The organism is Spiroplasma endosymbiont of Glossina fuscipes fuscipes (genome assembly GCF_049669535.1).
Classification (GTDB): Bacteria; Bacillota_I; Bacilli_A; order Mycoplasmatales; family Mycoplasmataceae; genus Spiroplasma.
Genome location: NZ_CP187162.1, coordinates 1,153,430 through 1,211,100, shown reverse-complemented (window position 1 = coordinate 1,211,100; position 57,671 = coordinate 1,153,430). Strand labels below are relative to the sequence as shown.

General features: G+C 27.8%; 59 protein-coding genes, 11 tRNA genes and 8 pseudogenes (1 of these 78 cut by a window edge). 62 read left to right on the top strand and 16 right to left on the bottom strand.

What is annotated here, in order from left to right; all coding sequences use genetic code 4:
• The first annotated feature begins 226 nt into the window (after nt 1-226).
• The 19 genes and pseudogenes from ACOBWH_RS07295 (at nt 227) to ACOBWH_RS07205 (ending at nt 15,285) form a co-directional block, all read left to right on the top strand.
• A complete protein-coding gene (locus ACOBWH_RS07295; protein WP_424526312.1) occupies nt 227-403 on the top strand; it encodes a hypothetical protein in 177 nt (58 codons plus the stop codon).
• A gap of 337 nt (nt 404-740) precedes the next feature.
• A complete protein-coding gene (locus ACOBWH_RS07290; protein ID WP_424526311.1) occupies nt 741-1,223 on the top strand; it encodes a ribosome maturation factor RimP in 483 nt (160 codons plus the stop codon).
• An 18-nt stretch (nt 1,224-1,241) separates the two neighbouring features.
• Nucleotides 1,242-2,660 (top strand): transcription termination factor NusA, encoded by a 1,419-nt coding sequence (gene nusA / locus ACOBWH_RS07285; protein WP_424526310.1) that lies wholly within the window; start codon nt 1,242-1,244, stop codon nt 2,658-2,660.
• 19 nt (nt 2,661-2,679) lie between these two features.
• Nucleotides 2,680-2,955: an RNase P modulator RnpM gene (gene rnpM / locus ACOBWH_RS07280; protein WP_070407074.1), complete on the top strand. Its 276-nt coding sequence runs from the start codon at nt 2,680-2,682 to the stop codon at nt 2,953-2,955.
• A gap of 2 nt (nt 2,956-2,957) precedes the next feature.
• On the top strand, nt 2,958-3,269 hold the full coding sequence (locus ACOBWH_RS07275) for a L7Ae/L30e/S12e/Gadd45 family ribosomal protein (protein WP_424526309.1): 312 nt from the start codon (nt 2,958-2,960) through the stop codon (nt 3,267-3,269).
• Between the two features lie 17 nt (nt 3,270-3,286).
• Complete coding sequence (gene infB / locus ACOBWH_RS07270; RefSeq protein ID WP_424526308.1) at nt 3,287-5,143, top strand: translation initiation factor IF-2; 1,857 nt, start codon at nt 3,287-3,289, stop codon at nt 5,141-5,143.
• An 81-nt stretch (nt 5,144-5,224) separates the two neighbouring features.
• Complete coding sequence (locus ACOBWH_RS07265; RefSeq protein WP_424526307.1) at nt 5,225-5,926, top strand: DeoR/GlpR family DNA-binding transcription regulator; 702 nt, start codon at nt 5,225-5,227, stop codon at nt 5,924-5,926.
• A 25-nt stretch (nt 5,927-5,951) separates the two neighbouring features.
• Complete coding sequence (locus ACOBWH_RS07260; RefSeq protein ID WP_424526306.1) at nt 5,952-8,015, top strand: fructose-specific PTS transporter subunit EIIC; 2,064 nt, start codon at nt 5,952-5,954, stop codon at nt 8,013-8,015.
• A 76-nt stretch (nt 8,016-8,091) separates the two neighbouring features.
• Nucleotides 8,092-9,033: a 1-phosphofructokinase gene (pfkB, locus tag ACOBWH_RS07255; RefSeq protein ID WP_424526305.1), complete on the top strand. Its 942-nt coding sequence runs from the start codon at nt 8,092-8,094 to the stop codon at nt 9,031-9,033.
• Nucleotides 9,034-9,038: 5 nt separating this feature from the next.
• A complete protein-coding gene (locus ACOBWH_RS07250; protein WP_424527466.1) occupies nt 9,039-9,188 on the top strand; it encodes a hypothetical protein in 150 nt (49 codons plus the stop codon).
• A 106-nt stretch (nt 9,189-9,294) separates the two neighbouring features.
• Nucleotides 9,295-9,444, top strand: a complete 150-nt coding sequence (locus tag ACOBWH_RS07245; protein ID WP_127092929.1) for a hypothetical protein — start codon at nt 9,295-9,297, stop codon at nt 9,442-9,444.
• Nucleotides 9,444-9,695, top strand: coding sequence for a hypothetical protein (locus ACOBWH_RS07240; RefSeq protein ID WP_126821177.1), 252 nt, complete (start codon nt 9,444-9,446; stop codon nt 9,693-9,695). The genes ACOBWH_RS07245 and ACOBWH_RS07240 overlap by 1 nt, the downstream gene beginning before the upstream one ends.
• Before the next feature lie 1,136 nt (nt 9,696-10,831).
• Nucleotides 10,832-11,266, top strand: a complete 435-nt coding sequence (locus ACOBWH_RS07235) for a DUF3627 domain-containing protein (protein WP_424526304.1) — start codon at nt 10,832-10,834, stop codon at nt 11,264-11,266.
• 152 nt (nt 11,267-11,418) lie between these two features.
• A complete protein-coding gene (locus ACOBWH_RS07230) occupies nt 11,419-11,622 on the top strand; it encodes a DUF2649 family protein (RefSeq protein ID WP_004028252.1) in 204 nt (67 codons plus the stop codon).
• A complete protein-coding gene (locus ACOBWH_RS07225) occupies nt 11,622-12,635 on the top strand; it encodes a hypothetical protein (protein WP_424526303.1) in 1,014 nt (337 codons plus the stop codon). Before ACOBWH_RS07230 ends, ACOBWH_RS07225 begins: the two co-directional genes overlap by 1 nt.
• Entirely contained in the window at nt 12,628-13,026 is a 399-nt protein-coding gene (locus ACOBWH_RS07220; protein ID WP_424526302.1) for a hypothetical protein, read from the top strand. The genes ACOBWH_RS07225 and ACOBWH_RS07220 overlap by 8 nt, the downstream gene beginning before the upstream one ends.
• Nucleotides 13,026-13,262 carry a hypothetical protein gene (locus tag ACOBWH_RS07215; RefSeq protein ID WP_424526301.1) on the top strand — a complete coding sequence of 79 codons (237 nt, stop codon included), beginning with the start codon at nt 13,026-13,028 and terminating at the stop codon, nt 13,260-13,262. Before ACOBWH_RS07220 ends, ACOBWH_RS07215 begins: the two co-directional genes overlap by 1 nt.
• 16 nt (nt 13,263-13,278) lie before the next feature.
• Nucleotides 13,279-13,869 carry a spiroplasma phage ORF1-like family protein gene (locus ACOBWH_RS07210; RefSeq protein ID WP_424526300.1) on the top strand — a complete coding sequence of 197 codons (591 nt, stop codon included), beginning with the start codon at nt 13,279-13,281 and terminating at the stop codon, nt 13,867-13,869.
• Nucleotides 13,806-15,285: pseudogene (locus tag ACOBWH_RS07205) on the top strand (spiroplasma phage ORF1-like family protein). The gene ACOBWH_RS07210 and the pseudogene ACOBWH_RS07205 overlap by 64 nt, the downstream one beginning before the upstream one ends.
• Before the next feature lie 25 nt (nt 15,286-15,310).
• Here the strand turns inward: ACOBWH_RS07205 and ACOBWH_RS07200 are convergent.
• Complete coding sequence (locus ACOBWH_RS07200; protein WP_424526299.1) at nt 15,311-15,541, bottom strand: hypothetical protein; 231 nt, start codon at nt 15,539-15,541, stop codon at nt 15,311-15,313.
• A complete protein-coding gene (locus ACOBWH_RS07195; protein ID WP_424526298.1) occupies nt 15,478-15,693 on the bottom strand; it encodes a lipoprotein in 216 nt (71 codons plus the stop codon). The genes ACOBWH_RS07200 and ACOBWH_RS07195 overlap by 64 nt, the downstream gene beginning before the upstream one ends.
• 139 nt (nt 15,694-15,832) lie before the next feature.
• Here ACOBWH_RS07195 and ACOBWH_RS07190 point away from each other — a divergent pair.
• Nucleotides 15,833-16,803, top strand: a pseudogene (locus ACOBWH_RS07190) (IS30 family transposase).
• A gap of 311 nt (nt 16,804-17,114) precedes the next feature.
• Here the strand turns inward: ACOBWH_RS07190 and ACOBWH_RS07185 are convergent.
• The 3 genes and pseudogenes from ACOBWH_RS07185 to ACOBWH_RS07175 all read right to left on the bottom strand — a co-directional run.
• A pseudogene (locus ACOBWH_RS07185) lies at nt 17,115-17,219 on the bottom strand (IS30 family transposase); the annotation flags it as partial.
• A gap of 31 nt (nt 17,220-17,250) precedes the next feature.
• Nucleotides 17,251-18,358, bottom strand: a pseudogene (locus ACOBWH_RS07180) (IS3 family transposase).
• A 109-nt stretch (nt 18,359-18,467) separates the two neighbouring features.
• On the bottom strand, nt 18,468-18,617 hold the full coding sequence (locus ACOBWH_RS07175; RefSeq protein WP_004027866.1) for a hypothetical protein: 150 nt from the start codon (nt 18,615-18,617) through the stop codon (nt 18,468-18,470).
• A gap of 377 nt (nt 18,618-18,994) precedes the next feature.
• On the opposite strand from ACOBWH_RS07175, the pseudogene ACOBWH_RS07170 reads away from it, so the two are divergent.
• Nucleotides 18,995-19,386, top strand: a pseudogene (locus ACOBWH_RS07170) (ATP-binding cassette domain-containing protein); the annotation flags it as partial.
• Nucleotides 19,387-19,545: 159 nt separating this feature from the next.
• The gene (locus ACOBWH_RS07165; RefSeq protein WP_424527468.1) at nt 19,546-19,707 is read left to right on the top strand and encodes a hypothetical protein; all 162 of its coding nucleotides are present in this window, start codon (nt 19,546-19,548) and stop codon (nt 19,705-19,707) included.
• 6 nt (nt 19,708-19,713) lie between these two features.
• On the opposite strand, the gene ACOBWH_RS07160 is transcribed toward ACOBWH_RS07165, so the two are convergent.
• Nucleotides 19,714-20,556, bottom strand: coding sequence for a MurR/RpiR family transcriptional regulator (locus ACOBWH_RS07160; protein WP_424526297.1), 843 nt, complete (start codon nt 20,554-20,556; stop codon nt 19,714-19,716).
• A 237-nt stretch (nt 20,557-20,793) separates the two neighbouring features.
• Here ACOBWH_RS07160 and ACOBWH_RS07155 point away from each other — a divergent pair, with 237 nt between their 5' ends.
• From ACOBWH_RS07155 to ACOBWH_RS07120, 8 genes and pseudogenes are all read left to right on the top strand, one after another.
• Nucleotides 20,794-21,042: a hypothetical protein gene (locus ACOBWH_RS07155; protein ID WP_424526296.1), complete on the top strand. Its 249-nt coding sequence runs from the start codon at nt 20,794-20,796 to the stop codon at nt 21,040-21,042.
• 70 nt (nt 21,043-21,112) lie between these two features.
• Nucleotides 21,113-23,203: a PTS transporter subunit EIIC gene (locus ACOBWH_RS07150; protein WP_424526295.1), complete on the top strand. Its 2,091-nt coding sequence runs from the start codon at nt 21,113-21,115 to the stop codon at nt 23,201-23,203.
• A gap of 103 nt (nt 23,204-23,306) precedes the next feature.
• Nucleotides 23,307-24,343, top strand: a pseudogene (gene rlmN, locus ACOBWH_RS07145) (23S rRNA (adenine(2503)-C(2))-methyltransferase RlmN).
• Nucleotides 24,344-24,345: 2 nt separating this feature from the next.
• Entirely contained in the window at nt 24,346-25,107 is a 762-nt protein-coding gene (locus tag ACOBWH_RS07140; RefSeq protein ID WP_424526294.1) for a PP2C family protein-serine/threonine phosphatase, read from the top strand.
• Between the two features lie 81 nt (nt 25,108-25,188).
• Complete coding sequence (locus ACOBWH_RS07135; RefSeq protein WP_424526293.1) at nt 25,189-26,202, top strand: serine/threonine protein kinase; 1,014 nt, start codon at nt 25,189-25,191, stop codon at nt 26,200-26,202.
• A 6-nt stretch (nt 26,203-26,208) separates the two neighbouring features.
• Nucleotides 26,209-27,078: a ribosome small subunit-dependent GTPase A gene (rsgA, locus tag ACOBWH_RS07130; RefSeq protein WP_424526292.1), complete on the top strand. Its 870-nt coding sequence runs from the start codon at nt 26,209-26,211 to the stop codon at nt 27,076-27,078.
• A 9-nt stretch (nt 27,079-27,087) separates the two neighbouring features.
• A complete protein-coding gene (rpe, locus tag ACOBWH_RS07125) occupies nt 27,088-27,771 on the top strand; it encodes a ribulose-phosphate 3-epimerase (protein ID WP_424526291.1) in 684 nt (227 codons plus the stop codon).
• On the top strand, nt 27,758-28,366 hold the full coding sequence (locus ACOBWH_RS07120; RefSeq protein ID WP_424526290.1) for a thiamine diphosphokinase: 609 nt from the start codon (nt 27,758-27,760) through the stop codon (nt 28,364-28,366). The genes rpe and ACOBWH_RS07120 overlap by 14 nt, the downstream gene beginning before the upstream one ends.
• A gap of 41 nt (nt 28,367-28,407) precedes the next feature.
• Here the strand turns inward: ACOBWH_RS07120 and ACOBWH_RS07115 are convergent.
• Nucleotides 28,408-28,492: transfer RNA gene (locus ACOBWH_RS07115), tRNA-Leu, on the bottom strand.
• 110 nt (nt 28,493-28,602) lie between these two features.
• Nucleotides 28,603-28,800 (bottom strand): 50S ribosomal protein L28, encoded by a 198-nt coding sequence (gene rpmB, locus ACOBWH_RS07110; RefSeq protein WP_070407057.1) that lies wholly within the window; start codon nt 28,798-28,800, stop codon nt 28,603-28,605.
• A 353-nt stretch (nt 28,801-29,153) separates the two neighbouring features.
• Between rpmB and ACOBWH_RS07105 the strand changes: the two genes are divergently transcribed.
• The 21 genes from ACOBWH_RS07105 to ACOBWH_RS07005 all read left to right on the top strand — a co-directional run bounded on the left by ACOBWH_RS07105 (nt 29,154) and on the right by ACOBWH_RS07005 (nt 37,988).
• Complete coding sequence (locus ACOBWH_RS07105; RefSeq protein WP_424526289.1) at nt 29,154-29,717, top strand: hypothetical protein; 564 nt, start codon at nt 29,154-29,156, stop codon at nt 29,715-29,717.
• A 10-nt stretch (nt 29,718-29,727) separates the two neighbouring features.
• Entirely contained in the window at nt 29,728-29,967 is a 240-nt protein-coding gene (locus ACOBWH_RS07100; RefSeq protein WP_424526288.1) for a hypothetical protein, read from the top strand.
• A 307-nt stretch (nt 29,968-30,274) separates the two neighbouring features.
• Nucleotides 30,275-30,616, top strand: a complete 342-nt coding sequence (locus ACOBWH_RS07095) for a hypothetical protein (RefSeq protein ID WP_424526287.1) — start codon at nt 30,275-30,277, stop codon at nt 30,614-30,616.
• 118 nt (nt 30,617-30,734) lie between these two features.
• A complete protein-coding gene (locus ACOBWH_RS07090) occupies nt 30,735-31,073 on the top strand; it encodes an Asp23/Gls24 family envelope stress response protein (RefSeq protein WP_424526286.1) in 339 nt (112 codons plus the stop codon).
• Between the two features lie 110 nt (nt 31,074-31,183).
• Entirely contained in the window at nt 31,184-32,803 is a 1,620-nt protein-coding gene (locus ACOBWH_RS07085) for a DAK2 domain-containing protein (RefSeq protein ID WP_424527441.1), read from the top strand.
• A gap of 93 nt (nt 32,804-32,896) precedes the next feature.
• Nucleotides 32,897-32,972, top strand: a tRNA-Cys gene (locus tag ACOBWH_RS07080).
• 38 nt (nt 32,973-33,010) lie between these two features.
• Nucleotides 33,011-33,087 (top strand) — tRNA-Arg (locus ACOBWH_RS07075).
• 22 nt (nt 33,088-33,109) lie between these two features.
• Nucleotides 33,110-33,186 (top strand) — tRNA-Pro (locus ACOBWH_RS07070).
• Nucleotides 33,187-33,201: 15 nt separating this feature from the next.
• Nucleotides 33,202-33,277, top strand: a tRNA-Ala gene (locus ACOBWH_RS07065).
• A 33-nt stretch (nt 33,278-33,310) separates the two neighbouring features.
• Nucleotides 33,311-33,387 (top strand) — tRNA-Met (locus ACOBWH_RS07060).
• A 1-nt stretch (nt 33,388) separates the two neighbouring features.
• Nucleotides 33,389-33,465 (top strand) — tRNA-Ile (locus ACOBWH_RS07055).
• A 31-nt stretch (nt 33,466-33,496) separates the two neighbouring features.
• A tRNA-Ser gene (locus ACOBWH_RS07050) sits at nt 33,497-33,589 on the top strand.
• Between the two features lie 56 nt (nt 33,590-33,645).
• Nucleotides 33,646-33,720 (top strand) — tRNA-Met (locus tag ACOBWH_RS07045).
• 2 nt (nt 33,721-33,722) lie between these two features.
• A tRNA-Asp gene (locus ACOBWH_RS07040) sits at nt 33,723-33,798 on the top strand.
• Nucleotides 33,799-33,803: 5 nt separating this feature from the next.
• Nucleotides 33,804-33,879, top strand: a tRNA-Phe gene (locus tag ACOBWH_RS07035).
• A gap of 89 nt (nt 33,880-33,968) precedes the next feature.
• Complete coding sequence (locus ACOBWH_RS07030; protein WP_424526285.1) at nt 33,969-34,667, top strand: hypothetical protein; 699 nt, start codon at nt 33,969-33,971, stop codon at nt 34,665-34,667.
• A 25-nt stretch (nt 34,668-34,692) separates the two neighbouring features.
• Nucleotides 34,693-35,850 (top strand): N-acetylglucosamine-6-phosphate deacetylase, encoded by a 1,158-nt coding sequence (gene nagA / locus ACOBWH_RS07025; protein ID WP_424526284.1) that lies wholly within the window; start codon nt 34,693-34,695, stop codon nt 35,848-35,850.
• 60 nt (nt 35,851-35,910) lie between these two features.
• Nucleotides 35,911-36,657, top strand: coding sequence for a glucosamine-6-phosphate deaminase (gene nagB / locus ACOBWH_RS07020; protein ID WP_424526283.1), 747 nt, complete (start codon nt 35,911-35,913; stop codon nt 36,655-36,657).
• Nucleotides 36,658-36,811: 154 nt separating this feature from the next.
• The gene (locus tag ACOBWH_RS07015; protein ID WP_424526282.1) at nt 36,812-36,985 is read left to right on the top strand and encodes a lipoprotein; all 174 of its coding nucleotides are present in this window, start codon (nt 36,812-36,814) and stop codon (nt 36,983-36,985) included.
• Nucleotides 36,986-37,130: 145 nt separating this feature from the next.
• Nucleotides 37,131-37,412 (top strand): hypothetical protein, encoded by a 282-nt coding sequence (locus tag ACOBWH_RS07010; RefSeq protein WP_424526281.1) that lies wholly within the window; start codon nt 37,131-37,133, stop codon nt 37,410-37,412.
• 180 nt (nt 37,413-37,592) lie between these two features.
• The gene (locus ACOBWH_RS07005; protein ID WP_424526280.1) at nt 37,593-37,988 is read left to right on the top strand and encodes a hypothetical protein; all 396 of its coding nucleotides are present in this window, start codon (nt 37,593-37,595) and stop codon (nt 37,986-37,988) included.
• Between the two features lie 240 nt (nt 37,989-38,228).
• On the opposite strand, the gene ACOBWH_RS07000 is transcribed toward ACOBWH_RS07005, so the two are convergent.
• The gene (locus ACOBWH_RS07000) at nt 38,229-39,200 is read right to left on the bottom strand and encodes an IS30 family transposase (protein ID WP_424526279.1); all 972 of its coding nucleotides are present in this window, start codon (nt 39,198-39,200) and stop codon (nt 38,229-38,231) included.
• Nucleotides 39,201-39,319: 119 nt separating this feature from the next.
• Here ACOBWH_RS07000 and ACOBWH_RS06995 point away from each other — a divergent pair, with 119 nt between their 5' ends.
• The gene (locus ACOBWH_RS06995; RefSeq protein WP_424526278.1) at nt 39,320-39,727 is read left to right on the top strand and encodes a lipoprotein; all 408 of its coding nucleotides are present in this window, start codon (nt 39,320-39,322) and stop codon (nt 39,725-39,727) included.
• Between the two features lie 23 nt (nt 39,728-39,750).
• Here the strand turns inward: ACOBWH_RS06995 and ACOBWH_RS06990 are convergent, their stop codons facing one another.
• The 6 genes and pseudogenes from ACOBWH_RS06990 to ACOBWH_RS06965 form a co-directional block, all read right to left on the bottom strand.
• Complete coding sequence (locus ACOBWH_RS06990; protein WP_424526277.1) at nt 39,751-41,916, bottom strand: spiroplasma phage ORF1-like family protein; 2,166 nt, start codon at nt 41,914-41,916, stop codon at nt 39,751-39,753.
• 280 nt (nt 41,917-42,196) lie between these two features.
• Entirely contained in the window at nt 42,197-42,433 is a 237-nt protein-coding gene (locus ACOBWH_RS06985) for a hypothetical protein (protein ID WP_004027616.1), read from the bottom strand.
• Nucleotides 42,433-42,831, bottom strand: coding sequence for a hypothetical protein (locus ACOBWH_RS06980; protein WP_004027786.1), 399 nt, complete (start codon nt 42,829-42,831; stop codon nt 42,433-42,435). The genes ACOBWH_RS06985 and ACOBWH_RS06980 overlap by 1 nt, the downstream gene beginning before the upstream one ends.
• A pseudogene (locus ACOBWH_RS06975) lies at nt 42,824-43,836 on the bottom strand (hypothetical protein). The gene ACOBWH_RS06980 and the pseudogene ACOBWH_RS06975 overlap by 8 nt, the downstream one beginning before the upstream one ends.
• Nucleotides 43,836-44,039: a DUF2649 family protein gene (locus tag ACOBWH_RS06970; protein WP_424526276.1), complete on the bottom strand. Its 204-nt coding sequence runs from the start codon at nt 44,037-44,039 to the stop codon at nt 43,836-43,838. Before ACOBWH_RS06970 ends, ACOBWH_RS06975 begins: the two are co-directional and overlap by 1 nt.
• A 152-nt stretch (nt 44,040-44,191) precedes the next feature.
• A complete protein-coding gene (locus ACOBWH_RS06965; RefSeq protein WP_424526275.1) occupies nt 44,192-44,632 on the bottom strand; it encodes a DUF3627 domain-containing protein in 441 nt (146 codons plus the stop codon).
• Nucleotides 44,633-45,654: 1,022 nt separating this feature from the next.
• Here ACOBWH_RS06965 and ACOBWH_RS06960 point away from each other — a divergent pair.
• From ACOBWH_RS06960 to ACOBWH_RS06945, 4 genes and pseudogenes are all read left to right on the top strand, one after another.
• A pseudogene (locus ACOBWH_RS06960) lies at nt 45,655-46,763 on the top strand (IS3 family transposase).
• Between the two features lie 417 nt (nt 46,764-47,180).
• Complete coding sequence (locus tag ACOBWH_RS06955; protein WP_424526274.1) at nt 47,181-48,272, top strand: Mbov_0401 family ICE element transposase-like protein; 1,092 nt, start codon at nt 47,181-47,183, stop codon at nt 48,270-48,272.
• Nucleotides 48,273-48,443: 171 nt separating this feature from the next.
• Nucleotides 48,444-48,704 carry a hypothetical protein gene (locus ACOBWH_RS06950; protein ID WP_424526273.1) on the top strand — a complete coding sequence of 87 codons (261 nt, stop codon included), beginning with the start codon at nt 48,444-48,446 and terminating at the stop codon, nt 48,702-48,704.
• Nucleotides 48,674-48,832 carry a hypothetical protein gene (locus ACOBWH_RS06945; RefSeq protein WP_424526272.1) on the top strand — a complete coding sequence of 53 codons (159 nt, stop codon included), beginning with the start codon at nt 48,674-48,676 and terminating at the stop codon, nt 48,830-48,832. Before ACOBWH_RS06950 ends, ACOBWH_RS06945 begins: the two co-directional genes overlap by 31 nt.
• Before the next feature lie 45 nt (nt 48,833-48,877).
• Here the strand turns inward: ACOBWH_RS06945 and rpsD are convergent, their stop codons facing one another.
• Entirely contained in the window at nt 48,878-49,492 is a 615-nt protein-coding gene (gene rpsD / locus ACOBWH_RS06940; RefSeq protein ID WP_424526271.1) for a 30S ribosomal protein S4, read from the bottom strand.
• Nucleotides 49,493-49,783: 291 nt separating this feature from the next.
• On the opposite strand from rpsD, the gene ACOBWH_RS06935 reads away from it, so the two are divergent.
• The 6 genes from ACOBWH_RS06935 to pta all read left to right on the top strand — a co-directional run.
• A complete protein-coding gene (locus tag ACOBWH_RS06935; protein ID WP_424526270.1) occupies nt 49,784-51,514 on the top strand; it encodes a septation ring formation regulator EzrA in 1,731 nt (576 codons plus the stop codon).
• A gap of 15 nt (nt 51,515-51,529) precedes the next feature.
• Entirely contained in the window at nt 51,530-52,726 is a 1,197-nt protein-coding gene (gene thiI / locus ACOBWH_RS06930) for a tRNA uracil 4-sulfurtransferase ThiI (RefSeq protein WP_424526269.1), read from the top strand.
• Entirely contained in the window at nt 52,713-53,060 is a 348-nt protein-coding gene (locus tag ACOBWH_RS06925) for a hypothetical protein (RefSeq protein WP_424526268.1), read from the top strand. The genes thiI and ACOBWH_RS06925 overlap by 14 nt, the downstream gene beginning before the upstream one ends.
• A 67-nt stretch (nt 53,061-53,127) precedes the next feature.
• Nucleotides 53,128-56,172, top strand: a complete 3,045-nt coding sequence (locus ACOBWH_RS06920) for a DNA polymerase III subunit alpha (protein ID WP_424526267.1) — start codon at nt 53,128-53,130, stop codon at nt 56,170-56,172.
• A complete protein-coding gene (locus tag ACOBWH_RS06915) occupies nt 56,173-56,706 on the top strand; it encodes a copper homeostasis protein CutC (protein WP_424526266.1) in 534 nt (177 codons plus the stop codon). It abuts the gene before it with no gap.
• Between the two features lie 250 nt (nt 56,707-56,956).
• Nucleotides 56,957-57,671: the 5' portion of a phosphate acetyltransferase gene (pta, locus tag ACOBWH_RS06910; protein ID WP_424526265.1), read on the top strand. The gene runs 254 nt beyond the window's last position; only the first 715 of its 969 coding nucleotides appear in the window; the start codon lies at nt 56,957-56,959; the stop codon falls past the right edge of the window.

Genomic DNA, 57,671 nt, shown 5'->3' with positions numbered 1-57,671 from the left:
TAAACAAAATAATTTATTAAATGTAATTAAATACTTAAAAAAGCGTAAAGATGGAATTATTGCATATAAACATGATTGATGTTTAAGTGCATGTGCGGAAGCATTAATATCGCATACAATAAAAGCACAATTAGGCCATGGGAATAAAATATATTCGTATGATTCATTTTGGAACATTTTAACCTTACGTGTAGCAAAAATTAATGGATTAAACTTAGTTAAAGAAATGTTTAATGAACAGCTTGAAAATAAAGACATTTCATTGGAAAATATAAAAATGGCTAAGTGAAATAATAATGCTAATAATTCATTATATGAGCCTAAAAAGGGAGGGATTCCTGTAATGAATTATCGTACTACTAGTATTAGTAAAGTATTAAAAGAAATAACAGCAGTAAAATAGTAGTTAAAAAACCAGTAATCTTACGGAAAAAGAATATTTTTAAAATATTACCATTTTAGTATTTCCTTTTTTAAAGAAATGTGTTTTAATAAATGTGTAAATAAGATACTTTTAAATTAAGCGGTTTAATGATTAACTATTTTTAAAAATAGTCTAAAATTATTGTTAAACTGGTACCTAAAATAATATTCGAACGTTTTTTATAAATATTTGCATTTTTATTAATAAAGTATTACAATAATAATGTAATTAAAAAGGGTCAAGAAAGAGCACGATTGTGCTCTTTCTTTAATGCCAACAATTTTAATTATGATAGTTTAAGAAAGGATGGTGTTGCATGGAAGAATTTATTAAACAACAAGCACAGTTAAAAACAGCTTTGGAAAATTACTTAGCAAAGCAAAACTTAACATTATTTGCAATTAATTACTTACAAGATTTTGAAACTAATGTTGTGCAAATTTTAATTGAAGATCAAACAACGGTGTTTGATCTAGACCGGTTAACAATTATTAGCGAAGAAATTAATCATCTGGTTGATGACCTTGATTTGTTTGCGGAAGAATACTTGTTAGAAGTCTCAACACCAGGTGCTGAGCGACCATTACGAAATTGAGATGAATTACAACAACAAGTTAATCATTATGTTTATTTTGAATTTATTGAAAAAGTTAATAATTTACCAGCAATTAGTGGAGAATTAACAGCAGTTGATGAAAAACAAACAGTAATGGTTACTTATTTTGTCAAAGGGGCTCGCAAAACCTTACAAACAACTTATCAAAACATTAAATTTGCGCGTTGTGCAGTTAAATTTTAAGAAAGGATATATTATAGCATGATTGATGGTGCAAAACTATTAGTAACAATTGATGAAATTGTTAATGAAAAACAAATTAGTCGCGATTTAATTTTAGAATCAATTAAAGAAGGAATTAAAAAAGCTTATGAAAAACATTTTGATCCAGAAGCAACAATTATCGTTGATATTGATCGAAAAACAGGTCAAATTAAAGTAGAAAAAGAATTAACGGTAGTAAAGAAAGTTGAAGATGACTTGTTAGAAATTGGTTTAAATGAAGCAAAAGAGAAATATGGTGAACAAATTACCGTTGATGATAAAGTTTATGAACCAGTTAATTCAGAAGAATTTTCACGGTTAGCAATTTTTCAAGTTGGTCAAATTATTAAACAACAAATTAAAGAAGCCGAAAAAGATTCAATTTTTGATGAATATATTGTTCAAAAGGGTCACTTAATGACTGGGATTGTCATTGCTGCGGAAGAAAAGTATTTGTTAGTGGAAGTTGACCGCACCTTTGCTTATATTCCACGTCGTAATTTAATTTTTTCAGACAATTATGAAGTTGGCCAACAAATTACTTTTTTAGCAGAAGATATTGTTAAATCAAAAAATGCTGGGCAAATTACCGGTTCACGAATAAGCAATGATTTTTTATATCGTTTATTAGAACGTGAAATTTCTGAAATTTTTGAGCAAGTAATTGAAGTCAAAGCAATTGCCCGTGACCCTGGTCGACGTAGTAAAATTGCTGTTTATAGTACAAATGAAAATATTGATCCAATTGGGGCTTGTGTTGGAAGCAAGGGAAGTCGGATTAATAAAGTTACTGCTGAACTACAAGATGAAAAAATTGATATTTGTATTTATGATGACAATAGTCAACAATTTATCATTAATTCTTTATCACCAGTAAAAGTAATTTCAATTATAACGAATGATGAAGGTAAAGAAGCCGATGTTATTGTTCCTGATGAACAATTATCATTAGCAATTGGAAAAGGTGGGAGTGTTGCTAAATTAGTAGCAAAGTTAACAAAATGAAAACTAAACATTATGAGTTATAGTGAAGCGTTAACAAAACAAATTGAAATTTTATGAAATGGAAATTTAACAAGTGAAGAATTAACTGCTTTACAAGTTAAACTAAAAGATAAAATCAAAGGCAAAGAAGCTGCAAGTACACCACCTCCAGCGGTTGAAGTCACAGTAGATTTACCAGTTGAAGAATTTGAAATTATTGAAGAACAAATGGCAGAAGAAACGATGATTCTTAATGAAGGCGAATATCATGTTGATGATTTATCAGAAGCTGCGCCGGAAGTATTAGCAGAAGAAATTCAAGAAATTGAAAAGAACATTTCTTATTTTGAAAATGAACAATTCGAAAGTCAAGATGAGGATGAAGAAATTAATTATGATGATTATGATAACTATTATGATAAAGAAAAATAATTAATTAGGAGGGATATAAATGGCAAACCACAAGCAAACACCATTACGAAAATGTGTTGTTTCACAACAAATGTTGCCAAAAAAAGAATTGGTGCGCGTTGTGAAAACCCCAAGTGGTGAAATCATTATTGACCCAACGGGAAAAGCAAATGGGCGAGGAGCCTATTTGCGACCAACGTTAGAAAATTATGAAAAAGCAAAAAAAAATCACGCCTTAGAACGTGCTTTAAAAGTAAAGTTAACTGACCAATTTTATGATATGTTATATCGTGAAATTAATGAAGGGTGAGATTAAAAATGTTAGATCACAAAGGTTATAGTTATCTTGGCTTAGCAAAAAAAGCCGGAAAACTTGTGACAGGAGCGCTTTTATTAACAGCAATTCAACAACAAAAAATTTTTTTGGTGTTAACTAGTGTTGATGGAGGGGCAACCCAAGCAAAAAAATACGAACAAAAATGTTTTTATTATCATATCTCTTATTTCAAATGCCTTGAATCAAAATTAACCCAGCAAGCATTGGGAACCGAGAATGTTAAAACACTTGGGATTAGTGATCGCAATCTTGCACAAAGTTTACTTACTTTATTAACAAATCAGAAAGAATAAAAAAGGAGGAGGGACAGATGAGTAATCAAAAAAATAACAAATCAAATAAAAAATCATTAGCAAGAAATCAACGCCATCGAATTCAATCCCAATTAAAGACGGTTGAAGCTCATATTAATGAGGGGGTTTTTGTTTATGCTGAAGCATTAGCAATTGTGGAATTTGCGGAAAAAATTAATAAACCAGTTAGTGAAATTATTAAGTATTTTTTTACAAAAGGAATTATGTTAAATCAAAATACTTATTTGAGTGAAGATCAATTAGGAGAATTGTGTTTAGAGTTTGGATTAGATTTTAAACGAGAAAAATCAGTAACTCATGAAAACCTAATTGAAAGTTTTGAAGTTAATGATGATGATAAATCATTAGAAAAACGCCCCCCAATTGTGACAATTATGGGGCATGTTGACCATGGAAAAACAACGTTATTAGATACAATTCGGAATACAAATGTTGTTAGTACTGAACACGGAGGAATTACCCAACACATTGGCGCTTATCAAATTAAGACTAAAAATGGTGAAAAAATTACCTTTGTTGATACCCCAGGGCATGAAGCTTTTACCCAAATGCGAGCGCGCGGAAGTGCGGTAACTGATATTGTTGTTTTAGTTGTTGCCGCTGATGATGGGGTAATGTTACAAACAAAAGAAGCAATCGACCATGCCAAAGCAGCGGGGGTACCAATTATTGTCTTTATTAATAAAATTGATAAAGTCGGTGCAAACTTAGATAATGTTATGATGCAATTATCACAAGAAGATTTAACCCCCGAAGAGTGAGGAGGGTCAGTTCCTTATGTTAAAGGAAGTGCAAAACAAAAACAAGGAATTGATGAGCTATTAGATACGATTTTACTAATGGCTGATTTAATGGAGTTAAGAGCTAATCCAAATCGTTTTGCTTTAGGAACGGTTATTGAATCGCATTTAGATCGTGGATTAGGACCAGTTGCAACGTTATTAGTTCAATCAGGAACCTTAAATATCAAAGATGCCTTAGTAGCCGGATATACCTTCGGGTATGTTCGTGACTTATCGGATGAGAGTGGTAAAAAAATTAAAACAGCAGGACCATCAACACCGATTATTATTCACGGTTTAAATGAAGTTCCAAATGCAGGGGACCGTTTTATGGTCTTTCGGGATGAGAAGTTAGCCCGTGAAATTGCTCTAAAACGAAAAGCAACGGATACGATTAATAAACGTTATAAAAATCAAGTCTTTTCATTAGAAAGTTTATCTGCTCAAATTAAAGATGGGCAATTAAAACAAATTAACATTATTTTAAAAGCAGATACCCAAGGAACGGTTGAAGCAGTTAAATCAAGTTTACAAAAAATTAATATTCAAGGTGTTAAAATTAATGTTTTACGAGCAACCGTGGGGGGAATTTCGGAAAGTGATGTTACCCTGGGGTTAGCAAGTCAAGCCTTTATTGTTGGTTTTAATGTTCGTCCAACTGCGCATGTACGGAAAAAAGCGGAAGATGAAGGGGTTGAAATTCGTTTACATACCATCATTTATAAGTTAATCGAAGAAATTATTGCCGCAGCTGAAGGAATGTTAGATCCTGAAATGGTTGAAGAAGTCTTGGGGCAAGCCGAAGTTCGTCAAATTTTCCGTCATTCTAACATTGGAACAATTGCTGGTTGTCATGTTACTGATGGGGTAATTCCGCGTAAATCGCGAGTACGAATTTTACGTGATGGTGTTATTGTTTATGATGGGGAATTAGCCTCATTAAAACATGTTAAAGATGACATTAAAGAAGCAAAAGTTGGTGCGGAATGTGGGCTAACAATTAAAAATTATAATGACTTAAAAGAACAAGATGTTATTGAAACATATATTGAAAAAGCTGCTACAAAGTAGAGGTTTTTTTTTTTTTTTTGGTTATTTTATGTTATTTTTAGTTGTTTTTGGTTAAAATTGAGGTATAATAAAAATGGTGAAATGATGTTAAAAGAACAACGATGAGAAAAAATTTTAGCTTGTTTAGATGAGCAACACTTAGTGCTTGTTAATGACTTGATTATTAACTTACAGTTATCACCGACAACCTTACGCCGTGATTTAACGGAAATGGAACATCAAGGGTTATTAAAGCGCGTCCATGGTGGGGTTAAACTGCAAAAGGGTCGTGAATTTCGCTTAGAAGAACAATTAAATGAAAAGATTCAGCACCATGCTGAAGCAAAATATTTAATTGCCCAACAAGCAGTTAGAAAAATTAAACCAAAAATGTGTCTTTATTTAGATGCTGGTTCATCAACATTAGCGTTGATTAAATTAATGCGGCCAGCGGATGACTTGGTTATTATCACAAATTCCATTTTTCATGTGGAATTACTAGCCTTAGCAGGATTTAATAACGTGTATGTCTTGGGTGGTAAGTATAAACACCAAACCGGGGCTTTAATTGGATGAGAAGCAGTTAGCACTTTACAAAAGTATCACCTTGATTGTGCTTTTTTAGGTGTTAATGGGATTAGTGGTTCTGATTTATATACAACTGATCCGGATGAAGCAATGATTAAAGCAGAGGTTATTAAGCAAGCAAATAAGAGTTATGTTCTAGCAGATAAATCAAAATTTAACGTCAAATCATTAGTAAAATTTGCTTCCCGGTCGGAAGTTAAAATTATTACAAATTAGGAGAAAGGAAGCAGTAGAAATAATTATGAAGATAATTGATTATTTTACCGAAGCAACAACCTTCTTAAAAACCGCTGCTAGTGATAAAACGGCAGTTTTTAAGACTTTAGCAACAGCGTTAGGAAATAGTAAAATTGTCACTAACGAAGAACAGTTAATTAAAGCGTTAGAAAAACGCGAAACAGAAGGCCCAACAGGAGTCGGCGATGGTTTAGCCATTCCGCATTGTTCAAGTAACAGTGTTACAAAACCAGCAATTGCAATTATGACCTTAAAAAAGGCTGTTGATTGACAAAGTTTAGATCAAAAACCAGTTGATGTCATTTTTATGATTACAACTCCTGAAAAAGGGGGCGAACAACATTTACAAGCATTAGCCCATCTTGCTAGTTTCTTAGGAAAAAGTGAAGTTGTTGCAAAAATTCGGGCAGCAAAAAGTTTTGATGATATTATCACAGCTTTTGTTGAATCAACATCAGCACAAGCAGCGAATGATTCACCAAGTGTTAATGGTCATTATGATGTTGTTGGGATTACAGCTTGTCCAACAGGAATTGCTCATACTTTTATGGCAAAAGAAAAAATGGAAGAAGCCGCAAAAGCAATGGGATTAACAATTAAAGTTGAAACGCAAGGACGCGGGGGGAACGAAAACGTTTTAACCGCAACAGATATTGCGAATGCGAAAGCAGTTATTCTAGGAATTGATAAAAAAATTACTGGGATGGACCGGATGAATGGTGTTTCATATTTAGAAACAAGTACAAAAGATGTTATTTATCATGGCCAAGAGGTAATTGGTGATGCTCTTGCAGGAAAACGGTTAACCGTTGGAAAAGCCAGCAAAAGTGGTAGTGATGAAGTTGGAGAATTAAGTTTAAAAAACTTTAAAGATGTTACCAAAAACCTGCTGGGGGGGGTATCAAGAATGTTACCCTTTGTTGTTGCTGGAGGAATTATTTTAGGAATTGGATTTTTATTAGATTCTGGTAATACTGGTGGTAATTTTGGAGTAACACGTGATATTGCCGCTTGATTTTCAGGTTTAGGAAAAGTTATCTTTGGGATGATGGTACCAATTTTGGGGGCTTATGTTTGTTACTCAATTGTTGGCCCACAAGGAATATTACCAGGGATGACTGCCGGGTTAATTGCCAACGCCCCAGGGATGTTATATGATACTTCCACAAAAACAGGATGAGCTAACACGTGAGGACGCTTGTTCCCTGATTCAATCTCAAACTTTAACTCAGGGTTTTTTGGAGCCTTAATTGGAGGGTATCTTGTTGCCTTTGTTGTTTATGGATGTCAAAAAGGATTTGCTCGTTTTCATCCATCAGTTCGTGGGGTTCGAGACATTGTCTTAATTCCCGTGTTGACAGCATTAGCTGCGGGAGTTTTAATGTTTGGTCTTAATATTCCATTAGGTTACTTAAACTATGGCCTAGGATTAGGGTTAAAAGCAATTGCTGATTATAATTTAAGTGCCTTAATTGGGATTATTATTGGGTTAATGATGGCCGCTGATATGGGAGGGCCAATTAATAAAGCCGCTTATGTCTTTGGAACATTAACAATTGATGCAACGCAAAGTGCATATGCTGGAATTCGTTCAACAAACGGTGGAACAGTCTTTATGGCAGCAGCAATGTTAACGGGAATGGTCCCACCATTAGCATTAGCATTATGTACTAGAATATTTAAAAAATATTGAACAAAAAAAGATGTTGAACAAGGAAATACCAACTGATTCTTAGCCGCTTGTTTTATTACAGAAGGTGCTATTCCGTTTGCGGCATCAGATCCAAAACGAACAATTCCATCAATTATGGTTGGAAGTGCCGTATCGGGTGCAATTGTTAGTGGTTTTGGTGTCACTTTAGCAGCACCCCATGGAGGAATCTTTGTCTTTCCATTACTACAAATTCAAGATAATGGTAAAAACTGGTTTACAATTGGTAATCATGGTGCTTCGATTGGTGTCGCGGTTTTAATTTCCGTGATTGCTTTAATTATTGGTAGTTTAATTAGTGCCTTAATTCTTGGATTTTGAAGAATGTATGCGTTAAAGGCTAAAAAATTACGTTAGCAGTTTAAATTAATTATTAAAAACCCAATAATTTGGGTTTTTATAATGTTAAAATAAGAAATAAAGGAGTAAGAAGATGATTTATACATTAACGTTGAACCCAGCAATTGATCAAATTATTGAAGTTCCTAATTTTCAGATAGGGGAAACAAATAAAGCAGTAGGGGAATATGATATTATTGGAGGGAAAGGAATTAATGTTGCTGTGATGTTACAGCATTTAGGTTATCCAACCACTGCCTTGGGGTTTTTGGGCCGTGATAACAAGGAAATGTTTGAACATTATTTAACAGAGCAGCAAATTCCGGCTTATTTTCATGAAGTTAGTGGTAAAACCCGAACAAATATGAAAATTAAAAGCTTAGAAGTTAAACAAGAAACCGAATTAAATGGTGTTGCATTTGCAATAACCCCCGCTGATATAACTGCAATTTTAACTTTAATTAAAACAAAAGTAACAAAAAACGATTGTTTAATTATTTCTGGTTCATTACCACGGAATTGTGATCCTAATCTTTATCAAGTTATTAGTACTTATTGTCATGACCATGAAATCTTATTTGTTGTTGATGCAACAAACGATGTGTTATTATCAACTTTAGCGACAAAACCATTTTTGATTAAACCAAATTTAGCGGAATTAAATGAACTGTTTGGGACAAATTACCACTTTAAACAAGTAACAGAAATTATTACGTTAGGACAGAAACTTCGTGCTCAAGGTGCCCAAAATGTTTTAATTAGTAGTGGCAAAGATGGTAGTATGTTAATTACCACACAAGATGTTTACTTAGCGAACACCGCAACAGGACAACTAATAAATTCAGTTGGCGCTGGCGATTCGATGGTCGCTGGTTTTGTTGGAACTTATTTAGCAACAAAAGATTATCAAACAGCCTTGTTAATGGGAATTTGTGCTGGTTCAGCAACGGCTTTTAGTCCGGGAATTGCTACTCGTGAAGTAGTTGAAAGTTTAAAACCACAAATTAAAATTACAATTTTTAAAGGCATCGTGTAAGTGAAGTGCAACAAATCAACTCAGAAAGGGGTTGATTTTTTATTGAAAAGAAACATTATTTTATTTTGCGGTCCTTAGTAACTAAGTATGGGAAAGATAATGTTATTAATACTGTTAATAACATTGTAATTAATAATGAAAAAGAAGATGAATAAATTATTCGCGTAATTTATTAGCGGTAATTTATTCAATATTGTTTATTTTGAGCGTAGCGAACACGCGAAGCGTGTCGCAAAATTAGATTTTTAGGAGGATTAAATTATGCCATTTTGATTAACGACAATATTTAGTGTTGTTATTATATTAGGGATTTTTGCTTGAATTGGTTTATCAATTTATCAAAAAATTCGCCAAATTCGAGGTAAGAAAAAAGATAAAAAAGAAATTGAAAACAAGGAGGATAAGAAATAATGTTAGGGATGTATTTAACAACAGCAATTAATTTTTTAGCAGTTGGTGATAAGCCTACTATTTCAGATGGAATGGGTTCGATTTGAAGTGGTTTAGGACAAGCAATGATGAAAGTTAAAGAAGCAATTTATGCTGTATTACCACAATTAATGACCTTTTTAGGTGATGCGTGAATTATTTTAATTCCATTTGGTATTTTTGTTATTGTTAAGATATTAAACTTTTTCCGTGTTATGGTTAAAGGATTTTAATATTTAGTATAACTGATTATATATTTTAGCTGTGGCACACTAACTTTGTTATGTGATTTTATTAAATAATTTTATTGTTTATTTTTACACTATACACTGTTTACAAATTTATTTTTTAATAAACTTTATTATTGTTAATATTGGAATAATAAAAATTCCTATTATACATATAAGTTTAACTATATTTTCTATAGTGGATAAATCTATATTGTTTATTATTCATAATATTGAGTCTATTATGAAAAATATTTTTTTAGTAGGATTTAATAAAAATAAGAATATTTCTATTAAAGGTCATATTAGTAATAGATTTGGAAAATAAATTTTTATAATATTTTTTATAAATACACCTACTTTCTTTAAAATTTGTAAACAGTGTATAGTGTAAAAATATCAATTTAATTATAAATTATTAATTTTATATTTTAATAAATATTATTAAAAATTAAATAGTATTTTTCAGTGGCACACTAGTTTTTATGTGAATTGAATAAATAATTTTGTTGTTTATTTTTGCATTATACACTGTCTACAAAGTTAACAAGATGAAAAATCCTGTTTAAAGAAACTAAGGCACACTAGTTTTTTATGTGATATTTAAGGTATTATTATGGTTTTCTCTCTGTATAAAATATTTATAAATTTGTTAATTTATTAAAAATTCAAATAATAAAGTTAAAAGTTGTTATTAAAACTATTATTATTGAAATAATTGTTTTAATTGGTGATACCATTATGATAAGCAAAAAATAGATGGTATCACGTTTGTAAAAAATGAATTTATTAAATAGAAAAATGAATTTATTATTTCTTCGATATTTTATTTCTCCTTTCTATTTAAAATAATTTATACAGAGAGAAAACCATAATAATATCAACTTAATTATAAACTTATGATTTTATATTTTAATAGTTATTGTTATAAATTAAATAGTATTTTTCAGTGTGCCAATTTTTACTATTTTATATATTTAACATTGTTAATAACATTGTTTATTAAACATTAAATAAACAATATATTAGCATTATGTATAACATTGTTAATAATCAATGTTTTTATCAATAAATAAGCAATATATGAACATTAAATATAACATTGTTAATTAGAAACAATGTTTATTAAGGAGTTGATAAAATTGAGTAATTTTGTTAAGAAAAATAAAAATATAGAAAATTATTTTATTTGTAAAGAGTTAATAGTTTTTGAAACAGATAAAGCAAGTTTTATAAATTTGCCTAATCATAATCGCCATATTGGTTTTTGATTAAGTAATAAGTTTATTTATCCGAGTGAAAAACATTCTGATCAAGTTGCTATTGGTTTAATTTATGATAATTCTTATCCTATTGTAAAATATGATGAAAATTTAAAACGCCATATTTGAAAATATTTAACTGGAACAGAATTAATTAATTTGTATAATCAATATAAACAAAATTATTTTAACAATATGCACAAAGCATTATTTTCAAATGAACCTAAAAAAGTAAAAACAACTAAAAATAATTTAACAAATTGAACTGTTGAAAAACAGCAAGAATTGATTAATGATTTGAAAGATTTAAATTAAATGAGTTTATATGACTATTGAGTTCAATTTGTTAGTTATATTATTGGTTCAAATGCCCCTGAATTTTTATATGTGATATCGTTTGTATTATTTATTGTTTTATTTTTTGGGATGTTTTTTAAACTTATTCAAAAAATGTGGAGTTTTTAAATATGCAAAATGATTGAGAAAAATTAAAAGAGTTTTTTATTCATATATTTTTGTTTATAGATAAAATAAATGTTGAAAGTATTACAACTTGGACTTTGACTCAAAATGAATATTTAACTCTGATGGTTGGTGTTTGAATTGTGATTTTGTTTTTAACTTGGTTTTTGTTATGAATGATTTTTAAAATAGTTGGGTATTTTAAGTAATGAAAAAGTTTATATTTTTCTTAAAAAATTATTGTTATATTAGTGGTTCAATGATTTTGTTTAGTTTAATTGATTTATTACTTTGAATAATTTCATTAAATTATACTGGTTTAGTATTCTGATTATTGTTTGCTTTGCAATGTGTTTATTTTGTATGATGAGTTTGAAAAAACATATTTTATCAGTTAAATGCTTTTCGGTTAGTTAATTTTGTTTGAGATAATCCGTTATCAGTTATTATTGGTAAATTAGGAACTGGAAAAACTTTACTTTTAACTTATTTATCACAAACTATGAAATTATTAACAGATAAAATTTATAGTAATTATCCGTTAGAAGATGATAAAGTTAAAGTTTTAACATTTAAAAATTTAGATTTTACCGATCGAACAAAACCAGTTCCCCCTGATGATAGTGTTATTTTATTTGATGAAAGTTATTTATATATTGATGGAACTAGTCCGCACGATGAGAAAAAAGTTCATAGTGGTAAAATTCCGTGAATTGTTTTAGCAAGACATTTTGGTAATCGTGCTTTGTTTACAGCACAGCGTGAGGGTATGATTTGAAATAATATCCGACAATTAGCAAGTGGTATTATTATTCCTATTTCATTGAAAAAACCGATTGCTAAAAAAGGATTTAATTTTTTTAATCGTTTCTTTATTATGCGAATTGGTATTTTTCAAGATATTACGGATTATGAAATTTGAAAAACAAAATCAGTAGAAAGAACAGCAGAAGGTAAACGAGCAAAACATAAGTTGGATGTTGGGTTAGGAATTCGGTTTTTTAAGATAATTATTCCTTTAGAATTTGCACAGAAATATGATAGTCAATGATTAAAGTTTGTTCGTGATTTAAAAAATGATGAAATAGTTAATTATAAAGAATATTACTGGTCAGAAATTACTAAATTGAGTGTTAAAGAGCGTTTAGAATTGTTTGATATTGATATTTTGAAAAAGAATTTAAAACCTAAAAAAGAAAAAGGAAGTGGTAAAAATGATTAATTTATTATCAGAAAGTAGTAATTGAGATAAGATTTTTAGTTTTATTTTTGATGTATTTTTGTTTATTTTTGATGTAATTTGAAATACAAAATTACCAATGACAAATACAACGATTGCTTATTTTATTATCTTTTTTATGGTTGTTAAGTTATCTATTTATGCAATTCACGGCACAAGAACACAATATAACGAATTAGGGTCAACAGTACAAACGGGTGTATCAAGTATTTATTCTGCGACTGCTCGTGGAGTTTCAGATACTAAACAAGGTATGCAAAAACATTTTAAAGAGCGTAAACAGTTTAAAATTAATCGTAATAAACAGCAATTATCAAGTTTAGCAAAACAAGCAAAAACAAGAGAACAAGGATATCGGAGAGTGAATAAATAATGATTAGATTAGTTTTATTAGTTGCAGCAATCGCTATTTTTGGTACAGGTTTTATAACAGTTATTATAAACCAACTTACATCAGCAAAAAATATCATTATGGATTTATATAACTCAGATATTTTTTTACTTTCTTTGTTTGGCAAAATGGCAATTTTGTTTAGTCATCCATTAATCTTAACGATATCAAGTTTATATATAGTTGGGTTTATTGTTTCAAAAACATTGTATAGTTAGGAGTTGAATTATAAATATGAAAAAATCATTATCTTTATTTGCAATATCTATTTTAGGTATTTTAGGTTTAATTATTCCTTTTATTACTTTAACAGCATTTAAACCCTTAAATCAGCAAAATTATACTGTTAATCAACAAACAACGGGAATGAATGAAACTGATTTTATTAATACAATGTTTTTACGTAGTACTTTTTTTGAAAATTGGTCTGAAACAAATTATTTTATTAATCCGACTTTAAAAACATCACAAACATTAACTTACAATGATAAATGGTATTTAGATTTTTTGAAAGATAGTTATTCAACAGGAATTTCATTTGATAAGTCTAGTGATGAGTTTATGGACTTATATAAAAATTGAGATAGTTATGCTAAACAATATAGTATTGATAAATTTTATGATGCTGACAAAAAACAATTTTTAAAAGAATTAACTAATTTTGTTTATTCATTTGCAAATAAATATAATTTAATGCAAATGTTAAATAAATTAAAAACAAATATAACTGATTTACAAGTAGTTAATTTAATTGAAGATAATTGAAAGTTGATTACTGATGTTGAAAGAGAAAAAAAGAAGGACGTTGAACAAAAACTTATATAAAAATTTTTAGACGTTATTCGAATGTAAATTATGAAATTTTAAATAGTAAAGGAATATCTGGCACATATACTAATTTAAAAGCGGTTTATCGATGAGATGGAACTGATGAACCCCAAACACCAACAATTAATCCTAATACTGGTGAAATTACAGATTGAAGTGTTGAAAATCAAAATAAAGTTAAGGATTTTTTAAATCTATATTTAGATGTTATTATTCAAGAAAATATTAGAGTTCAACAAGGTGGTAACCCTGATTATGATGATCCAAATTTAGGTAGTGAAAGAATTATTTTTGATTTTGAAATTATAGATGAAAGTTTAGTAAGAAACAGTTTTAAGTCAATTTATCGGATGATTTTAACAATTGATGAAAGAAAAAGATAATATATTTAATTTTGATGCAAATACTAATTCGTATTTGGAAAGTGGAAATATTAAATATTATGAAAAAATGAATGGACAAATTGATATTAATAAATTTCTAAAATCTTTTTTTGCTCATGCTTTAGTTCCTGTCTTTCAAAATCGTAGTAATTTTATTGAAAGTGGATATATTGATAATTTACAATATGATACTGTTTTAATTAACTTTTTTGGTTTAAAATTAGTTAATTTTAGAGATGTATTAATTGAAGAAAATAATACTAATAAAAGTCAATTTGAAAAATTATTAAATAGTATGTTTACAGTTTCGCAGAACTTTTATAAAGATTATTTACGAACAATTTTTGACTTGGAAAATAATACTTATGTACAAGGATATAATAAAAAATATGGTTTATTAGCAAATAATGGTTTTAAGATTTATCCTCGTTATTTTTATTTTTCTGATAAATATAAGCAATTAGATATTAAATTGTATTCAGCATTTAAAAATCGGTTTTATAACACAAATTATGGTAATGTATTTAATTATGATTTTTCAGTTGCAAATGATTATAATATTAATCAAAATGAGGGTTATATTTTTGAAGGTGCTTTAAAAGATAAATATGGTTTAAAATATAAAAAGATTGAAGAACAAAAAATTGGTTATAATGTTTTTGAATTGCAAGCACAAAAAGAAAATGATATGTATCGTTATTATGATTTTAATTTTGGAATTTATAACTGACAAGAGATTAATAATGGTGGGTTGTTTCCAGACGGTCAATGATGACAAGCACAATATGAAAGTTGTAGTTGATATAATATTGCGTGTCATATCAGAAATGCTGCAATTTGAGTTGTAAATAATATTCCCGGTGTTAAACAAGTGAATGAATTAGCAAGTGGTGTTGGTAAAATTTTTCAAACAATATATAGTTTTTTTAATCAAACATTTGAGGTGTGAAAATTTAGTCCAGCATTATATAACACAATAACAAATATATTCCTATTAATTATTTTTATGAAATTTGTAAGATTAATATAAAAAGGAACTTAAAAATAGTTCCTTTTTAACCTTTTCAATTTGTAATTTCACCAGTATTAGGATTAATTGTTGGTGTTTGGGGTTCATCAGTTCCATCTCATCGATAAACCGCTTTTAAATTAGTATATGTGCCAGATATTCCTTTACTATTTAAAATTTCATAATTTACATTCGAATAACGTCTAAAAATTTTTATATAAGTTTTTGTTCAACGTCCTTCTTTTTTTCTCTTTCAACATCAGTAATCAACTTTCAATTACTATTTTCTGGTGGTTGTTGTGGATTTCAAGGTTCGGGTTTATTACCCACACCGTTTTTATTGTTATTTGGTTTTTCACAACTAATTAATGTTGTTGTACTTGTTGCTGTTAATCCGATTGTTCCTAAAATGCTAAGTCATTTTTTCATATTTTACTTCTCCTTTATATATTTTACTTCTCCTTTATTAAAATTACTTGAATGCTATAATTAATCTTATCATATATCAATAATGTATTAAATAATTTTAATATTAAATTTATAAATTAATGAAAGGTATATAAATGTTATGTATAGTCATTTAAGTTTTATTGATAAGGTTAAATTGGAAAAATTATTATTATCAAAATTATTTTTAAAAAAGAATGGTGAAATAAATATTTCACAAATTGCTAAATGTTTGAACAAAAATCGTAGTACTATTTTACGAGAAATTAAGCGTTTTAAAACTATTGATGAATATAGTGCTTATAAGTCAGATAAAATGTATTATGAGAAAAGAAAAAAGAATAATAAAAGATATAAGTTTACAGAAGAACAATTAAAATTTATTAATATAAGATTTAATGTTTATCGTGATTCTCCATCACAACTTATTCATCGTTATTTTATAAAGTTTGGTATTAAATTTCCTGTTTGTGTTAAAACATTGTATAAATGAATTTATTTGGGTTTTTATGGTTTTTTAAAACAGAATTTACGTCATCGTGGTAAAAAATATAAAACAAAAGGAAAATTTGATAATCGTGGTAAATTAAATAATTTTAAATCAATATGTGAGATATTGAAAATAAAAAATCTGATGCTGGTTGATTTGAAATGGACACTGTAGTTGGTAAAAATCATCAATCTAGTTGTTTAGTTTTGGTTGAAAAATTAAGTAAAAATTACTTTGTAATGAAATTAAAAAATCATACTGCTAATGAAGTTGTGGAAAAGTTTAAAGATATTGTTATAAGTAATAATTTAATTGGAAAAATTAAAGGAATAATAACAGATAGAGGAAAAGAATTTAGTAAATGAAGAGAATTAGAAATATTTGTTGAAACACAAGTTTATTTTTGTGATCCTGGTAAACCACAACAAAAACCTTTAATTGAATATATGAATTCTGAACTTAGAGAATGATATCCTAAGGGAACTGATTTTAATAATGTTAGTCAACAAAAAATAAATTGAGTAGTTAATGTTATAAATGATAAATTAAGGCCTTGTTTAAATTGAATAAGTGCAAAAGAAATATTTTTACAGAATTTTTAAATAAATTTATTACTTAACTTAATAAATTATTTTTTAGTATGGTTAAGTTGTGTTTAAAATAAAATAAAAATTATAAATATTTTAATTTTTGAAAATTTATAATTGATTTTTTATAATTTTTGTTTTATTATTTAATTAATAAGATTTATTGCACTTCATTTTACATAATTCCCATCAAAAATACGATATATTTAAAATACTTATTAATTGTTTAAAATTAATTTTTAAACATATTGATTCATATAATTAAAAAATTTAGAAAAGTTATAAATAAATAGATTAAACCTGAATTATTTCTACAAATTTAATAATTATTTAAAAAAATGAATAAATAAACTTTTTGCTGAATTTCAATTTAAACATGGTCTTGGTCTTTCATTTATTATATTAGCTATTTCATCATAATATTGTTGTGAATTGGAATGGCAACACTTTTTAGGACACTTTTTATGTAGACTTCTGATTTCTAAATTCAACTGGAGTTAAGTAATTCAAACTACCATGAATTCGAATATTGTTGTATCAATTAATGAAATTAAATAGTTCCAACTTTAATTGTTCTAAATTTTTAAATTTTCGACCATTAATAAATTCAGTTTTAAAAGCTTTATAGGTTGTTTCAGCTACTGCGTTATCGTAAGGGCAACCTTTTGCACTTAATGATCTTTTAATATTAAATGTTAATAAAATTTCTTCAATAATTTTATTTTTAAATTCATTACCACGATCTGTATGAAACAACCTAATTTGATTTAGTGGTCATGTTATTTTATAAAATGCCTGCTGAACTAGTTCAGCAGTTTTATTTGTTCCAGCGCTATAGCCAATTACTTCACGGTTAAATAAATCAATTAGTAAGCAAATATAATGTCATTTTGAACCAACTTGAACATAGGTTAAATCGCTCACAATAACTTCATTTTGTCTTTTATTACTAAACTCACGATTTAGAATATTACTAATTTGATCATTATTTACAGGAGATTTATGATTGCGATATTTTAATTTAGTATATTTTGATACTAAATTATTTATTGCCATAATTCTTCTAATTTTTTGTCGAGATAAAATAATGTTCTTTCTTGCTAAAATAATTTTAATTTTTCTAGCACCATAAACTTTATAGCTTTCTTTAAATGCACTGATAACTTCATTTTCATAAATATTAATTTCAGTTTTAGTGATCTTATTAATTTGATAATAATACTTTGATTTTGCTATCTTTAATATTTGACACATTTTCCTCACTGAATATTTGTCTTTATTGTTAGTAATTAATATTACTTTTTGCCGATTATCAGTGCTGCTTGCTTTAAAATATCATTTTCCATTCGTAATTGTTTGTTTTCTTTTCGCAACTGAATAAGTTCATTTTCTTCAACAGAGCGATTGTCTTTAGCTTTAAAAGAACCAGAATTCTCAATTTTTTTACTCATTGATAAAGAACTGCCTTTGAAATTTTATATTCGTTAACAATTTCAATATTACTTTTACCATTTTTATATAACATTACGATTTGTTTCTTGAATTCATCGGTGTACTGGTTTTTTGCCATTTTTATATTCCTGCTTTCCTAATAATTTTAGCTTATTTTTTACAGTCTACATAAATATGGTCCAAGTTATTGAAACCTATCCAAGCTGTTGTTAAATACATACCTAACATTATTCTTTATCCTCCTTATTTTTAATTTCTTTTTTATCTTTTTTCTTTCCTTGAATTTGACGAATTTTTTGATAAATCGATAGACCAATTCAAGCAAGAATTCCTAAAATAATAACAATACTAAATATTCATGTTAACCATACTGGCATAACTTAATCCTCCTAGAAATTTAGTTCGCGCGGCACGCTTCGCGTGTTCGCTACGCTCAAAATAAACAATACAGTATTAATAACATTATCTTTTCCATACTTAGTTACTAAGGACCGCAAAATAAAATAATGTTTCTTTTCAATAAAAAATCAACTCCTTTCTGAGTTGATTTGTTGCACTTCATATTACAGTTTACAGTGATAAGTAATTATTTAATTATTTTTTTTCAAAAATGGTAAATTTTGGTAAATTAATATTTTTATCTTTTTCTTAATAAAAAAGTTTTTTAATTGCAAATTAACCTAAAAATAACCTTCGCTTGGATTTAATGGTAGAATAAAAAAGAGTTTAATCACGATTGTTAAAGGGGAATATTATGGCAGAAGTTATTTTAGAACTAAAGGCGGTTAGTAAAAAATATCATCAAAAGTATGTTTTAAAAGATATTAGTTTTACAATGCATCAACACGAAAAAATTGGTTTAATTGGGGCAAATGGTAGTGGAAAAACAACCTTGAGTGAAATTATCGCGGGAGTGCGAAAAGCTAGTAGTGGGGAAATTGTTTATCATCAACAGTTAACGATTGGGATTCAATTTCAAAATTCACAATATCCCCCGGGATTAACTCCAGCAGATATGATTAAATATTATTGTGATACTTTTAAATTAAATTTAACAGCAAGTGAAATTAAAGAACTATTAAAAACCTATCAATTAACTGCGGTAATGAAAAAAGTATTGCCAAATTATCAGGGGGTCAACAGCAACGATTAAATATTTTATTATCAGTAATTCATCAACCCCAATTAGTAATTTTAGATGAAGTTTCAACAGGATTAGATATTGCTGTTAAAGAGGTTATTTTTCAGTTTTTAGAACAAAATATTATTACTAATCAACGGGCAATGGTTTTGGTTTCTCATAATATGGAAGAAATTGAGCGGTTTTGTGATCGAATTATTTATTTAGCACCTGGTGAGATTAAAGCAGATTTACCAGTTGCAAAAGTTGTTGAACAATATGGTAGTGTTTTTAACTATACCAAGGAAATGTTTGAACTTGAACAAAATAAAGACTCTTTAAATTAAGAGTCTTTATTTTTTTATTGCTCCTTTGTTGTATTCCTCAGTAATCGCGTTTGCGGCTTTGATCTTTTCTTCTAAATTTGGATGAATTTTTAATAAACTACGGAAAATAATATCCGAAATTAAAATTTGCACAATTTTAGATGATAAAGCTGGAAAACGTTCATTTTCTTTGGTATGAACTTCAAAGAGAATTTTATGTTTAATATTGTATAGTTGGTCAGCGTTAGGATTGTTAGTAACAAGAGCAACATCAATCCCAAGTTTGTTTGCTAAAGTAATCACATTAATAATTTCATTGGTCTTTCCTGATTTACTAAAAATAATAATTAAGTCATTTTCGTCAACATTTTGCATGGTAACCATTAACGAATGAATACTTTCTGTTGTAAAGCAGTTGTAACCAATCATGTTTAAATTACTATGTAAAACACGACAGGCGAGGAATGAACTTCCAATACCAAAAGCGAAAATTCGCTTTTTAATGACAATATCATTAATTAAACGATCTAAGGCGTCTAAATCAATATTGTCAATTGTTTCATGGATACTATAAGAATAATAGACACGCATATTGTTAGCAATATCTTTTAATTTCATGGTTTCATTAGTTTTATAATTTTTGTTTAAAAAATTTAATCGTTCATAAATATGCATTTGTAATTCCTTGATATTTCTAAAACCTAAATGTTTTGCCATCCGAGTAATCGTTGATTCACTAACATAATAAGCTTTAGCTAATTCAGAAATGGTCTTACTGGTAAATAATAAAGGATTTTTGATAATTTGTTCAATAACTGATAGTTCAGTATCGGTTAGGTTAGTTTTATCATATGTTAATAGGGATAACATAGAAACTCCTTTCTTTATGATTGCCATGAAAATTATTTTCATAATACCAACTATTTTTATTTTACAACATATTAAATAAATTATAAAGTAAAAAATAATTTGCTAATTTAATTAAAAAAATAAATTATAAATTTTTAAAGAAAAATATTCTATAATAACAATATAAAATAATGAAATTCTATGAGCAGGTTTGAGTATGATAAAATTACTTTAATAGAAAAGAGTAGCACATCCAAAATGATTTTAAGTTTATCGTCACAAAATATTACATATTTAGCAATTATGCTTTTTGGTATGATTGTCGGAACATTATTATTAATCGTTTGAATTATTCAAAAAAGGCGGTTAGCAAATAGTGGGGATTACTATGCTAAAAATCATACAAAATTAGATTTGTGAACCTATATTAAGCGGAATATTGCTTTATATGGAGCATTTTTTTGTTATGTTATTGGAATATCAGCACTTTTTCTAATGGTTTCATAGAGGACAACATTATTTTAAAATTGGAGAAAATTTTATTTATAAATTTAATTTTGAAAGGAAATATTTAAAAATGAGTGAACAAGCAAAACTTAAGCCATTTGTATCACGGGCATGATGAAAACGATCAAACCAGAGGACAATGGCAACGCTAAGTAAATTAAGTAAAGCGTTCTTGTTGCCGATTGCGTTGTTGCCGATTGCCGGAATTTTCTTAGGAGTTGGGGCAACAATTTCATCAAAAGTTGACCCCGCCTCAGCAGCATGATATTTTGGAAATTTTTTAAACAAAATGGGGGATATTGCTTTTGGTAATTTACCAGTTTTATTCTGTATTTCAGTGGCAATGGCTTATACAGAAGATGCCGGAGTTGCAGCTTTAACATCAGTGGTTGGATTTTTAGTTTTTAATGCCATTCAGTTGTCATTATTAGACGAAGCATTTGCTCACATTCAATATGTTGTTTATATTGAGGGGATTGCTAATCCAATTAAAGGATTAACTGTTGATGGTTTAAAATCAGCCAGTCCAACCTTATTGACGGCTAATGAATTATTAGATTTTATGCGAAATAGCGAAATTTATCAACGATTAGTTACTGATCCGAATGCAAAAATTGTGATTGTTAGTTCAACACGGGTAGCTGATCAATTTAATTTATTATTTTATACTGGTCAAACTTGAGCAGTACAAAGTAAATTATTAACTGCTAATTTAGGGGTTAATTCATTAAATACCGGAGTTTTTGGAGGAATTTTTGTTGGAGCGATTGCTGCTTTTGCTTTTAATCGTTTTCATAAAACACAATTACCTTCAGCACTTAGTTTTTTTAGTGGAACTAAGTTAGTACCAATTATTATGTTTTTAGTGGTAATTCCGTTAGCATTTATTTTTATGATTATTTGACCATTAATTGGGACCGGATTAGCTTGATTTGGAAATAATTCAGGAAAATTACCGGTTGGGTTGGATTCATTAATTTTTGAAATTTTTGAACGTTCATTAGTACCATTTGGTCTACACCATGTTTTCTATTCACCATTATGGTGAACCCAAGGGGGGGGGAGTATGGCCGATTTAATTGCCAATGTTTTAAAAGACCCGTTAAATTATATTACTTTCTTGAAAGATTTACAAGGTGCTGGTTATATTGATGCTAGTGTTGATGTTGGAACAATGAGTGCTGCTGATGCAACAGTTGCAATTAATAGTTGAGTATCATCATTAAATGTTTCAACCATTTCAGCAGTTGGAGATCAAACAATTATGTATAAAGTTATTGCTGATCCAAACATTACCTTTAAAATGGTGGAACATATGGGCTTAAATCTTGGTCGATTCCAGGCTGGAAAATTCCCATTCATGATGTTTGGATTACCAGCTGCCGCAGCAGCAATGTGATTTAGTGTTCCGAAAGAAAATCGTAAGCAAGTAATGGGAATTTATTTTTCAGCAGCCTTTACTTGTTTCTTAACCGGAATTACAGAACCAATTGAATTTACATTCTTATTTGTTGCACCATGGTTATTCTATGGTGTTCATATGCCATTATGTGCAATTTCATTTATGTTAATGGGATTATTAAATGTTCATACATCGATGACAGTATCGGGAGGATTTATTGATTTTATTGTCTTTGGAATTATTCCGTTTGTGGCGGGAAAAGGAACAAACTTCTATTGAATTCTAGTCGTCGGAGTCCCATATATTCCGATTTACTTTGCGGCATTCTACTTCTGTATTAAATATGGAAAAGTTGGAATTCCTGGTCGTGATGGTAGTGCAAAACTATACACTAAAGCTGATTTAAAAGCAAAACAAGGTGGTAGTGGAACTAGCACAGCACCAGCGAAGGGTGATGCTGCAAAACGTGAAAAAACTCGTAAAATCATTGAATTTTTAGGAGGACCAGATAATATTACTGTTGTTGATTCATGTGCTTCACGATTACGAGTAACAGTTGTTAATAGTAGTATTGTTGATCGCGACGGGATTAAATCCTTAGGAGGAAGTACCGGAATGCTTGTTTGAGGGGAATCAGTCCAAATTGTATATGGTGGAGAACAAGAAGTTATTAAACCATACATGCGAGAATTATTAGCGGAAATGCGTAAGGAACAAAAAACAGCAATTCCGAATGGACAAAGTCCAAAAACTAAATAAATTTTAAAAAACATTAATATTTTTAATTAATGTTTTTTTTGTCTATTTTATCAAAACTGATTTTATGATAAAATTATAATATGTAAAAATGGAGTGGAAAATAATGACATCAATTTTTGAATATCCCAAACAGGAATTACAATTAGATTTAGTGGCCCATGGTTTTAAAAAGTATTTAGCAGAGCAAATCTTTGATTGAGTATATGTTAAAAACATATATTCTTTTGATGAGATGACAAATATTTCAAAACCAGATCGAATTAAGTTACAAGAACATTATACAATTGAACCATTAAAAATTGCCGTACAACAGCAATCAAAAGATGGGACAGTTAAATTTTTATTTGAATTAGCTGATGGCTATAAAATTGAAACGGTATTAATGCCGCAAAGTTATGGGAATTCTGTTTGCGTTACAACTCAAGTTGGTTGTAATATGGCGTGTACATTTTGTGCATTAGGATTATTGAAAAAAACGCGGAATTTATTAACCGCTGAAATTGTCCAACAAGTAATGATGGTTAATCGTTATTTAGCAACAACGGGAGAGCGTGTTAGTCATATTGTGGTAATGGGAATTGGTGAACCATTAGATAATTTTGAAAATGTTATTAATTTCGTTAACATTATTAATGATTCAAAAGGTTATCAAATTGGCGCGCGTCATATTACAATTTCAACTTGTGGGTTAATTCCAAAAATTAGACAATTTGCTGATTTAAAAATGCAAGTAAACTTAGCAATTTCATTACATGCTCCGAATAATACAATTCGAAATCAATTAATGCCAATTAATAAAGCGTACCCAGTTGAAAATTAATGGATGTTGTTCGTTATTATATTGAGCAGACTAATCGTCGGGTTACATTTGAATATATTTTAATTGAAGATGTTAATGATAGTCGCGAGGTTGCCTTAGAATTAGCAAAATTAATTCGGGGGTTGAATGCTTATGTTAACTTAATTCCGTATAATACCGTTGCTGAAAATGGTTATCAACGAAGTACTAAAATTAATCAATTTTTTGAAACATTACAACAACAAAAAATTAACTGTATTGTTCGTCGAGAATTTGGGCACGATATTGATGCTGCTTGTGGTCAGTTACGTGCTAAAAATGAAGGGATTATTAGAAAATAATTATGCAAATACGCTTTGGATACAAAACAGATATTGGGGCTTACCGGAGTAGTAATCAAGATTACTTTGATTTTGCAAATAATAGTTTTAATAATTATATTGCTATTGTTTGTGATGGAATGGGAGGTCATCAACACGGAGAAGTTGCTAGTAAAATGGCTGTTGATAGTTTAGTTGCCCATTTTAAACGAACAAATTTTAATAATTTAACAGATGAAGAAATTAATAAATGATTTCGGCAAACGATTTTATCAATTCAAGAGGAAATGGTTGCATATGCGCAAATTTATCCTGATACAAGTGATATGGGAACAACTGTCGTGGCGGCTTTAATTGCGAATGAAAAAGTATATGTTATTAATATTGGTGATTCACGGTTATATAAGTTACATTATGATAAAATTTATCAAATTACCACAGATCAAAATATAGAAAATTCAACAGAATATCGTGAGAAACAAGAATTAGAGTTTCAAGGTCAATATAAAAAACAGTATAATATGCATACCTTTTGAAAAGTTTTAACAAGTGCCTTAGGGCCAACTAAGACTTTAAAAATTGATACATATGTCATTGAAGATATTAAAGGACAATATTTATTATCAACTGATGGTATTCATGATTATATTGATGAGAGTGATATTGTTGAAAGTTTAAAATCAGCAAATAAACTAAATGATAAAGTTAAAATTTTAATTGATCGTGCGCTTGAAAATTTATCAACGGATAATTTAACGGGAATTATCTTTGAAATAACAGATTAAACCCTGTTATTTTTTTCTTTTGTTCGTTTTTATGTTATGATGTTTACAAGTTGAAGATAATTCAAAATAAGGGTGCGGAAGATGGAACAAATTACAGTTGGAACTATGTTATATAATCGTTATCAGATTTTAGCTAAAATTGCCGACGGGGGAATGGCCGAGGTTTTTGAAGGATATGATACGTTATTAAAGCGATATGTTGCGATTAAAATTATGGCTTTATCGTTATCAAAAAATAAGGAAGCTGTTGATCGTTTTAATAAAGAATACAATTCTATTGCCCAATTTTCCCACAAAAATGTTGTTAAGGTTTATGGGTCTTTTGAAGCTTATGATCGGCATTGTTTAGTGTTAGAATTAGTAAAAGGTTATACTTTAAAAGACCGTTTATTAACATTAGGGCCTTGCACTGTTAAAGAACTGTTATATTTCTTTGATGAAATTAATTTAGCTATTACTGAAGCGCATCAAAATGATATTATTCATCGGGATATTAAACCAGAAAATATTTTAATTTCATATGATGGCAAAATTAAAGTTGCTGATTTTGGGGTAGCAATTTTAGAAAATAGTGAGGACTTAGAATCGGGCAAAATTATTGGAACATCAAAATATATGGCTCCAGAAATTGTACAATCAAGACCAGCTAGTCGTCGGAGTGATATTTATGCCTTAGGGATTATGCTGTATGAATTAGCGGTTGGAATGGCCCCCTTTGTTGGTAAAAATCCAACTTTTGTTGCTGTAAAACATGTTAAAGAATTACCTTTACGTCCCCGCTTGATAAATCCAGCATTACCACAAAGTTTAGAAAATGTGATTTTAAAGGCTATTGCAAAAGATCCAACAGAACGGTTTCAAACGGTTGCTGAATTTAATGTTAGTTTACAAGCAGTTGAAAATCCTGAGCACCAACATGATAAACCATTAAAATTGCGTAATTACCTTGAAGTCAAAGGAAAACGGGGTAAAGTTCAAGACCGTTATTATTCTTATCCGCGGTTTTTACGAATTAAAGTTGCTTTTTGATTAATTTTATTACTTGTCGCATTCTTAACAACAATGATATGTCTTTGCTTGTTATTGCCGAGGTAGAATTATATGCATCAAGCAGGAATGATTGTTCAAATTATTAGTGAATTTTGTTATGTTAAGAATAATGCTGACCACCAAATTTATGTTTGTAAAGCAAAAGGAATTTTTCGCCATCAAGAAATTAAACCAGTTGTTGGTGATTATGTTCAGTTTGAAAAACAAGATGACAAGCAAGGAATTATTTATCAAATTGTCCCCCGTAAAAATGAACTATACCGCCCCCGAATTGCAAATGTTGATCAAGTCATTATTATTACGGCAATTGCTGAACCAACCTTTAATTCATATTTATTAAACAAATATTTAGCTTTTATTGAATATAAAGGTTTAAAACCAGTAATTGTTTTTACAAAAAAAGATTTAATTACATCTGGTCAACTTTATCAAAAATATTTTAACTGGTATCCACAGTTAGGTTATGAAGTTTATTTTATTAGTAATAAAGTTAATGATAAAAAAACATGACATCAATTTGAACAAATTTTTCAAAATAAGATTTCTGTTTTTACTGGGCAAACCGGAAGTGGGAAATCATCAACATTAAATACCTTATTACAAGATGAGGTTATAAAAACCCAAGAAATCTCAAAAGCATTAGGACGGGGAAAACACACAACAACAACTAGTGCTTTATATGAATTATTAGATGGGATGATTGCTGATACGCCGGGTTTTTCAACCTTTGAGTTAAAAGATTATCAAAAAACAGGATTGGCAAGGGCTTATCATCTTTTTGCCCAGTATGCAAATGAATGTAAGTTTCGTACTTGTTTGCACTTGCACGAGCCACATTGTAAAATAAAATCATTAGTAGAAAAACAAGTAATTCCACACTTTTTTTATAATGATTATGTGCGAATTATGCAAGAACAATAGAAAGAGGTTATGATGAAAAAGTATTTTGTTGCTCCAAGTGTTTTAAGTGCTAATTATTTAGCTTTAAAAGATGATTTAACAGCCATCACAGCTGCAGGAGCGGAGTGAATTCATTTTGATGTAATGGATGGAGATTTTGTTCCAAATTTAACATTTGGACCAAAAATTTTAGCGGATATTAAAAGCTATACTGATTTACATCTTGACTGTCATTTAATGGTTAAAATTAAAAATAGTAGTGTCGAAGATTATTTAGCACCCTTTGTTAAAGCTGGGGCTTCATCAATTACCTTACATTATGAAGCTTTAACCCTAGTACAACTAACAGAATTTTTAGCATTGCGAACAAAATTGAAAATAAAAATTGGATTGGCCCTTAAACCAGCAACACCATTGGCAGTAATTTTACCGTATCTTGCGCAATTAGATTTAGTGTTAATTATGACTGTTGAACCTGGTTTTGGCGAACAACAATTTCTTCCTGAAGCAGCAAAAAAAATTAAGGAATTACGAACATATCTTGACCAACATCAATATGCAACCTTAATTGAAGTTGATGGGGGAATTAATGAACAAACAGCATTAATTTGTAAAAACTATGGGGTTGATGTGTTAGCGGCGGGGAGTTACTTATTTGGTCACCTCGATTTACCAACTCGTTTACAAGGATTATTAGCTAATGAAACCAACTAAAGTACTAATTGTTTGTTCAGAAACTAAATTAGATTTAAAACAATACCATGATTATTGCAAAATTGGGGTTGAACGCGGATGTTTGGATTTAATCAAAGCTTTTAATCAGATTGATTTAGTATGCTGTGATCAAGATAGTTTACAAGATGATGAATTAGCTTTTATTACTAGCAAGGCCAAAGCAGTAATGGAAATTTCACAAGTTAAAGATTATATTGATGGTGAAATTGCAATTCAAGAAGCGTTAAAGTTAAATCCAATCGAAATTGTTTTAGTTGCACAAGGTCATCGTTTTGATATGCAATTGAGCTGTCTTAACTTTATTTATCGTTATAATGTTATTTTTATTAATGATCATACCTATGCTTATTTATTACAACCAGGAATGAATGAGGTTATCAGAAATCCAGATTATCGCTATTTTTCATTATTTGCTTTACAAACAGCAGCGGTAACAATTACTAATTTAAAATATAATGTTGAAAATTTAACATTAGTTGGATTATCTGCTAATGCAATTAGTAATGAATTTGTTAGCGCAACTGGTAATGTTGATGTTCTAGCGGGTCAAGTTGTGGCAATTTATAGCAAGTAAAAAATCGGTAATATTTACCGATTTTTGTTTTTGTTTTAAATTGGTACCCATGATCGGGCTCGAACCGATATGAATTTCTTCGGTAGATTTTGAGTCTACTGCGTCTGCCAATTCCGCCACATGGGCATTTACACATACCAATTTAATTTTATCGTATTTTACAAAAAAAGTAAGAATAAATTTTAAAATTTATTCTTACTTTTTTCATTATTTTTCAAATATTCGCTGGTTCTTTGTTATTGAGCAATTTGTCCTTTACGTTTTAATGTTTTTAACGTTCTTGTTGCTACACGTAATGTTTTAACTTCACCATCAACAACAATGCGAACTTTTTGTAAATTAACATTTCATTTACGACGTGTTGCATTTAACGCATGTGAACGTTTGTTTCCTGATAAAGCACCTTTGCCAGTAATTGCACATTTTCTTGCCATGATTTCACTCCTTTATATCTACATACTATAAAATAGTAGCGAATTTTAGATTTAAAAGCAAGAAAAAATTAATTTTTTTTTAAATTTTTTTATTTTAGGGTTTTTAAAATTAAACCCAAAATTATTGGTAGTTTTATTGTTATAATACTAGTAGATATTAAAACCAACTATGAATTAAAACTATAATAACAAGTAAAATTAAAATCTGAGGTGATAGAGAAGAGATGAAAAGAGCGAGTGTTTTTTAGCGCTGGGTAGTATTTTATTAATTATTATTGGTATTAGTATGTTTGTTACAAAAGAAGAATTGTTTGCAACTGCTGTCTTTATTCTTATTAGTGGGGTTACTGGGATTGCTGTTTTTTTGATTTATCTTTTATTTTGGTTGAATTGAACCTAAAAACACCAATTATAGCAAGACAGATCAAATTATTGTGACTAATAAAAAACCGTTAAATCAAGACTTTAAAAATAAAAATTATTATTGAGATATAGCAGATAAACTAAATGCTTTTTGTATTTATACAATTTATTATTTTAAAAGAAATATTGACAAAATTGAAGAACAATTAATTCAACGCGCCAATACAATGACCAATTTTGATACTAGTAAGCAAGAACAAAAATCTTGGAAATTTAATTTACTAATTATTCAAAATTTGTTATTAGATAGTAAATTGCCAGATGATGTGTTAATTGTTTTTGAATGAATTCAAAAAAATCAAACCCGAATTGATATTACTTTATTAGCCGTTGATAAAAATAATAAACGCAATATTATAACAATTGAAATAAAAAATTGATCAGCGCGTTCCACGGGTTGAAATATTTATTGGGAAAAAAATCAAGCTCGCAACCGCAATCCGCATCCTTATCATAAAGCAGAAAAACAATATCTTGCAATAAGGATTAAATAGTATTATCAATTTGAAATCATGTGCATATTTGCCTTTATATGATTTTCCAAGAAAGGATATCCGGATTTTTAATAAAAATGATGAGTTAATTTTTAATCCGGAAATTATTAATAAACTAAATAAAAATGAAGGAATTTATAAGGATGTTAAGTTAATTTTACAAAATAATCGGAATGTCTTAATTGATAAAATTCAAACTATGTTTGAAAATGGCCAGGGAAAGATGGTCATCAAAGTATTAGTAGATTAGCTATTTTTCTAAATTATCATATGGAGTTAATGCATTAAATGTGTTAATTTTTAAAGCCATCTGTAATAATAATTTAAATAATAAATTTAAATTGTAATATCAGTTCTTTTATTATAAATAAAAATTGCTTAGAAAATATTTTGATTAGAAGATATAGAATCCATTTCATAAGGGGGGATAATTATGAAAAGTAAAAAGGAACAATTAAACCCTTCATTTTTTGCTTTAATTATCTTTTTATTGCAGATGATAAGATGATAATTAGCCTTATTTTATAGTAAAATTATTTATGCAGGAGGAAATTATTATGATTGAGATGACAGTTAAAAAATCAAGTGAACAAGGTAACAATCATTATTCATTTACACAAACTTTATCATTTGAAAATACAATTGGTGGAAAACGTGATCAAAAAGCATTAAACCATAGTATTGCTCATTCAATAGCTTCTTTAAGAGTACAAAATGGTTTTTCTTGAGAGGATGTTAATGAATATATCAAAATTAAAGATCTTTCAGCAAAAGAAGAAATTGATACAAAAGACTTTGTATCAAAAAACAAGGAATTAATATTAGCAGAAGAAAAAACATTAGATGGGCTTGTTAGTGCTAGTCATATGTTGACTAATCTAGATGATTTTTTTAAATAATAGCAGAGAAAGAAAACGGAAATTAATAATTTTAATTAAGAAAATATAATAAATTTATTGCTTTATTGTATTTTTTCGCTATAATTATTAATGTTAATTTAGTTTAGTGGTGATTTTTATGATTGAAAAAGTTAATGTAACTGAAATATCAGACTTAGTTTATGCAGCAGTGATTACTGTTCCGGGTGTTGCTGGTTTTGCCAAGGCTGATGAAGCAGAAAACAGCGAAGAAAACGTTACAATGCTTCTTAAAGATTATTCACAATCAATTAAATTGAGACAAGATGGTCGTAATTTTTATATTGATATTTTTCTTATCTTACTTGAAGGAGTGAATATTAAAGATATCGCTTGAGAAATACAGATTAGAATCAAGTATGAATTAGAAAAAATGGATGTTTGCTCAAACGATGTTATGATTTACGTTAATGTAAATATTCAAGATTTATTAATTTAACAAATTTATTAACAACGAGATATTAGAACGATGCAAGATTTACAATTATATCACTTAAGAGAATTAAAAAAGGGAAAAGTAATTAGATGAAAAATGTAAAGGTGATAGAAATGGAATTTAATGCAAAATCTTTTAAAGATTCACTAATCAGCGGGTATAACAATTTATATAACTTTTATCCAGAAATTGATAAATTAAATGTTTTTCCAGTTCCTGATGGTGATACAGGGACAAATATGAATTTAACAATGACGAATGCTGTTAAGGAAATTAATGACCTTAATTCAGAGTCAATTAGCAAAATTGCTGATGTTTTTGCTCGAGGATTAATTATGGGGGCACGGGGGAATTCTGGTGTTATTTTGTCACAGATTTTTCGTGGTTTTGCTAATGGTTTGAAAGAGTTTGACGAATTAAATTTTGATTCAGTTAAAGCAGGAATTTTGGAAGCCAAAGAAGTAGCTTATAAAGCTGTGATGAAACCTGTTGAAGGGACAATTTTAACTGTCATTCGTGAAACGGCAGAACATGTTTCAACATTGGACCAAGAGATTCCACTTTCTGATTTATTTCAGAAAATTGTTGATTTTGCAACAGAATCTTTAAATAATACACCAGAGTTATTACCGGTTTTAAAAGAAGTTGGGGTTGTTGATTCGGGTGGTTTTGGATTAGTAAAAATTTTTGAAGGAATTACAGCGTATTGAAAAACCGGAAAAATTGTGCCACAACGAAAAAAACAAATTGAAAATACTGGTGATAATGTTGTTATGGATTTACAAAACGAAGAATTTGGTTATTGTACTGAAGCAATTGTTATCTTAGATAGCAAGCATATTAATAAAATTAATGTTACGCAAGTTCGCCAGACATTAGAAGATCAAGGTGGTCGTTCAATTGTAGCTGTTGTTGATAATGACATTTTAAAAGTGCATGTTCATACCTTAATGCCGGGAAACGCTTTAACATTTTTACAACAACATGGTGAATTTAAAAATATTAAAATTGAAAATATGAATTTACAAGCAGCAAAACATGTTAAAACAATTAAGGCTGAACGGGAATTAAAAAATCCCGCGGCAATTATTGCGGTAACACCGGCAAATGGAATTGCACAATTTTTTAAAAGTGATTTAAATATTCAATATACTGTTAATGGTGGTTCGTCAATGAATCCTTCAACAGATGATTATTTAAGTGCCATTGAAGCCGTTGATGCAGTTGATGTCTTTATTTTACCTAACAATAGTAATGCAATTTTAGCAGCTCAACAAGCAGCAAAAGTTGAACGAAAATCAAATGTTTATGTTGTTCCAACAACTTCGATTCAAGAAGGGATGGTTGCGTCGTTATCGTTTGAACTAGGTGAAATTGCGAAAAAGAATTTTTCAACTTTAAAATCAAGTTTAAAAAACGTGACAAGTTTAGGAATTACTGTTTCTGCAAAGACAACATCAATTGATGGAGTCAAAATTAATAAAGGAGAATATATGGGGATTATGAATAAAAAAATTGTTTGTTCATATCCGACCTTATCAAAGACGATGAAATGTTTGTTTGACCGTGCAATTAGTAAATCAACTGAAATTGTTACAATTTTCACGGGAGAAGATGCCGAAAGACGTGATATTAATGCGATTCGAAAATATCTTGATGAAAGTTTTGATGTTGAATATGAATTTATTGATGGTGATCAACCATTATACTCATTCTTAATTGCTGTTGAGTAAAAAATTTTATTAAGAAAATGATTTTAAGTTTTTTATCTATTTTAGTTGAAATGCATTGTGAATATGATAATATAGTAAGGGTTTAGATTTTATGGCACTATAGCCAAGGTGGCTAAGGCATGGGACTGCAACTCCCCGATCGTCGGTTCGAGTCCGACTAGTGCCTCCATTTAAATCGGACTAACATTTAAATAGTTTTATTTCTATGCGCCCATAGATCAATTGGATAGATCGTTTGACTACGGATCAAAAGGTTGAGGGTTCGAATCCTTCTGGGCGCGCCATTTATTTAAATGTTATTTTTTTCGGAAAGTAGCTTAGCTTGGTAGAGCACTCGGTTTGGGACCGAGGGGTCGCAGGTTCGAATCCTGTCTTTCCGACCATTTTTATGTAATTTTGGGCCCGTAGCTCAGCTGGGAGAGCACCTGCCTTGCACGCAGGGGGTCGACGGTTCGATCCCGTTCGGGTCCACCATTAATTTACAAAAAGCAATTAAAATTTTTATATGGCGGGATAGCTCAGCTGGTTAGAGCGCTCGGCTCATACCCGGGAGGTCAAGAGTTCAAGTCTCTTTCTCGCTACCATGGACCCTTAGCTCAGTTGGTTAGAGCATCCGGCTCATAACCGGATGGTCACTGGTTCAAGTCCAGTAGGGTCCACCATTTATATATTTAATTGCTTTTAGAGTATCGTGGAAGATTACCCAAGCCTGGTTGAAGGGATCGGTCTTGAAAACCGACAGGCGGTGAAAGCCGCGCGGGGGTTCGAATCCCTCATCTTCCGCCATTTTTTTTGAAAGAAAAAACTTGCAATTAAAAGTTAAAATATGATAGTATTAAAATTGTGGGGTGGAGCAGTGGTAGCTTGTTGGGCTCATAACCCAAAGGTCGCAGGTTCAAGTCCTGCCCCCGCAACCAATGGTCTTGTAGTGAAGTGGTTATCATGCCTCTCTGTCACAGAGGAGATCGCGGGTTCGAGCCCCGTCAAGACCGCCAATCGTGGTTCAGTAGCTCAGTTGGTAGAGCATTTGATTGAAGCTCAAAGTGTCGGCGGTTCAATTCCGTCCTGAACCACCATTGAATTTAGTTAAAAATAACCCTAGACTCTAAATTAATCATTGATTAGTTTAGAGTTTTTTTATTTTGTTGTATAATTAACAAAGGTGATGAAAATGTTTTCAAGAATGACAAAAGATGTAACTTTTTATTTAAAACGCGAAGAGTGGAAGTTTGCTCTTAATGAAGATAATTTTAAGTACAAACCACGGTTTGTGTTAGACTGTTATCAGAAAAAAATGGGCGAACAAAATTTTCGGAGTTTTAAATATTGGATTTTTAAACGATGAATTTTAAAAAATTTTGCTTATACGCAAGATTTTATTCATCGTTTTTATAAATATCAACGGAAATTAGACTTAGTTTTAAATGGGCGGGAACAAGAATTTATTTATAATGTTGAAGAGGTTAATTTTACCTTGTGACGACCGTTAAAAGTCCTGCCGGTGGCTTTTGACTTAGAACAAAAGGAGAAATGTCATTTTAAAAACAATGCCGTTAATATTCATCTTTTTACGGCCGAAAATGAGATTAAGTTTTTTTGTAAAGGAGTGTTGTTAATCACTAATAAACGGTTTATTATTGACGGTCTTGATAAAAATAATAATCCAAAGGTTGTGCAATTTAATTTAAACAATATTCATAGCGTTGAATATATTGATATTGGTGTTAAAATTACTGTTGGCAAACAAACTTATTTACTTCGAGAAAATAATCATATGTTAATTTTAGCGCTCTTGTATCGTTGTTTGGGACGAAAAAAAGTGACATTTGATTTAAAAAAATTACCATTAAATTTTACTTTTTAAAAAATAGAAAGATGAGATAAAGAAGATGATTTTAAAAAATGCAAAAATAGTTTGTGAAGATGAAGTTATTGCAAATGGTTGGTTAGAAATTAAAGATAATAAAATTATTAGCATTAATGCTGGTAGTACTGTTGAACCGGGATATGATTTACAAGAAGCAATTATTATGCCAGGATTTATTGATTGTCATGTTCATGGTGGTTATGGTGAAGATACCGAAAAAGGAACAATTGCGAGTTTTCAAAAATTTGCCCGGTTAGCAGCACAAGAAGGAATAACAAAATATTGTCAAACAGTTATTACTGGTAGTGATGAAACAATAACAGCAATTTTAACCGTTTATCAAGATTATATGGCAAATTATAATAAAGGACCACAAGCGCGCCAAATTGGAGCCCATTTAGAAGGACCGTTTATTTCAAAAACCTTTAAGGGGGCTCACGATGAGACCCTTTTACAAGCACCAAACATTGATCTTTTGAAAAAATGAATAACAGTTTCAAATGATAATATTCGAATTGTGACCTATGCTGCTGAAGAAGAAGACGGTAGTTTTACAAAGTTTTTATTAGAACATAACATTTTACCATCAATTGGACATTCAAATGCGACGTTTGATTTAGTGGCAGAACGGGTAAAAATGGGGGTTAAACATGTGACACATTTATATAATGCAATGAGTAAGTATGATCATCGTCACCCAGGGATTGTTCCAGCTGTTTTAAATTTTAATGAAGTTGTAGGGGAGTTAATTAGTGATGGCGTTCATGTTAATGAAAAAATTATTAATTTAACCTACAAAATTAAAGGAGCATCTGGGATTGCATTAATTGCTGATGCGATGTTTGCAAAAGGTCTTCCTGATGGTGAATATCAATTTGGGCCCCTACCAGTTGTTAAAACGGGACAAAAAGTTGTTATTAAAGGGACTGATACAATTGCGGGGTCAGTTGCAACATATGATTATTGTGTTCGTAATTTCTATCACTTTACTAATTGTTCATTACAAGAATTAGCGTTGGTTGTTAGTACTAATATTGCTAAACAATTAGGAATTTTTGAAAAAACCGGCTCAATTGCTGTTGGAAAATTAGCGGATTTAGTCGTGTTGGATTCAGAATTAAAGGTTTTAATGACATTGTCTGAAGGTGAAGTTGCTTATTCACAACTGGAATTAAAGTAATAAAGAACTTTTTATTTTATAGTATATAATAATAAAATAGTAAGAAATGAGGTTTAAAAGATGAAATTAATTGTTGTTGAAGATAAAAATGCAATTGGGAAGGTTGTTGGCCAAATTTTTGTAAATACAGTACAACAAAATCCAAAGGCAATTTTTGGGTTAGCAACCGGTTCTTCACCAGAACCAATTTACCAGTATCTTATTGAAGATTATCAAAAAAACAAAACTGATTGAAGTAAAGTGACAACTTTTAATTTAGATGAATATATTGGTTTAGAACCAACTCATCTTCAAAGTTATCATTATTTTATGAATGAAAAGTTATTTGATCATCTTAATATTGATAAAAATAACACTTATGTGCCATCAGGAACAGGTGATTATGTTGCTGGGGCAAAAGAATATGATGCATTAATTGCTAAAACTGGGGGAATTGATTTACAATTATTAGGTGTCGGGACAAATGGGCATGTGGGATTTAATGAACCACCAGCTGATTTTAATTCCTTAACAGGTGTTGTTGACTTGGTAGATACAACAATTCAAGCAAATGCTCGTTTTTTTGCTTCGGTTGATGAAGTTCCTAAACAAGCAGTATCAATGGGAATTAAATCAATTTTAAATGCCAAAAAAATTATTTTAATTGCTAATGGTTCAAACAAGGCGCAAGCAATTAAACAATTAGTTGAGGGAGAAATAGATAATCTATGACCATGTACTGTCTTACAGATGCATAAAGATGTTACTGTTGTGGTTGATAAGACAGCTGCTGCTTTATTGCAAACGCATGGAATTAATATTAGTTAATGTTTAAGAAAAGTTCTAACAATTATTGAAATTAAAGTTGCTAAAACTTTTTTTTTTTTTTTTTGGGGTGATATAATAATTTATTAATTTGATAATAATGTTAAAATTTTTAATAAAAATTGTATTTTTTTGCTTAAAAGAAAGGAGTGGAAAGATGAAAAAGCTTTTAACACTTTTAAGTGGTTTAACATTTATTAGTACAACGGGTTTAGGAACGATTGCTTGTAAACAAAATAAAATTGCATCAATAGATCCGACAACAGAAGTTGATGATGAAAAAGAAGATAAAGAACAAAAAGAAAAAGAAAAGAAAGAACTTGAAAACTAGGAGAAAAATTTTAATGAAAAAATCAACTCCTATTCTAAAGCAAATCCAATGATTTTAGATAATGAAAATTATAACGATATTCAAGCGGACGATATAATTAAAAAAACTATACGATGATCAATTTGCTGATATCAAAAATGAATTAGTGATAACGCCTGCTAACTTTAAGGAAATTACAGTTGATGAAACAGGGCGATGAAAAGCGCATGGTGATTTACAATTAACTGCAAAATTTAAAGGTTATGTTTTAACAAATAATAAAATAACTGAACAAGAAAATACAATTTTTTCAGTTTACTTTATAATTAATAATTTAAATATTAAAGAAGTTGAACTAATAAAAGAAAATATTATTAATTTAGATGGTGATAGTGAAAAGTTAAATGTTTCATTACTTGAACAGAGATCTTTTTTACTAAAATATTAAAATTATTAACTAATGTTAGTTCCGTGGGCACTTTGCCAACAGTAATACCAACAGAATTTAATGAGACTGATCCAAATTGAAAACAATGAAATGAATTTATTGACAATTTAAAATTAAATTCTGATTTTAGTAACTTATGAAGAGAAGACTGTGAGGGTTTTTTCGGGTGAACAAACAATATTGGAAGAATTTACAATAAAATATCAAGGAAAGTATCTTGATATCTTAAATGCATTATTACCAAACATTATTAATTTTAATAATTTTATGCAACAAGAAAAAGATACTAGTAACCTGGATAATAAATTTCTTTTATTAGGAAAATATTTATTTGCTAAACCACAAAATATCAATAATGATGGTTTTTTAGGTGTTAATAGTAAAATTAAAAATAAAACAATTAAAGACATTACTAATAACAAGGATGAAGAATTTTTAAAGTTTAATACTAATATTGAATCACTTTTGCATAATATTTTAGAAGGCTGACAAAATGAAAAAGGTGAATGATCATCTGTTAGTGAACCGTTATTATTAGAAACATCAGGGTCTTCTATTGAAAGTGGGAAGGTTTAAATACAACAAACCATGAGAACAAAGTGAAAATGGGGTCAAAATTAGTTATGCAATTACAGAATTATTTTTAATTGGAATCATGTAAAATGAAATGCAACAAATCTTATTAATCAAATAATATAATAAAAATCATAAAAAATCAATTATAAATTTTAAAAATTAAAATATTTATAATTTTTATTTCATTTTAAGGAAAATTAAGCACACTGAAAAATAGTTTATTAAATTATTCAAATAAACTTATTTAAAATTCTCTAAAAATACCTCTTTTGCCGTTCTTCAATTTAAAATAGGCCTTAATTTATCATTTATAACATTAACTACTCAATTTATTTTTTGTTGACTAACATTATTAAAATCAGTTCCCTCAGGATATCATTCTCTAAGTTCAGAATTCATATATTCAATTAATGGTTTTTGTTGTGGTTTACCAGGATCACAAAAATAAATTTGTGTTTCAGCAAATATTTCTAATTCTCTTCATTTACTAAATTCTTTTCCTCTATCAGTTATTATTCCTTTAATTTTTCCAAATAAATTATTATTTATAACAATATCTTTAAACTTTTTCACAACTTCATTAGCAGTATGATTTTTTAATTTCATAACAAAATAATTTTTACTATTTTGTTCAACTAAAACCAAATTACTAGATTGATGGTCTTTTCCAACTACAGTATCCATTTCAAATCAACCAACATCAGTTTCTTTATTCTTAATATCTCATATTGATTTAAAATTAATTAATTTACCACGATTATCAAATTTTCCTTTTGTTTTATATTTTTTACCACGATGACATAAATTCTGTTTTAAAAAACCATAAAAACCCAAACGAATTCATTTATACAATGTTTTAACACAAACAGGAAATTTAATACCAAACTTTATAAAATAACGATAAATAAGTTGTGATGGAGAATCACGATAAACATTAAATCTTATATTAATAAAATTTAATTGTTCTTCTGTAAACTTATATCTTTTATTATTCTTTTTTCTTTTCTCATAATACATTTTATCTGACTTATAAGCACTATATTCATTAATCGTTTTAAAACGCTTAATTTCTCGCAAAATAGTACTACGATGTCTATTCAAACATTTAGCAATCTGTGAAATATTTATTTTACCATTCTTTTTTAAAAATAATTTTAATAATAATAATTTTTCCAATTTAACCTTATCAATAAAACTTAAATGACTATACATAACATTTATATACCTTTCATTAATTTATAAATTTAATATTAAAATTATTTAATACATTATTGATATATGATAAAATCAATTATAGCATTCAAGTAATTTTAATAAAGGAGAAGTAAAATATGAAAAAATGACTTAGCATTTTAGGAATAATTGAATTAACAGCAACAAGTACAACATCATTAATTAGTTGTAAAAAACCAAATAACAATAAAAACGGGGAAAGTAATAATCCTGAACCGAAACCAGATCCTAAACAAGAAAAACCACAAGAACCACCAATTGGAAGTAATTGAAAATTAATCCCTAATTGACAAGATGAAATTTCTAATTGACAAGAAGAAAATAATAAAAAAACTTATATTGGAATTATAAAAATTGAAGCAGGTTGAACTGTTATAAAATGGATTGGTAAAGATCTTGATTATAAATATCAATATAAATCAATTTATCGTTGAGATGGTGTTGGAGAACCTAAAACATTTGAAATTAATAATACTACAGGTGAAATTACTGATTGAAAAGAATAAAAGGAACTATATAGTTCCTTTTATTATATTAAACGTACAAATTTCATAAATATAATTAATAAAAATACATTCGTTATTGTATTATATAATACTGGACTAAATTTTCACACTTCGAATGTTTGACTGAAAAAACTATATATTGTTTGAAAAATTTTCCCAACTCCACTCGCTAATTCATTTACTTGTTTTACACCAGGAATATTATTAACAATTCAAATTGCCGCATTTCTGATATGACACGCTAAATTATATCAACTACAACTTTCATATTGTGCTTGTCATCATTGCCCATCAGGAAATAATCCACCATTGTTTATTTCTTGTCAGTTATATATTCCAAAATTAAAATCATAATAACGATACATATCATTTTCTTTTTGTGCTTGCAATTCAAAAACATTATAACCAATTTTTTGTTCTTCAATTTTCTTATATTTTAAACCATATTTATCTTTTAAAGCACCTTCAAAAATATAACCCTCATTTTGATTAATATTATAATCATTTGCAACTGAAAAATCATAATTAAATACATTACCATAATTTGTGTTATAAAACCGATTTTTAAATGCTGAATACAATTTAATATCTAATTGATTATATTTATCTGAAAAATAAAAATAACGAGGATAAATTTTAAAACCATTATTCGCTAATAAACCATATTTTTTATTATATCCTTGCACATAAGTATTATTTTCCAAGTCAAAAATTGTTCGTAAATAATCTTTATAAAAGTTTTGTGAAACTGTAAACATACTATTTAATAATTTTTCAAATTGATTTTTATTAGTATTTTTTTCATCAATTAAAACATCTCTAAAATTAACTAATTTCAAACCAAAAAAATTAATTAAAACAGTATCATATTGTAAATTATCAATATACCCACTTTCAATAAAATTACTACGATTTTGAAACACAGGTACTAATGCATGAGCAAAAAATGCTTTTAAAAACTTATTAATATCAATTTGACCTTTCATCTGTTCTAAAATATCTTTACCAGTATTAGGAGTACTACGTTGATTATAATTATATGTTTCAGCACTAAAATTAAAGATACTATCTTTTTCTTTCATAAAAGTAAACAAAAAACCTAAATCATCAGTATACCGATAACTATTTGCATTATTACCATCCCAATATTGTTTAAGATGTGTTAATTCTAAACTACCAGCAACAATATTTTTATACTCATCAATGGTTAAAATCATTCGATAAATTGATTTTCTAGTTAAAATAATATCAGGTTTTCAATCTAATTTTTCCATATTATTAATAATTTTAAAATCAAAAATTATTCTTTGACTACCTAAATTTGGATCATCATAGTTTGGATTTCCACCTTGCTGAACTCTAATATTTTCTTGAACAATAACATTAATATACTTTAATAAAAAAGAACGGGTATTTTGATATTCATTATTAATTCAAAAAATAAAATTGCCATTATTATCAACTGTTGGTATTTCAGGTTTATCGTTTCTTCCATCTCAACGATAAATTGATTTATATTGATATTTATAATCAAGATCTTTACCAATCCATTTTATAACAGTTCAACCTGCTTCAATTTTTATAATTCCAATATAAGTTTTTTTATTATTTTCTTCTTGTCAATTAGAAATTTCATCTTGTCAATTAGGAATTAATTTTCAATTTTGATGAACTAAATTAACAATTTGTAAATTATCAACACTTTTTTCTAATTTATTAATTATTTCAAAAGTATTAAAATACTTTGCAAAAGAATAAGAAAAATTTATTAATTCTTTTAAAAATTGTTTTTTATCAATGTCATAAAATTTATCAATGTTATATTGTTTAGTATAAGTATCTCAATTTTTATATAAATCCATAAATTCATCACTAGGCTTATCAAATGAAATTCCCGTTGAATAACTATCCTTTAAAAAATCTAAATATCACTTATCATTATAATTTAATGATTGTGATGTTTTTAAAGTCGGATTAATAAAATAATTTGTTTCAGACCAATTTTCAAAAAAACTACTGCGTAAAAACATTGTATTAATAAAATCAGTTTCATTCATTCCCGTTGTTTGTTGATTAACAGTATAATTTTGCTGATGTAATGGTTTGAATGCTGTTAAAGTAATAAAAGGAATAATTAACCTTAAAATCCCTAAAATAGATATCGCAAATAAAGATAATGACTTACGCATTATTCTTTACTACCTTTAACTATATCTTTATTAATTTTTTTCTTAATTCATAATATTAAATCAATAATTCCCGCAACAGTTAAAATTCAAAAAATTATATATCCAATACACATAATTGAAGAAACTGAACCAAATTTAATCAAAAATAATTGAAATTCTTTAATATCAATATAAAGAAAAGGTACGAACATTCCTAAACTAATTACCAAAAAATATAATAATATTTTTCATCATTTTTCTTTTTAAAATTTTAAAATTTTACTTTTCATAAATTCAACTCCTAACTATACAGTGTTTTTGAAACAATAAACCCAACAATATATAAACTTGATATTGTTAACATTAACGGATGACTAAACAAAATTGCCATTTTACCAAACAACGAAAGTAAAAAAGTATCAGAATTATATAAATCCATAATGATATTTTTTGCTGATGTCAACTGATTAATAATAACTGTAATAAATCCTGTTCCAAAAATAGCAATTGCCGCAACTAATAAAACTAATCTAATCATTATTTATTCACTCTCCGATATCCTTGTTCTCTTGTTTTTGCTTGTTTTGCTAAATTTGATAATTGTTGTTTATTACGATTAATTTTAAACTGTTTACGATCTTTAATATGTTTTTGCATACCTTGTTTAGTATCTGAAACTCCACGAGCAGTTGCAGAATAAATATTTGATACACCACTTTGTACTGTTGAGCCTAATTCGTTGTATTGAGTTCTTGTACCGTGAATTGCATAAATAGATAACTTAACAACCATAAAAAAGATAATAAAATAAGCAATTGTCGTATTCGTCATTGGTAATTTTGTATTTCAAATTACATCAAAAATAAACAAAAATACATCAAAAATAAAACTAAAAATCTTATCTCAATTACTACTTTCTGATAATAAATTAATCATTTTTACCACTTCCTTTTTCTTTTTTAGGTTTTAAATTCTTTTTCAAAATATCAATATCAAACAATTCTAAACGCTCTTTAACACTCAATTTAGTAATTTCTGACCAATAGTATTCTTTGTTATTAATTATTTCATCATTTTTTAAATCACGCACAAACTTTAATCATTGACTATCATATTTCTGTGCAAATTCTAACGGAATAATTATTTTAAAAAACCGAATTCCTAATCCAACATCCGACTTATGTTTTGCTCGTTTACCTTCTGCTGTTCGTTCTACTGATTTTGTTTTTCAAATTTCATAATCCGTAATATCTTGAAAAATGCCAATTCGCATAATAAAGAACCGATTAAAAAAATTAAATCCTTTTTAGCAATCGGTTTTTTCAGTGAAATTGGAATAATAATACCACTTGCTAATTGTCGGATATTATTTCAAATCATACCCTCACGTTGAGCTGTAAACAAAGCACGATTACCAAAATGTCTTGCTAAAACAATTCACGGAATTTTACCACTATGAACTTTTTTCTCATCGTGGGGACTAGTTCCATCAATATATAAATAACTTTCATCAAATAAAATAACACTGTCATCAGGGGGAACTGGTTTTGTTCTATCTGTAAAATCTAAATTTTTAAATGTTAAAACTTTAACTTTATCATCTTCTAACGGATAATTACTATAAATTTTATCTGTTAATAATTTCATAGTTTGTGATAAATAAGTTAAAAGTAAAGTTTTTCCGGTTCCTAATTTACCAATAATTATCGATAACGGATTATCTCAAACAAAACTTACTAACCGAAAAGCATTTAACTGATAAAATATGTTTTTTCATACTTATCACACAAAATAAACACACTGCAAAGCAAACAATAATCAGAATACTAAACCAGTATAATTTAATGAAATTATTCAAAGCAATAAATCAATTAAACTAAACAAAATCATTGAACTGCTAATATAACAATAATTTTTTAAAAAAAATATAAACTTTTTCATTACTTAAAATACCCAACTATTTTAAAAATCATTCATAACAAAAACCAAGTTAAAAACAAAATAACAATTCAAACACCAACCATCAGAGTTAAATATTCATTTTGCGTTAAATTTCAAGTTGTAATACTTTCAACATTTGTTTTAGTTATAAACAAAAAGATATGAATAAAAAACTCTTTTAATTTTTCTCAATCATTTTGCATTTTTAAAAACTCCACATTTTTTGAATAAGTTTTAAAAACATCCCAAAAAATAAAACGATAAATAATACAAACGATATCACATATAAAAATTCAGGGGCATTTGAACCAATAATATAACTAACAAATTGAACTCAATAGTCATATAAACTCATTTAATTTAAACTTTCTAAATCATTGATTAATTGTTGTACTTTTCCATCATTTCAATTTATTAAATTATTATTGTTATTATTTGTTTTTACTTTTTTAGGTTCATTTGAAAATAATGCTTTGTGCATATTGTTAAAATAATTTTGTTTATATTGATTATACAAATTAATTAATTCTGTTCCAGTTAAATATTTTCAAATATGGCGTTTTAAATTTTCATCATATTTTACAATAGGATAAGAATTATCATAAATTAAACCAATAGCAACTTGATCAGAATGTTTTTCACTCGGATAAATAAACTTATTACTTAATCAAAAACCAATATGTTTATTATGATTAGGCAAATTTATAAAACTTGCTTTATCTGTTTCAAAAACTATTAACTCTTTACGAATAAAATAATTTTCTATATTTTTATTTTTCTTAACAAAATTACTCAATTTTATCAACTCCTTAATAAACATTGTTTCTAATTAACAATGTTATATTTAATGTTCATATATTGCTTATTTATTGATAAAAACATTGATTATTAACAATGTTATACATAATGCTAATATATTGTTTATTTAATGTTTAATAAACAATGTTATTAACAATGTTAAATATATAAAATAGTAAAAATTGGCACACTAAAAAATACTATTTAATTTATAACAATAACTATTAAAATATAAAATCATAAGTTTATAATTAAGTTGATATTATTATGGTTTTCTCTCTGTATAAATTATTTTAAATAGAAAAGAGAAATAAAATATCGAAGAAATAATAAATTCATTTTTCTATTTAATAAATTCATTTTTTACAAACGTGATACCATCTATTTTTTGCTTATCATAAATGGTATCACCAATTAAAACAATTATTTCAATAATAATAGTTTTAATAACAACTTTTAACTTTATTATTTGAATTTTTAATAAATTAACAAATTTATAAATATTTTATACAGAGAGAAAACCATAATAATACCTTAAATATCACATAAAAAGCTAGTGTGCCTTAGTTTCTTTAAACAGGATTTTTCATCTTGTTAACTTTATAGACAGTGTATAATGCAAAAATAAACAACAAAATTATTTATTCAATTCACATAAAAGCTAGTGTGCCACTGAAAAATACTATTTAATTTTTAATAATATTTATTAAAATATAAAATTAATAATTTATAATTAAATTGATATTTTTACACTATACACTGTTTACAAATTTTAAAGAAAGTAGGTGTATTTATAAAAAATATTATAAAAATTTATTTTCCAAATCTATTACTAATATGACCTTTAATAGAAATATTCTTATTTTTATTAAATCCTACTAAAAAAATATTTTTTCATAATAGACTCAATATTATGAATAATAAACAATATAGATTGGATAGGTTACAATAACTTGGACCATATTTATGTAGACTGTAAAAAAAATAAGCTAAAATTATTAGGAAAGCAGGAATATAAAAATGGCAAAAAACCAGTACACCGATGAATTCAAGAAACAAATCGTAATGTTATATAAAAATGGTAAAAGTAATATTGAAATTATTAACGAATATAAAATTTCAAAGGCAGTTCTTTATCAATGAGTAAAAAAATTTGAGAATTCTGGTTCTTTTAAAGCTAAAGACAATCGCTCTGTTGAAGAAAATGAACTTATTCAGTTGCGAAAAGAAAACAAACAATTACGAATGGAAAATGATATTTTAAAGCAAGCAGCATTGATAATCGGCAAAAAGTAATATTAATTACTAACAATAAAGACAAATATTCAGTGAGGAAAATGTGTCAAATATTAAAAATAGCAAAATCAAAGTATTATTATCAAATTAATAAGATCACTAAAACTGAAATTAATATTTATGAAAATGAAGTTATCAGTGCATTTAAAGAAAGCTATAAAGTTTATGGTGCTAGAAAAATTAAAATTATTTTAGCAAGAAAGAACATTATTTTATCTCGACGAAAAATTAGAAGAATTATGGCAATAAATAATTTAGTATCAAAATATACTAAATTAAAATATCACAATCATAAATCTCCTGTAAATAATGATCAAATTAGTAATATTCTAAATCGTGAGTTTAGTAATAAAAGACAAAATGAAGTTATTGTGAGCGATTTAACCTATGTTCAAGTTGGTTCAAAATGACATTATATTTGCTTACTAATTGATTTATTTAACCGTGAAGTAATTGGCTATAGCGCTGGAACAAATAAAACTGCTGAACTAGTTCAGCAGGCATTTTATAAAATAACACGACCACTAAATTAAATTAGGTTGTTTCATACAGATTGTGGTAATGAATTTAAAAATAAAATTATTGAAGAAATTTTATTAACATTTAATATTAAAAGATCATTAAGTGCAAAAGGTTGCCCTTACGATAACGCAGTAGCTGAAACAACCTATAAAGCTTTTAAAACTGAATTTATTAATGGTCGAAAATTTAAAAATTTAGAACAATTAAAGTTGGAACTATTTAATTTCATTAATTGATACAACAATATTCGAATTCATGGTAGTTTGAATTACTTAACTCCAGTTGAATTTAGAAATCAGAAGTCTACATAAAAAGTGTCCTAAAAAGTGTTGCCATTCCAAAATAAAATCTTGTTGTTATATAATTATTTTCATATTTATTTATATAAAAATATCATTTATTAGTAGCAGTTAAAAATTCTTTATTAGGTGCCTGTGTTCTAGGAATATTAGTTCATTTACTATTTTCTGGTGGTTGTTGTGGGTCTGGTATGGGTTCTGGTTTATTACCCCCCCGTTTTCATTGTTATTTGGTTTTTCACAACTAATTAATGTTGTTGTACTTGTTGTTGTTACTCCTAAAATAGAAAGTATTTTTTTCATATATTTATTCCTTTCTGTGAAATGTTATAATTTTTTTAATTATACTATACCTTTTTTAAAGTAGGTGTAAATTTATGAAATATATTAACTAATAATTTTAATTTAATAACGAAAGGAAATAATAAAATGTTTAATTTTAATAAATTTAGTGTAAATATTTATGAAAATGCTTTAAATCAGTTAAAAGAAAAGATAGAAGGAACTGATGATATAATTTTTAAAAAACGAGATAAAACAAAATATTTTGTAAAAGAAATAAAAACTAGAAAAATTAAAACAGAATTTGGAATATTAATTTATAAGAGAAGAATTTATAAATATCTTTATAAGGGTAAGTGAAAATATGTTTCTCTTGTTGATAAACAATTTGGAGTTAAAAAATGGCAAAGAATAATTAATGATTTAAAACTAAAAATAACTGCTGAAATAGTAAAAAATAAAAGATATAGTGATATATTAGATATGTTTAATTGCAAATTACATTGTTCATCTGTTTCGCGTATTTTACGAAAAGCATTAATAAAAAGAAAAGATAAAAAAATAGATTTGAAAAATTGTAAAAATTTATATATTAATTTAGATGATGCCCATGTAACTTTAAAAAATAAAAATAATAAATCTTATTTGCAAACTGTTAGAATAATTTCATTTAATACTGGAAAAGAAAATAATAAATTTTTAAATAAAAAGTATTGTTATTTTTTTCTTAATAAGAAAACTTGGGGTGCGGAATTTAATGCGTTCTTTATTAAAAAACAAATTCAGAAATTTTTTAAAAATTATGAAAATATTAAATTAATTATTGGTGGGGATAGTGCTAAATGGATTAAAAAAACTGCTAAAATTTTAGATGGTATGTTTATATTTGATAGATTTCATACAATAAGAGAATTAAAGAATAATATATATTGTGGTAATCGTAGTAAAGAATCCTTTAAAAATTATTTACACGCAAAGGAATTATTTTTACAAGGAAAATACGACGAATTTATAACTTTTTTAAAATCATTACAGAATGAAAGAATTAAATTAAGGTATTTTATTAATTTAAAAAATGGTATTTTAAATCAAAATAAAGACTGAAATATTGGCGTATCTGCTGAAAGTGATGTTTCAAGAATTGCAAAATCTTGTTTGGGATATGGGAATAAAACATTTTCATTTTCAACATTTAAAAATATTTTGGATTTAAAAATTATGAGATTTAATTTTAGTTAATTTAAAATAATTTAATTTTAGTTTTTAAACTATTTTTTAGTATGTTAAAATATGAAATTATTTTTTGTATTTTTATTTTTTTGTGTTATTATATTTTTATAAAAGAAAAAAGTTTCTTGTTTTTAAATAAATTAAATAATACCCGTTTATATGCAACACTCCCATTTATTTATGAAGAGTTTAAATGAAGATTGAGGAATAACTATCACAATCCCAAAGGCTCTTTTTGGTAAAACTGATTATCATCATAATTTTGTAATCTTAGATCCTGCAACAGTTAAGAATTTATTGGCGAAAGCTATTTTTAAGAAACTTGATTTAATTAATAGTGAAAGCATTTCAATATCGGCAACATTTACTGAAAAAATGATCTTTGAATATTTGGATAAAACAACTAAACAATGAAAAAAATTAATAATATTAATGATTTAGGACAAGCAATTGGTCTTCGTTGTAAAGTAACAGATATTGAATTTGAAATAAAATCAAAATTTAATCCAACCATTGTTGAAAAAATTAAAAAAGAACAAGCAATAATGTTTAATATTGATATTACCTAATTTAATAAATTTAAAAATAAAAAAACATCTCCTTTGAGATGTTTTTTATACTAAACGGTTGTATCATTCAACGATTAGTGCATCATTAATATTACTATTTAATTCTTCACGAACAGGGAAACGAAGATATGTTCCAGTCAGCTTAGTTTTATCAAATTTTACAAATTCCAGTGTGCTAACTTGACTTTGTGAACTTTCTAAGATTTTAACATTTTTTTGTGAACTTTCTTTAACACTAATAACATCACCTGGTTTACAACTATATGATGGGATATCAACCTTTTTCCCATTTACTAAAATATGGGCATGGTTTACTAATTGACGAGCTCCAGCTCTTGTTTGTGCTAATCCCATACGGTGAACAATGTTATCCAAACGTGATTCTAACATAATTAAGAAGTTAGTTCCGGTAATTCCTTTCATTTTTTTTGATTTAGTGTAAGTATTACGGAATTGACGTTCTGTTAAACCATACATGTAACGAACTTTTTGTTTTTCATGTAATTGTAACCCGTAGTTTGATAATTTTGTTCGACGTTGGCCATGTTGTCCTGGCGCTGTTGTTCTTTTTTTCCCTTTTGAAAATTCTTTATCGTTTTCTAAGATACTAAATCCGTATCGTCTTGCTTTTTTAAATGTACTTCCACGATAACGTGCCATTAAAAAAACCTCCTATATATCATTGTGACATACAAAAAAATTCATTGAAGTGCTCTAATAATGGAAGTTTTTTGATTCGCTCTAACAGCTAGGGTTACTTTTTAATGGTTAAATCATAAATGTTTAAAAACTAAGGACATTACTATGCAATTCTGCTGCTTCTCTGTGTTGTCTAGAAATTATTGTATAATAAAATAAAGGATAATTCAATATTTTTCTAATTTTTAATGTAATATTTTTCGCAAGTGCTATAATTCAATTGATATATAGTTTGGTAGGGGGCAAGACAAAATGGGTAATGTTATTAGTAATATTATTAATAATCCAGTTAAATTAACATTATTTATTTTGTTTTTTGTTTGTTTGTTATTATTAAGTATTACGCTTTTCTTTTGGGGACGAAAACGTCATTTAAAAACAGTTGAAATTAAAATTTTACAAAAGTTTGATATTTTAAAGCGATTACCTTTAAAACATAAAGTTTTTCGAATTTCAGAAATTGCTCGTTACAATAATCGTTATGCCAAAGATTTGGTCGTTTGGCGAACAAAGTATGAAATTATTTATGAAAAAAAGTTAATAAGTTGTTTAGAAGTATTTCGAAAACTATATCAAATTAATAAAACAACCCCAAAGAAAATGCCAAAATTATCTGCACAAAAAATTATTCCGTTATTAAAAGAGTTGACTTTATTAGAAGAAGAGGCACGTCGTTTATTAGACGAAATTAACAGTCAATTACAAATTGAATTATTACAACGTGATTATATTTTAGCACATAAAAAAATGTTTAATTCGTTACAAGAAGATGCCGTTAAATTACAAATGAATGTTTCGTTAGATACCAAAAAAATTAATGACTTTGAACGAAATATTGAAGGAATGTTTGATGAATTTGAAGATTATTTAACAGCGGGTAATTTTGAAAAAACAGAACAAATTTTATCGAATATTACTACTTCGTTAACCATCTTTGTTGAAATTTTAGATAATATTCCACAAATTAAAACACTATTAACAAAAGTAGTTCCAAATAAATTATCCTTGTTAAAAGATAAATATGTTTTATTTAATAAAGATGAAAATAGTCGGGATTTATTAAAATATAGTTTTGATGAATTAACAAAAAGTATTGATGAAACAAAAATTTTAATTTCAAAATATATTGATAATTTGCAATATAAAAAAGCAACAAAAAAAACAATTGAAATTATTAATAATATTAGTGATTTTGATCAAACAATTGAGCATCAAAAAGCAATTGTTTCGTGTTTTAAAAAATACTATAAAGTTGTGATGGAATATATTAATAAAATTGAACGTAGTTTTAATGTTATTTCACGACAAATTGAAGCTTTACGTAGTTCATCAATTTTAACAGAACATGAAGAAAGCATTTATCGTGAAGCCATGGGCAAAACAAAAGAATTGACGCATGATACAAATCGCTTAGTTTTAGAAATAAATCGAAATGGTCGTGATTATATTGGGTTTAACAAAGAACTAGTTCGTTTATTAGAGAATGCGGTGGCTGTTCAAGAAGCCTTAGAAAATGTTGTGAAAATTATTGAAAAGCGTAATTTTGCGGAAACTGAAATTCGAAAAACAATTCATTTATTAGAAGTTGTTTTATTACAAGCTGAAGTACGGTTAAATCAATTACAATATAAAAAATTATTAACAAAATATGCGAAATCAATTAATGATTATCGAATAGCCCTTGAAAAGGTTAAACAACTTTCGTTTGATGTTAATAATCGTTATGAAGTTGATGAAGTAACAGGGAAACTAAACCGGTTAAAAACAGAAGTGTTAAAATTATTTGAAAAAATTAAAAATAATATTTTATTAGATTTATTAGCGCAAGAAACATTAGTTTATGCCCAAAAATATATTTTAACAGATGATGAAGTTGATGACCAGTTACGAAACGCCCAAATTGCGTATCGAGATGGCGATTATGATAGATCATTGTTTTTAACATTAAAAATTATTGATGAAGAACGAGGAAAAAAGAAATAAGAAATGGAGTATAAAATGAATTTTGATGCAATATTAGTTCGTTATGGAGAGTTAACAACGAAGGGTAAAAATCGAAATGATTTTACAAGAGTGTTAGTTAATAATATTAAAAATAAGTTACGAGAATATGAAAAGCAATATCAACTAAAGAAAGAATTTGATCGGTTATTTATTGAATTATTAGATCCAACCGTTAGTCAACCAATTATTAATATTGTTAAAAATGTTTTTGGTTCGTCATCATTGTCATTAGCAAAACGTGTTGATCGTGATTTAACAACAATTGCTAATTGTGCGATTACATTAGTACAATACTATCAACCAGATACTTTTAAATTAGAAGTTCGTCGAAGTGATAAGACTTTTCCCTTAACTTCAACTGAAATTAAACAACAATTAGCACCAAAGATTTTACAACAAACAAATGTCAAAGTTGATGTTCATCATCCAGTTTTACAAATTGATGTTGAAATTCGGCACCAATTTACGTATGTTTTTATTAATAAAATTAAAACCATTGGTGGTTTACCAGTTGGAATTTCTGGACGAGGGTTAGTAATGTTATCGGGCGGAATTGATTCGCCAGTTGCCGCTTTCTTAACAATGAAACGGGGAATGAATGTTGAATATTTACATTTTGCAACACCACCCCATACAAGTGAAGAAGCACTAGAAAAAGTTAAAACTTTAGTTCAAAAATTACATCATTATACTGGTCAAAATCAACAACGCTTGCATGTTGTTAATTTTTCAATGTTACAGCACGAACTAATGCATATCCCTGATGCAAGTTACAGGATTACGATTATGCGCCGCATGTTTTATCAAATCGCAAATATTTTAGCGGCAAAATGAAATTGTCAGGCAATTATTACTGGTGAATCATTAGGGCAAGTTGCATCACAAACAATTGAAAGTATTAATGTTATCAATATTGTTTCACCACTACCAGTGTTACGGCCAGTCTTATGTTTTGATAAAAATGAAATTATTGCAATTGCAAAAGAAATTGATACTTATCAAACATCAATTTTACCGTTTGAAGATTGTTGCAGTCTTTTTGTACCAAAAAATCCCGTGACAAAACCACGGATAGCTCAAGCAGAGTTTCAAGAGCAAAATTTAATGTGACAGGAAATAATTGATGTTATAATTAGGAAGAATATAAAGACATATGTAATTGATAGGGATGAAATTTATGAAGAAAGCTAATCTTTTTCAAAAAAAGAAAGAAGCAACAAAGACGTTAGTTAATGAACGAGAATTGCGAACAGCAGAACGTTCACGAACTAATTTGTTAGAAGAAACAATTTTAATTGATGAAGACTTTTCAATTATTCGTGATTTTCAAGATGATGATATTAAAGTTGTAAATATGAATAAAACAAAAAATAATTTTTATAATGAAAATGCAATTGATTTGGAAAAAGAATTGTTACAAGAAATGACACCAAAGAAAAAACCTCGGGTATGGCGTTTTTTAGTTTTTGGAATTTTAGCAGTTTTAATTGTTGTAATGATTATTGTTATTGTTATTAAACTATAAAATTAGGCCACAACTGTGGTTTTTATTTTCTTTTTTGTTAAAATGAAAGTAGAAAGAGGTAATAAGTATGATGATTCCCCATTTAAATGTTCGAACAAGTTATAGTTTATTATCATCCTTAATTACGTTTGATAAATATTTTAATTATGCAATGACGAATGGATTATCAACTTTAGCAATTTGTGATAGTAATATGTTTGGAGTTTATGAGTTTCATCAACTTGCACAAAAAAATAACATTAAACCAATTATTGGATTAAATGTTATAATTTTGTTTGATAACGAACCCTATAATTTGAATTTATTTGCCCGTAATCAAAATGGGTATTTTAATTTAGTTGAAATTTCATCATTAATAATGATTAACGCTGAACATAAAACAACATTAACTTTTAATGATCTTAGTAAGTTCTTAACAACAGACTTAAAAATCATTATTAATTATACTGTTGATAATTATCAGCCAGAAGTATTTCAAACTTTAAAAAATAATTTAGTTAACACAAGTGATTTATTTTTAGGAATTAATAATGGTAATGCCACCTTAATCGATTCCTTTCAAAATTTAGGACCAGAAGAACAAATTATTTGGAATAATAAAGTACAATATTTTACCAGTGATGATTTTACAGCGTATAAAGTTGTTGATACGATTAAAACACAAACTTTGTTTAAAGAAAGTAAATTAAATGATTGATATGGTTGAGCACCACCACCAAGTCGTTATCAACAATACTTTGAAAATGTTAAACATTTTATTACTGATATTGAAATTTTTTCATTAAGCAAAGGGACTATTTTTGATAATTTATTACAATATCCAATTCCGAGTGGTCAAACAGCGCAACAATTTTTAGCAGAAATTTGTCAAACAGCGTTAAAAGCAAAGAAGGTAAATGGTTTTTATGGAAAATATGAAGCACGGTTAAGTTATGAATTAGATGTCATTAATAAAATGGGTTTTAATGATTATTTTTTAATTGTATGAGATTATGTTCGTTATGCTAAACAACAAAATGTTTTTGTTGGTCCAGGACGAGGAAGCGCGGCTGGAAGTTTAGTTAGTTATTTGTTAGACATTACAACAATTGACCCGATTGCTTATAATCTTCTTTTTGAACGCTTTCTAAATCCAGAGCGAAAAAGTTTGCCTGATATTGATATTGATTTTCAAGATGATAAGCGCGAAATGGTTGTTGAATATTTGTTTGAAAAGTATGGTAGTGATCATGTTGCTCATATCGTTACTTTTCAAACAATTGGAATGAAGATGGCAATTCGTGATATTTGTCGAATTTTTGATATTGCAATTGAAGAAGCTGATAAGATGAGTAAGGCGGTTCCTTTGGAACATAATTATCATTATGAGCAAGCAATTAGTTCTAATCCTGTTTTTGAAATTTATCAAAAAAAATACCCCCAAGTATTTTTACATTTACAAAAAATTATTGGTTTACCACGACAAATAGGAACCCATGCGGCGGGAGTTGTGTTAACACAACAACGGTTACAAACAATTATTCCAGTTAAAGAAGGTTATAATGGAATTTATCAAACTCAATATTCAATGAACTATCTAGAAGAATTAGGGATTTTGAAAATGGATTTATTAGGATTACGAAATTTAACGATTTTGCATGATGTTATTAATAATATTTATCAAGAGACAAAAATAAAATTGGATGCAAATAAATTACCATTGAATGACCAAAAAACTTATCATCTGTTAGCCCAAGGAGATACGAAAGGAATTTTTCAATTAGAATCGCCAGGAATGACTAAAGTATTAGTTGATATGGTTCCTGATCAACTAGAAGACATTGTAGCAACTTCTTCATTATATCGGCCAGGACCACAAGATAATATCCCACTATTTATTCAACGAAAAAAGCATTTAACAAAAGTTACTTACATTGATGATCGCTTAACGGAAATTTTAGCACCAACTTATGGTATCATTGTTTATCAAGAACAAGTTATGTTAATAGCGCAAAAAGTTGCTAATTTTTCACTAGCCAAAGCGGATGTTTTACGACGAGCAATGGGGAAAAAAGATGCAAGTATTATGGTTCAAATGAAAGCTGAATTTATTAAAGAAGCGGTTAAAAACCATTATGTTGAAAAAACAGCCCAAGAAATTTGAGAATTAATTTATAAATTTGCTGCCTATGGTTTTAACCGTAGTCATGCTGTTGCTTATTCATTATTAGGTTATCAAATGGCATATTTAAAAGCAAATTATCCTTCTCAGTTTTTAGCTAGTTTATTAACAAATGTGATTGGTGATGAACATAAAACAAATGATTATATTGCTTTAGCAAAAAAGAATCATTTAACAATTGTTCCTCCTAATATCAATGCGCCATATCGACAATATCATACTGTTGATAATCAAATTTGTGTTCCCTTATTAATTATTAAACAAATTGGTTTTGCTTTTTTTAAAAAAATTGCTAGTGAGTATCAAAAAAATGGTCCTTTTGTTGACTTATATGATTTGTTTATTCGTTTATATAAAAAAGGGTTGAATCGAAAAACTTATGAAGCATTATGTTTTTCGGGAGCATTAGATTTGTTTGAAATGAATCGCATTACTTTGTTTAATAACTACCAACAGATTATTACCTATATTGAATTAATTGAAACCCAAGAAGAAAATGAAAACTTAGTTGTTGATTTTTCTTTAGCTGAAAAGCCAGAGTTAGTAATTGAGCCAGATGATGAGGTTATTTGCTTAGAAAAAGAATATGAATTTTTAGGATTTTATTTATCAAACCATCCTTTAAAGTATATTCGTGAAAAGGAAGGTTATCAAGCTAAAACAACATTAATTAGTAATTTACGATTAAGTTTAGGATCAACAAATGTTTTAGTGTTAGTAAAACGAATTAAAGTAATTATTGATAAAAATAATAATAAGATGGCTTTCTTAGACTGTTATGATGAAAGTGGTGAAATTAGTATTACAGCCTTTGCTGGTATTTATAAAGATTATGCAAATTTATTAAAGGTAAATAACATTTTGTTATTAAATATTAAATTAGGAACATATAATAATAAAATTAACGGAATTATTAATCGCATTAAATTTATTAGTGGGGAGCAAGAATAAATGTTTATTGAAATTATTGCAACAAATTATCAAGATTGTCAAATTATTGCACAAGCAGGGAATATTACCCGAATTGAATTATGTATTGATTTAAATCGTGGGGGTTTAACCCCACCATACGATGTCATTAAAGAAAGCACCGAAAAAATTAAGGTTCCAATTCGTGTCATGGTTCGTCATCGTGATGATGATTTTTATTGTCCAGATGATGAATATCAGCAAATTAAAAAGGATATTGCTTATATTAAAACAAATAAAGCAGAAGGGATTGTTGTTGGCATTTTAACACCCAACAATCAAATTGACCTTGTTCGAATGCAAGAGTTAATTACCTTAGCACATTCGTTAGCAGTTACTTTTCATCGGGCATTTGATTTAATTCTCGATAAAATCGTAGCGGTTCAACAGTTGGCACGGTTAGGGGTTAAAATCATTCTAACCCAGGGTGGGGATTGCGCCAATTGGGGAGAATTTAGCAACTTTACAGACATTGTGAAATTATGGTGTTTAAATTCAAGGCGGGAACGGAATTAATTTAACCAATTATCAAACAATTAGTCAGTGTTGTGATGCCATTCACTTGGGAAGTGCTGTTCGTGAAGATGAAACATGAAAAACAACGATTAGTTTATCAAAATTACAGCAACTACAATAAAGAGCAAAAATTTAATTAAATTACCAAAAATTATTTTATAATTGTCAATTAATCGCACACTTTTTCTAAAATCATTAAAAAAAGTAATATAATTATTTGGTAAAGATTTAATGAGAAAGAGGGTTAAAAATGAATGTATTAGAAAATACACTTAAAAAAATTAATGAATTTTCAAAAAGAATTAAAATCATTTTTCCGGAAGGAAATTCAGAACGAATTCAAGAAGTTGCAAAACGTTTAATTGGAACAAACATTACACCAGTTCTTATTTTTAAAACTCGTGCGGAAGTCCCAACACCTATTGCTGATTATCAGGCAGAAGTTTTAGTTGCCGAAGAACAAAATATATCAGAACTAGCTGAATATTTAGTTGATTTACGAAAAGGAAAAGTTTCAATTGCTGAAGCAAGACGGTTAGTTGGTGAATGTAATTATTTAGCCGTATTATGAGTTAAAAAAGGTTTAGCTGATGGTATGGTTGGTGGAATTACTTATGATACTAAAGATATTATTGGCCCAGCGTTACGAATTATTAAAGCAAAACCAGGGGTTAAATTAGTTTCATCATTCTTTTTAATGGTTCGTAATGATGAACGTTATATTTTTACTGATTGTGCATTAAACATTGACTCAACAGCAGAAGAACTAGCAGATATTGCCTATTTAGGATATGAAGCAAGTCAAGTCTTTGAATTTAAAAAACCACAAATGGCTTTATTGTCATTTTCAACAAAAGGATCAGGGCGTGGAACTTCTGTTGATAAAGTTCGTGAAGCATATGAAATTTTAAAAGGAAAAGAATTAAAAGATTGTCGGATTGATGGTGAATTTCAATTTGATGCTG